We start from the raw sequence: 57,671 nt of genomic DNA, 5'->3' as shown, positions 1-57,671 counted from the left end.
GTGAACTCGTCACCGGCATCCGGGGTACCGTCAAGGCCAAGGATCTCGACCGGAATCGCGGGACCGGCTTCATCGATCGGCTTGCCGTTTTCGTCCAGCATCGCACGTACACGACCGTAATGCAGGCCAGCCAGCACGATGTCGCCCTTGCGCAGGGTACCGTTCTGTACCAGCAGGGTGGACACGGAACCACGGCCCTTGTCGACGCGCGATTCAACCACAACACCCTGACCCGGTGCATCTTTCACGGCTGTCAGTTCAAGCAGCTCGGCCTGCAGCAGGATCGCATCCAGCAGTCCATCGATGCCTTCGCCACTCTTGGCGGAGACATGCGCGAACTGAACATCACCACCCCATTCCTCAGGCAGTACATCACGCTGAGCCAGCTCGTTCTTGACGCGGTCCAGATCGGCATCTTCCTTGTCGATCTTGTTGACGGCCACCACCAGAGGTACACCGGCCGCTTTCGCATGCTGGATCGCCTCTTCGGTCTGCGGCATCACGCCGTCATCAGCAGCAACGACCAGCACTACAATGTCGGTCAGCTGAGCACCGCGTGCACGCATGGCAGTAAATGCCGCATGCCCCGGGGTATCCAGGAAAGTCACCATGCCGTTGTCAGTCTCGACGTGGTAGGCACCGATGTGCTGGGTAATGCCACCCGCTTCACCCGTGGCTACCTTGGTGCGGCGGATATAGTCGAGCAGCGAGGTTTTGCCGTGGTCAACATGACCCATGACGGTCACCACCGGTGCACGGCCAACCTGCTCGCCCTGAGCAGCCTGTACGCTTTCAATCAGAGCGTCTTCAATGGCGTTTTCCTGCATCGGACGCGCCTTGTGGCCCATCTCTTCAACCACCAGTACGGCGGTATCCTGATCCAGCACCTGATTGATGGTCGCCATAGCGCCCATCTTGAACATCACCTTGATGACTTCAGCGGCCTTGATCGACATCTTCTTGGCCAGCTCGGCCACGGTGATGCTCTCAGGGATATTTACCTCATGCACCACCGGTGCAGTCGGCTTTTCGAAGCCATGCTGGTTCGGGCCACCACTGCGGCCACGGCCTGCAGGCGCACGCTTGCCACCCTTGCCGCGACGACCGCGAGTATCGTCCTGACGTGCGGCCTTGCCACCCTTGCCACGACGCGGGCGATCATCGTCATCACTGCGACGCGATTTTTCCTTGTCCTTGCGACGCGGGTTTTCAGTAACCGGCTCGGCCAGCACTTCGGGTTCAGGTGCAGGTGCAACCGGAGCCGGCTTGGCCTTAGGCTTGACTCGCTCATCAGCCGCGGGGGCTGCTGTGTTTTCAGTACGCTGCGCTGCGGCTTCGTCCTTAACAGACTCAGACACCAGCTCTGGCTGAGAAGCAACAGCAGGAGTCACTTCCGCAACTGGCTCTGCGGCAACCTTCACCTCTTCAACAACCGCTGGTTGAGGGTTGTCTTCTTCCAATGAGGAACGCTTGACATAAGTACGTTTTTTGCGCACTTCAACACTGACGGTCTTGCGCTTGCCTGCAGCACCAGAGACCTTCAGCTCAGACTTGGTTTTGCGCTTGAGCGTGATTTTGCTGGGCTCGGCCGCATCCACGTTCTCGCCATGGCTGCGCTTGAGGTGACTCAGGAGCTTCAGGCGCTCCTCTTCGGTCACACTCGATTCAATTTTCTTTGCACCGATGCCGGCTTCCTGCATTTGCGTCAACAGACGCTCAGCGGATACACCAACCACATCGGCAAGTTGCTTCACGGTTACTTCTGCCATATATGTGTTCTCCTCTTCCGCTGGCGTTTACTGCTCTTGCGCAAACCAGGGCGCACGGGCTGTCATGATCAGCTCGGCTGCCTTTGCTTCAGTCAGACCTTCCACTTCCAGCAGATCTTCAACCGCCTGTTCGGCGAGATCTTCCATGGTGACGATGCCCCGGGATGCCAGCTGGAATGCCAGCGTACGTTCCATGCCATCCATGTTCAGCAGGTCTTCTGCCGGTTCCGCATCACCAAGCTGCTCCTCACTGGCGATCGCCAGATTGATCAGGGCATCCTTGGCACGGCTACGAAGGGCTCCAACCAGCTCTTCGTCAAATTCTTCGATTTCGAGCATCTCTTCTTCCGGGACATAGGCCACTTCCTCAATGGAGGTAAAGCCTTCAGCCACCAGTATTTCGGCCAGCTCTTCATCAATTTCCAGGTGCTTGATGAACATATCCACCACGGCACCCACTTCAGTTTGCTGCTTCTCGGCCGCTTCATCTTCGGACATGACGTTCAATGTCCAGCCGGTGAGTTCACTCGCCAGACGCACGTTTTGCCCACTGCGACCGATCGCCATGGCCAGCGCCTCTTCAGCCACGGCCACATCCATGGAGTGACTTTCTTCGTCCATCACGATGGACGCCACTTCAGCGGGGGCCATTGCGTTGATGACCAGCTGGGCCGGATTATCATCCCACAGGATGATATCAACACGCTCGCCACCCAGCTCATTGGATACAGCCTGAACACGAGAGCCGCGCATGCCGACACAGGCACCGATCGGGTCAATGCGACCGTCATTTGTCTTGACCGCAATCTTGGCACGGGCACCCGGATCACGGGCTGCCGCACGAATTTCGATCACATCTTCCGCAACTTCCGGCACCTCGATGCTGAACAGTTCGATCAGCATGGCATTGGAGGTGCGGCTGAGTACCAACTGCGGACCACGGCCTTCGCTGCGAACTTCCTGCAGCACCGCACGGACACGATCGCCCATGCGGAAACTTTCACGCGGGATCAGGTTTTCACGCGGCAACAGCGCTTCAGCATTGTTACCAAGATCCACAATGATATTGTCACGGGTTACTTTCTTGACCGTACCGGCGACCAGTTCACCCTTGCGATCCTGGTACTGTTCAACCACCTTGGCGCGCTCGGCCTCACGCACTTTCTGCACGATAACCTGCTTCGCGGTCTGTGCCGCAATGCGACCAAAGGCAACAGACTCAACCTGCTCCTCCCAGATATCACCGGGCTTGAGGTTAGGGTCGATTTCCAGCGCTTCTTCCAGGGTCAGTTCAGTACCCAGTGCAGGCACTTCATCATTGCTGACCACCAGCCAGCGGCGCCAGGTTTCGTAACCGCCGGTTGCACGATCAATTACAACACGGATATCCGCGTCTTCGTCATAGCGTTTCTTTGTAGCCGTGGCCAGAGCCACTTCTATCGCTTCAAAAATGACGGCCTTGGGCACATCCTTTTCATTAGAAACAGCTTCTGCAACCAGTAGAATCTCTTTATTCATACGACTGCCTCGCCAAACCTTTAAACCGGTGTTAAAACTGGGGAATCACATTGGCACGATCGATATAGTCGATCGGCAACAGATACTCTTCGTCATCGACAACCAGCAGAACTTCGTCACCTTCGACGCCGTTCAGCAGGCCCTTGAATTTTCTGCGTCCCTCAAAGGGCACCCGCAACCGCAGTTGCACCTGATGACCGGCATACGCCTGAAACTGTTCCAGCGTATACAGGGGACGATCCATGCCGGGTGAAGACACCTCCAGCATGTACTGTTCGGGGATGGGGTCTTCCACATCCAGGATACCGCTTACCTGATGACTGACGCGGGCGCAGTCATCCACACTTACCCCGTTCGGACCGTCAATATAGATCCGCAACGTACTGTTACGACCGGCGGAGTGAAAATCCAGCCCCCAGAGCTCAAGCCCCAGAGCGGTCACGACCGGTTCGATCAATTCCTGCAACGTTTTCAATCTGGCTGACACAGAGGACGACCTCGTTCTGCATGTACCTGAAACAAAAAATGGGTCTCTGAGGACCCATTTCTGACGCGGCACCTGGTGCCCTTTTGTTCACCTACGAAAAAGCCCCTGAAAAGGGGCTTAAACGTAAAGAAAGTGGTAGCGGGGGCTGGATTTGAACCAACGACCTTCGGGTTATGAGCCCGACGAGCTACCAGACTGCTCCACCCCGCATCAGAAACAGGTGCACATTATACACAACACCTGCCTGTCTTACAAATGGTGCCGAAGGCCGGACTCGAACCGGCACGAGCATAGCTCACCACCCCCTCAAGATGGCGTGTCTACCAATTTCACCACTTCGGCTTTAACCGTTTGATCTTACTCGGCAACCGGAATATCCGATTCCGCTGCCTTGCCCGCCGCTGCATCCAGCTCGGGCAAATCACGCTGGGGTTCTGCTGCCGATTCAATCAGCTCTGCAGACGGGATACCCGCGTCATTAACACTTTCCGCACGCTGCTTGGCGTAAACGGCCAGTGCAAAACTGGAGGCGAAGATACCTGCAGCAAGCACTGCAGTCAATCGCCCAAGAAAACTTTTTGACCCCTGACTGCCAAACACGGTCTGGGATGCACCACCACCAAAGGCAGCACCCGCTTCTGCACCCTTACCCTGCTGAAGCAGCACCAGTGCAATAATTGCAGCAGCCAGCAGTACATGAACGATCAGAACCAGACTTTCCATCATCTATACCGTATCAGCCGGCGACTGCCGCGGCACGGCAGATCGCGATAAAATCATTAGCCTTCAATGAAGCACCCCCTATGAGGCCACCATCGATATCAGGCTTGGCGAACAGCTCTGCGGCATTGGCAGCATTAACACTACCACCGTAAAGCACTTGAACATTTTGACCGACAGCACCCGCCGCCCTGGCCAATACTGCCCGAATATGGGCGTGCACTTCCTGAGCCTGCTCGGGCGAAGCCGTCTTGCCGGTACCGATGGCCCATACCGGCTCATACGCCACCACAAGACGCTCAAACTCGCCCGCTTCAAGGCCAGATACCGCAGTACACAACTGCTGGGCAACCACATCAAGTGCTTTACCAGACTCGCGCTGCGCCAAAGTTTCACCTACACAGAGGATCGGTTTCAGGCCCGCTCGCAAGGCAGCCAGTGTCTTCGCCGCCACCTGCTCATCATTTTCATGATACAGCGAGCGACGCTCCGAGTGGCCCACAATCACCATACTGCAGCCAACATCACGCAGCATCGGAGCAGAGACCTCTCCCGTATAGGCACCGGCATCATGCTCGCTCAGATTCTGAGCACCAAGCGAGACAACTGAGCCTTCCAGTTGAAGACCAACCGAGTGCAGATACACCGCAGGCGGACAGATACCAACCTCAACACTACCGACCGGACTGACTTTAAGCGACTCGACAAGCGAGTCAACCAGTACATGGTTGGCCGCAGTCTCACCGTTCATCTTCCAGTTTCCGATTACCAGCGCGTTTCGCATTGATATCCCCTTACGAAAGAGGCGCATATATTAGCCGAGCACATGCGTACTGGCAAGCCGTTTTAGGCTTCGTTTTCAGTGACGGCCTGCGGTAGTTCAGATTTCAGGAGCTCAACATACTTAACCCTGGCAGCCTGAAGCATCCCCAACAGAGCCTGTTGCCGGTTCAGTTCCGCTTCTGTAGCACGCAGATTAGTGATCTGATTACGTGCCGCTTCTGTCAATTCTTCGTAGATATACTCAACACCATCAATGGTAACTTTCGTTTTATCTGTCATATTCGTTCCTTATCGAATCATGATTCGTCCGTACAGGGCCTGACGAAAAAGCCAGGCCACATAGTGTACCAAGAACTGAGCCCAAGACCACCCGAGCCAGCGCATCAGAATGCGTCAGTGAATCGCCCCCCGTGCCGGCAAGGCCAATTCCGGTAATTGTTCACGCATCCACTCTGGCCACACGGCTGTCGACCATTCGGCTTTTGAATACGCCTGAAGCAGTATGTTCAACCACTGCCTGAGTGCCAAAGCCCGCAGGGGCAAAGCCGCCTGCCGTCCACCGGCGTCAGGCGCAGCCTTGAAAATCAGCACCAGCTGTTCAGGCCTGCGCTGAACATCAACACTTGCAGCAAGCCAGGTCGTACCGGCATTTTCAGCGGATACAGGCGTGCTGCCCTCTTGCCGGGTTTGCTCCGTCAACTGGTTAATAGCACGCGTCTGCTTGACGCTCTGTAACAGGTCAGCGCGAGGTACATCGGCATCCTGTTGCTCAAGCCATTCAACAAGGGCCGGCACCATTCGGTCCATTAGCCGCCGTGTCACCCAGATGACAACCACGTCATCGGATGATACTTGACCACTGATGCGCACTCTGTCTTCCAGTGGATGATAGACCGTTGTGAGCCTGCCCAATACGGGAACACGCTGGTCAGCCACTTCCGTTAACTCCATTCATATCCCTCTCTACAGTATTCTGACAGCCGTTACACCCAGCCTGTCAGAAATTGAACTTCAGAGTATCATCCTTATCACCAAACAGTTGTTCAATTTGATCAAGGCCCGCCGGTTCGGCTACAGGCGGATAGTGCAGTCGATACAGCCTGTGCAGCACATCAAAACGGGGCATGGACAACAACTGTGCGTGCCCCAACATCAGGGCATCACTGCGTGCCAACCGGGCCAGATCATTGTCTTTAAGCTCACTCAGGGCCTGTTCATTCACACCATACAGCCCCGTCACCGGTGTACGCGCCTCATCTGGCGAGGCAAAAGGCCAACTCAACGGCTTGAGCAAACCCAACTCGGCCAAAAGATCAGTAGCGGTTTGTGTGTGTGCCTGACTCCGCTGGCGTTGCATCAAAAAGTCCAGCACACCCCGTGTCGCAGTCGTGAGTTGCGCGTCATCATCAAAGAAACGCTCGTTACCCGACCCCGCATCAGGCATTTCTCGGTATAAGCCGCTCTCGCTGTCAAAACACAGTACAAAACGGGCTTCACCCGCTTGATCTATCTGCTGCAACGCGAATGGATAACCGCGGTAAACACTCGGAATATAGGGCACCAGCCATTTTCCCTGAGGGCTGATCATCAGGTTTTGTTTTGCATACACGCCTTGCAATGCAACAGCAGTAAAACGCTGCTCACCATTGCGAATAAACGCAAGGGGGTAATGGGGCAACAGCATTTTCAGCTCAGCCAGCACAATCGGCGCACACACATCATGTTCGGCAAACGCCATTGAATCAAAGCGTTTCCAGCCGTGGGTCACATGCTCGTTCGGGTTCAAGGGGATAAATCGAGACATCATCAAGTACCTGAGAATTAATAAATACGGGTCAACTTGTCCCTCATTGTAACCTACTGACAAGGCTCACAAACTTCATGCAATCCCACCATGTAAGCAAATAGGCAAAAACCCCCGGGGCGAACCGCGGGGGTTTTAAGTTTCACCTGGAGCCCGGGCTCATAAGAACCCGGGCGACCCGATCAACCGTTCTGATTGATCAATTAAAGCCACTGGTGGTGATAAAGCTTCCGTTCTGACCACCCAGCTGGGTGTCGGTGTTAACACCGATCAATACAATGAACAGGTCATTTGTATCGAACGTTCCGTTGCCATCCATATCAACCGCCATCCAGGCGTCTCCACCGTTATTGGCATCATACTCAACGTACACGTCAAGATTACCACCTCCAGTGAAGGCCCCTGTCGCGCTAGCCGCGAATGCGACGTCGTCATTGGCACCCTCGCCGTCAACGATAACATAATTGACCATCGCACCAGCATCCACCAACTCAATCAGATCACCTGCGCCCGCGTTGAAATCATAGATCACATCAGCGGTTGCAACGGTTTGGCCACTATCGCCGGCTGCAAATACGAAGGTATCAGCACCCATGCCACCCCAAAGGTCATCTTTACCGGTGCCACCGAACAGGACGTCATTACCGGCACCACCATCAAGATCATCATCACCAGCACCACCTGTAATGATGTTGTTGTCGGCATTACCGCGCAACAAGGCATCATTGAAGTCGCTACCGATGATGTTTTCAAAGTTGATGTAGGCATCGGTTGTTGAGCTCAGATCGATAGAAACACCAGTACCTGACGCGGACGCATCGATGGTATCGATACCATCACCACCATCCACACCATTCACCGTGGTGTCTGTGTTGCTGTACACCACGGTGTCATTACCGGCACCGGCATTGATCAGGTCGTTGCCCAGGCCGCCATCGATTTGGTCATCACCCTCACCACCATTGATGATATCCGCCCAGTCAGAGCCGGACAGCGTGTCATTGCCGGTGTTGCCGTTGATGGTATAACCGCGGCTGCCATCCGCCAGATCCATGTCGATGGTCACGCCACCGGTAGCCGCATTCAGGGTGACAACCCCGGTGCTGGTGTTGCTGGTAGAATTGGTAGCCACAAACCCAGCAATGTCATTCGCCGTGGCGTTACCATCGCTGGAGACCTTGAGGATATCTCCGGTTTCCAGATCCGTGATCACGTCATTGCCGGCGGTTACCTCGAAGGTATCGTTGCCAAGACCACCGGTAAGGGTGTCGTCCCCTCCCATACCAAACAATTCATCATCGCCATCACCACCATTGATGGTATCAGCCAACATCCCACCTCTGATGTAGTCGCCGGCTTGGCTGCCGATGACATTCAGATAACCATCTGATTCCAAATCACCCCAGAAATCGAGGTCACGATCTGTCTCCAGCCTGGAGGCATCTATCGTCACAGTTTCACCTGCAGCTACCAGTGAATCAACTGTCTTGATATATGCCCTGTTGTTAGGTGCGGGCGGAGTATTTTCAATAATGATGGTTTCGACATTGGTGATGCCATCCAACACATTGTCATCGCCTGGCTGACCGGAATGGGTAAACCAAAGGGTGTCAGAACCATCTCCCCCATCGATCACATCCACAGAGGTGAGGTTAGTTGACATCCGGATAATGTCATCGCCGTCACCTGCCGCAATCCGATCATCACCCTGACCGGCTGTGATGTCGTCGTCACCGGCACCGCCGAGGATAACGAAATCGCCACCCACTTCAGCCGATCCATTGAAGATAAGGCTGTTGCCAGAGGTCAGGGCAGTGGCATCCAGTGTCAACGACTCGCCTACTGCAACCAGGCTGTCATCCGTGGTAATAACGGTGGTGGCATCACCCAGGGTGACACGTTCAACGTTAGTGACACCATCAAGGTCATCGGCAGTACCGTTGTTGTCAGTGAAGGTCAGCTCGTCGCTGCCAGCACCACCATTAACGGTATCAGTGCCTGTCAGGTTAGTGCCGAAGTTGAAGATATCGTCGGCCGCAGAACCGGTCAGTGTATCGGTTCCAACACCTGCGTTAATGGTGAACCCGGCCCCTTCTGAGTCAGTCATATCAATGGTTGCGTTAGTGTAGGCAACATTCAGTGTGACGACACCCGTGCTGTAATGCTCTGTCCAAGCGCCGTTGAAGTCAGCAACCACACTGGCAGTGACACTGGCATTGCCCGATACGTAAAGCCCATCGTTACCCTGCAAGTCAGTGATCCTGTCGTGGCCTTCACCCACATAGAACACGCTGTCATATACTGAACCGTGACCAGTCAGGATGTCATCCCCGGCACCACCATCCAGTGTGCTGGTCGCTGTGTTGGTGCCGATCAGCGTATCGTTACCGGCGCCGCCGATGATGTTCTCGAAGTTGGTGAAAATATCATTGCTATCATCCAGATCGATATACAAATCAGCCGTTTCAGCGCTGGCGTCGATGGTGTCGCTACCAGCACCGCCATCCACCCACACATCCGCCGCGTCGTAGATGACAGTGTCATCGCCGTAGCCAGCATCAATAATATCAGCACCGGCACCACCGTCGATCAGGTCGTCGCCATCTCCACCCCAGATTTCGTTGGCACCGGCATCACCCGTCAGGGTATCGCCATAAGAGCTACCGACGAGGTTCTCGAAGTTGACGAAGGCATCGGTGGTATCCGACAGGTCAATGGTGACCGCGCTGACGGCATTAATCGCCGTCAGCGTATCAATACCGTCACCCCCGTCGACACTCAGGTCGTCGGCATCGTAGTGAACGGTATCGTTACCCTCGCCTGCGTTGATGGTATCGGCACCGCCCTTACCATCGATGATGTCATCACCGGCACCACCAATCAGAGTGTCAGCGGCACTGCCACCAGTCAGGAAATCGTTGGCATTACCGCCCGTGGCTGTAATGGCTACCGTGGCGTCAGTACCGTCGACATTAAGCACCCCATCTTCCAGCAGATTGGTGATGTCGATACCGTTTGCGAAGGCTTTATTTGCCTCTGTACCAAGGGTCACGCTCGCCGCAACACCGGCTGACAGTTCAAGCACTTCCATATTGCTGACATTGGCGAAGTCACTGTCCTCTAAGGTAATGCTTCCACCGTTGCCCTCCCAGGCGAAAAGCGTATCCGTACCATCGCCGCCGTCGACTTGGTCAGCAACAATGCTGACGCTGGCGCCAACGTCGTAGCTGAAGGTATCGTCACCCGCGCCACCGGACAGATTATCAGAACCATCACCACCAATGATGTAATCGTCAAATGCAGACCCGATGAGTATTGAGCCTGCTGTATTGCCCTCTGCGCTGATACGGAAGCCTTCGCTGCCGTTGGTCACAGCTGACAGGTTGACGTCGACATCTTCGTTAACCGTCAGGTTGGCGGTGCCGTCATTCTGAGTTTCAGCCGTGGCGACATAATCAGCAGTCACTGTGGCGTTGACCGTGGCATCTTCAGACACCACCAGCACATCAGAACCGGACAGGTCGGTCACCGTGTCGGTGCCGGCGGTGATATTGAAGGTGTCACCTCCACTACCACCGGTCAGGATGTCGTCACCTTCGCCACCGGTCAGGACATCTGCCTGGGCAGAGCCGATCAGCGTTGAGGCCGCGGTGTTGCCGGAGGCATCAACGTTGAAGCCGTTGTTGCCGGTTGCGCTGCTGAGGTTGACATCGACGTCATCCTCGACGCTCAGGTTAGCGGTACCGTTGTTCTCGGTATTGCTGGTAGCGGTGAAGTCAGCCGTTACCGTCGCCTCTGCGGTGGCGCCCGCGTCGACCTTCACTGAATCAGCGCCTGACAGATCGGTGATCGTATCGGTGCCCGACCTCACATAGAATGCGTCGTCACCGCCATTCCCGGTCAGCACGTCATTCAAGGCACCGCCTGCGAGTATATCCTCCCCTGTGCCACCGATGATTTCGAACTGGCCGTCGGTCTCGGCGAGGCCGTCGAACAGCATATTGTTGGTGCCCCTCAGTGCGCTGCCATCAACCACCAGTGTTTCACCCGCCGCCACCAGGGTATCGACAGTCTCAATCATGGTTAGCGCGTCACCCAGTGTGATGCGCTCGATGTTGGTCACACCGTTTAGATCATCATCAGTTTCATCTGCGCCATGGGCATACGTGAACCTCAGCTCGTCAGAGCCATCGCCGCCATCGATTGTATCTGCCGATGTCAGCTGGACACCCATTTCGATGATGTCATTGCCAGCACCGGTAAAGATGCCATTGGCTTCATCCACACCAGCGGTTACCTCATCATCAAAGTCGGTGCCGATGAAGTTTTCGAAGTTCTGGAACATCGAGGCGTCGAAGTTGAAGGTTACACCCTCACCAAAGCCGCTTGCATCCAGTGTGTCAGATGAGCCTCCAGTAGACGAAGACCCACCGGCTTCATTTGGCCCATCAGCGTTAACGACCAGATCGTTCGGGTCGTAGATGATCGTGTCGTCATCTTCGCCGCCGTAGATGATATCGGCGCCAGCGCCGCCATCGATCACATCATCGCCTAAGCCGCCGTAGATGGTGTCGTCACCATCGGCAGTGGTAATGGTATCGGCGAAATCAGAGCCGGTGACCACAAAATCGATGCCGTTATGGGCCGACAGGTTCAGCGTTACATCATCAGACTCGGCCGTATCGAGCCCCGAGAAGTCGATATACTTCACCTGCAGGTTGCTGAAGTCATGCGCATCCAGCTCATCGCCTACCACCTTCAGGGTGCCTTCGCCGGTGACGGTCAGGCCATCGGCCTGTGCCGCGGTCAGCGTCAGGCTCTGGCCTGCCGGGATGTCGTACAGATTGCCCAGGCCGACCACGGTGATGTTGGAGAAGTCCACATCGCCGTCGATGGTCAGCTCGACGTTATCCAGCACCAGCGTACCGGAGGTGAAGATCGCTTCATCGTTGATGGTCAACTGGATGTTGTCGTTGGTGCCGTTGAACGTCCAGGTACCGCCGTCCAGTTCTGGCCCACCCTGTGAGTCAGCACCATCGCTGCCGGTATCGACACCCAAGGTTGCAATGACAGCACCAGCACCGGCATTGAGGGTGAAATCATCGCTGTCGATCAGCGCAATGACACCCAGGTTGACGGTGCCGTTGGAGACGCCATCGGTGTTGATGTTGATCACGCTCAGATCGGCGCCCGCCACACCCGGCTTGTCGTCGTCGCCGGCAGTTCCGAGTACCACAGTGCCCATCGTGTTGATGGTCAGGGTTTCGGTATTGCCCAGCGCTGCACCCGGGCTGGTGCCCGGAGCGGTGACGGTACCGGTGCCATTGTGGATCAGGGTCACGCCGCTGATGTGTTCATCATCGCTATTGACCGAGCCGATGGTGACATCGCCATCACCGTTGATGGTGATGGTGGCCGCTACGGTTTCGTCCTTGAGGGCGTTGGAGCGGGTAACGTAGCTCAGTTCCAGCTCACCGCTGATGACCAGATCATGGTCCGCATTGATGGTGATGTTGTAGAGGTTGTTTTCGTTGGCGTTGTGAATGCCTGTTACAGCCTTGCCAGGCACGAAAACGAAGTCTCCCCCGGTTAACCCTGCACTGAGATTTATTTCATGTGCACCCGGTGCAGGATCGTTTGAAACGATAGCGGGTGCTGAACCGGTATACTCACCTGCAATCTTGTAGGTAAAGATCACATCACCCACACCGTCAACCGTCGCAGTCCAGTTGTCGTAGCTGGCGTTGGCCAATTTTTCTGCCACGTCCGCTGCGGTATCGCCTGCCGAGAGTGCAATCAGTGCCCCATCGAAAGCAATAGACTGGTTGGCATCAATTGGTGAGGTAAAGCCGGAGCCCCCGATGCGCAACGCAAAGGTCTCCGCACGGGACTCACTGTTGACGTCATCCGTGCCGTTATCGGCAAAGATATCGCCGCGAATCTCGTTCGGAGCGGTTGCCGTACCGGTCACATCCACGGAGTTAATCACCAGCGCCTTGAACAGGCCTGGCAGTTTGCCGTCATCCGTGAGCGTATCCAGCGGATCGTTGCTCTGTGGCAGTTCCAGGTTACCGGTGATCACCGAGTTGCCTTCCAGCGTCAGTGACAGGGTGCTGACTTCGCCCGCACCCGTGACATCTTCAAATGCGGTGCTGGCATCCAGCGTTACATTTTCATCGATAACCACAACGCGGTCGGTGGTGTTCAATGCATCCGGGTCAGCGGTGCCATCGAGCAGCAGGGTAGCGGCATCCTTAACGGTGACCACCAGGGTTTCACCGTTGCTGGCCTGGTCGCGCAGGCTATCAAGAATCGCCTCGAAGTTGGCCGGCTTATTGGTCAGGCCGAACTCGTTGTAGAGGTACTCGTTGAGGATCCAGACGTTTTCAACATCGAAGCCGACAGCCGCGATATTGGCATTACTATCGGTGGCATCGGCGTTGGTGAAGCCCAGCGTCAGCGTCGAGTCGGTGAAGGTACCGCCGTTCACCACACGGCCATCGGCCTGCGTTTCGGTAGACAGGGTGACGTTCTGGCCATCGGCAGAGAAGTCGATGGAGAACGGCGAACCTGTACCGCCGGCCGCATTCAGTACCGCAGTGCTGTCGAACAGCACGTTTGTTTCAGTGGCTGCGAGTGTGATGGTGCCCGCAATAACGCCTGCTTCAACAAGACCCAGGTTGATATCGCTGTGCTCACTGCTCATCTCGGTGATGTTCAGCGTGCCAGCGCCACTGATCTTGGTGGCCGGACCTATCAGCGACTGATACTGCGCCGCCGTCATATTCAGCGTGACATGTTCAGGGATTACGATCTCCTGAACCTTGCTGAGGTCTGCCGTGGGATCGATGGTGATCGTGGTGGGCTGCAATACTGTGCCTTCTGCAGCCAACTGCAGCTCAGCGATCAGCATCTGGCTGCCCAACTCGGTGCTGTCGAACGCTTCACCGTTGTAGCCGGTGACCACCAGTGTTTCTTCAGTGGTGCCCGTACCGGTGCCCTGGAAGTTACCCAGGCCAGTTTCGGTGAGCTGATCGTAGCTCAGTGTCAGCTGCACACTTGATGCAAGGGTGACAGCGAAGTCACCCAGGCTTGCATTTGCGTTCAGCGCAGCAGTATTGGTCACCGTGAGGGTGTCGTCGAAGGCCGAGCCGATCAAGGTGAAGTTAAGGTCAGTTCCACTGGTGGTCAGGTTGAAGCCTGAGGTGCCGTTGGTGACACTGTCCAGGTTGATAGTGAAGCCGCTTTTTTCATAGGCGTCGGCATCAGTCACATTACCTGTGAGCGGATCTACTTGACCCAGAATCAGCTCTACCGGGCCGGTACCGTTGTTTTCGGTCGCGGCGGTCGCTGTCCAGTCACCTGTCACGTAGGCCGTGGCGCTGGCATCGGGGCTGACTACCAGAATGTCAGACTCGGACAGATCCGTAATAATGTCACTGCCCTGATCCACATTGAAAGTGTCATTACCGGCGGCTCCGGTCAGGATGTCGTTACCGGCACCACCGGTGATCACATCGCTGTTGGGCTGGTTGCCGCCAATGATGATGTCGTTACCCGCACCACCCGTAATGTCGAAGTCACCGTCGGTTTCGGCACGGCCATCGAAGACCAGGCGCTGTTGAGCCGTGAGTGAACCGGCATTGATCACCAGGGTTTCGTTTGCAGCAACAAGCGTATCGTTACCGACTGTGATATTAACATCACCAGTATTGGCCGCACTCAGAAGAAGCGTTTCAACACCTGATACCTGATTGAGCAAGTCTGCTGCACTGGTGCCGATGTTGTACTCGAAGGCCAGTACATCTTGCCCTGCGCCGCCATTAATAACGACGTTAGCATCCAGATACTCGCCCATGGAGATGATGTCAAAGCCAGCACCGGTCTCAATGCTCTCAACAGTGGCATCGCCAAAGACGAAGTCGTTATAGGCACTGCCAATCACGTTTTCAAAGCTAGTAAAGGCATCAGTGGTATCAGTCAGATCGATGATAACACCCGTTGTACCGTCGAGAGAGTTATCCCAGTCGGCGGCGGTCAGGGTGTCGGAACCGCTGCCACCATCAACTCCAAGGTCAGACTCATCGTAAACGATGGTGTCGTTATCCTCGCCACCGTAGATGATATCAGCGCCTGCACCGCCATCCAGGATGTCGTTACCCGCACCGCCATCGATAATGTCATTGCCGTCAGAGCCAGTGATGTCATCGTCGGCATTTGTACCGATAATTTTGAAATCGATACCAGTGTGAGCGGACAGGTCCAGCTTGACGCCGGTATCGCCCGTGACACCAGAGACACCAGAGAAGTCCATGTACTCTACAGCCAGGCCGCTGAAGTCATAATCCGCCGGCAGATCACCAACGATGTTCAGGGTGCCTTCACCACTGATCGTGGCACCGCTGGCCTGCTCGGCCGTGAGCGTCAGGGAGGAGCCGGCCGGTATGGTGACATTATCAAGACCGGTGACCGTGCCAACAGTACTCAAATTCACGTCGCCACTGATCGTCAGGGTAACGTCGATCAGGTTCAGCTCGCTGTCCTCATCAGGGGCACTGGGGAATTCGACGATGTCATTGATGGTGAGTTGCAGATCACCCCCAGCACCGTTGAAGGTCCAGACACCACTGTTATTCAGGGCTGGATATCTCGCCTCCTCCGCAGGCCCCTCCCAGCCAAGTTCAGCATGGACAGTACCAGCCCCCACGTTCAGGCTGAAGTTATCGCCATCCAGTTCGCCTATCACACCCAGGTCGACTGTTCCATTTGAAGAGCCGTCCGTGTTGACGTTGATGGCGCTGAGCTCTGACCCGGAAACACCCGGCTTGGAGGCATCGCCTTCGGTGCCCAGGACCACGTTACCCATCGTATTGATGGTCAGGGTTTCGGTGTTACCCAATGCTGCACCCGGACTGGTGCCCGGTGCATTCACAGTACCTGTGCCGGTGTGGTTCAGCGTGACACCGGTGATATGTATATCGTCGGTATTGACCGAACCGATGGTGACATCGGCATCGCCAGTGATGGTGATGGTACCTTCAACGGTTTCATCCTTGAGGGTGTTGGAGCGGGTAACGTAGCTCAGTTCCAGCTCACCACTGATGATCAGGTCATGCTCGGCGTTGATGGTGATGTTGTAGAGGTTGTTTTCCTCTGCACGATGGGCACCGGCGAAGCTTGGGTTAGTATCTGAAGTCTCAAGGGTAAAGTTCCCAGAGATCAGACCGCTGCTTACATTGATGTTAGCGATATCACCAGTAGCAGGCGCTACCGGCTGTTCAACAGTGGGCAGTACCAAGTTGAGATCATTCGAAGTATTTTCGGTGAAATCACCCGGAATCTTGTAGGTGAAGCGCACCACACCCGGGCTGGTAACCTCGGCCACCCAGTTATCGTAGGTGGCTGCGGCCAGCTTGGCGGCAATGTCGGCCTCGGTATCGCCGTCATCCAGCGCGATGAATGCACCATCAAAGGCGATGGATTCACCGGTACCTGACACGATCATCGAGGCAACCGTCAGCTCAAACGTCTCAGCAGTTGACTCAAGGCCATCAGTACCATCATCCGCAAAGATACTGCCACGGATCTCGTTGGGCCCGGTGGCGGTGCCGGTGACATCCACGGAGTTGATGACCAGCGACTTGAACAGTGCCGGCAACTTGTCTGTGGTTTCCAGCGTTTGCAGCGGGTCCTTGTTCTGCGGTAATGCAAGGTTGCCGGTGATGGTGGAGTCACCTTCCAGCGTCAGCGTCAGGCTGCTGATCTCGCGTGCCGTCAGATCATTGAATACCACCGAGGCATCCACATCATGGTTATCGCTGACCACTACAACGCGGTCAGCAGTGTCGATCGCATCCGGGTCACCGAAACCATCCAGCAGTTCGGATGCCGGCTTCAGGGTGACCACCAACGGATCGCCATTACCGGCGTTGCCGGGCAGGTTCGGCAGGATGGTTTCGATGTTTGCCGGCAGGTTGGAGAGGCTGAACTCGTTGTAGAGGTACTCGCTCACCAACCAGACGTTTTCAACATTGAAGCCTCCGGCTTCGATGTTGGCATCAGTCTCGGGGTCTCCGGCACTATCGACGTCATCAGCACTGGTGAAGCCCAGCGCCAGAATGGTGTCATCGAAGGTGCCACCGTTGACGCCGCGACCATCGGCCTGAATTTCACTGGAGAGCACCAGCGCCTGGCCATCGGCGGTGTAGACGAAACTGAACGCCGTGTCACCAGAAGACGCTGTACCATCCAGGATTGCAGTCGACTTAAGCACCACGCTGGACACGTTCGGATCCAGTGTAATGGTACCCGCCTGAGCCTCGACCGAGGACAGATTGATGTTCAGGTGCGCCGGATCACTGCCAAAGCCGGTGATATTCAGCGTGCCATCGCCCACCACAGTGGTGGAGGTCATGATCTGCTGGAACTGATCCGCGGTCATGTTGAGCGTGACGCCCGCCGGAATCACGATTTCATCCACGTTGCTGAAATCGCTGTCCGGGTGAGCGGTGACCACATCTCCTGCATCGTCTGCTACTGTCAGGGTGCTGATCACCAAGTCGTCGCCCAGATCATCAGAGGCCAACGCCTGGCTGCCATCGTAACCGGTAATGGCCAGCTGGGAGCCGGTGACATTCAGCGGATCTGAATTGTCATAAACCTGCGTACCGGAGAACTTCCCGGCACCATGGTCGGCAAACTGAGTGAAGTCGAGGGTCAGGACGGTATCGCCTTCCACGACAACATCGAAGTCACCGAGCTGAGTTGCAGGGTTAAGCGTCACATCACCGCCGAACTCAGGCACAGTCGCGGTCAGACTGCCGCCGGTGGTCACGCTGAAGCCGGTCAGGTCGGTTTCATCGCCGTCGAGGTTGTTCACTTCAACGGTGTTGTCGTTGCCGGTGACGGTCAGTTCGTGAGCATCGTTTGCGTCGAGCTGGAAGGTGATGTCATCGCCTTCGGTCAGCACGAATTCGGTACGGGCGCTGATCATCGAGCCATCGCTGCTGTCAAATATCAGCGTTCCGCCAGTCAGGTCATCACTGTTGGTAACAGTGACCGTCATGTCTCGGCCAAGGTCACCAACGAAGATAACCGTAGCGCCGTTCACATCCAGCTGAGCCTGTTCGTCACCCGCGATAATGCCCGACAGGTCTGCAGCAAGGGTAGCTTCCAGGCCAGTGATAATGACGGTGCCGGCGCCTGCGCTGGTGGTGCCATCGCTGCCGTTGTCGTAGATGGTGCGGCCATCCGCCTGGGCTGCGGTGAGCGTCAGGCTGTTGTCTTCGACATCTATCTCAAAGCCTGCTGCATCACCGAGATCAGTGTCCGGGTCCAGCGTCACAGAATCAGAGGCCAGGGTGATCACACCAGCATCTGTATCCGGGATGATGGAGAGATCCACTTCGTCATCGCCGAGGTTGTAGACATCGACAAAGACCTGACCAGTAACGTTCACGCTATTGGTATAGGTGGTCAATCCATCCACCTGCGCTGCCGTCAGGCTGACACGGAAGTCATCGTCGTAGGCATCCAGGTAGTTCAGATCCGTCTGCTCGCCAACAATTTCCAGCGTATCAACACCCACAACCGACGCATCCAGTGTGGTCTGGTAGGGACTGAACTGTACGGTGACCGTCGCATCGCGCAGATCGCCGACAGTACCGTTTTCGCCCACGCGGGCAATGGCGGCCTGTTCCGGTGTGAGGGTAACGGTAGCACCCATCGGGATGATGATGTCACTCAGGCCGCGTACTTCAGTGAGGTCGTCGCTATTATCTGTACGCAGTGTCTGGCCGGGGCCAGTGAAGAGCAGATCGAACTTCGGCTCGCCATCTTTACCGTAGAACTGCTGATCTGTCATTAGCAGGCGCATGCCTGAATCCAGATGGACGCCTACCTCGGTGCCGTTGATTTCGAGTTGCACAAGGTTGGTCAAATCAACCTCACTATTTTCACCCCAAATATGCACGTCACCATCAATACCTGCATTAATAATGAGGTTCGAGGCTTGGGTAATTGTTGGGGTCAAATAGAGGGTGGCGCCATTTCCAGCTGCCACACCATCAAGGTTGAACGTCCAAGTGTCGCCTGTACCGATAGTGGCATCAACCCAAATTTGGCTATCGTTACCAGCACCGTGAGTATAGGTAAATCCATCTGCGAGAGCATCAACGTAAACCACAGCATCATAGGAGCCTGTGGTTTCAATACTTACCAGCGTATTTTCCGATGGATCACCGTTATCTTCAGCTAGAACACCGTAAAAATACCCTTCACCCATGGCACCGCCCGTGTCCGCACCACCAAGTGTCACGTCACCACTTTCGGCATTGATCCCCAGGTTCCTGAGCGATTCACCCTGCAACGCCGGGCTGCCGCCAGTGACATTCAGATCACCGGCACCGGTGTTATTAACAATGAAGCTGGTCACATTATCACCCAGCGTAATGCCCTTGATGCTGGCATCGCTGGTCAGGGCCGTATTGATCTCCGCAGAAGTAGCGGTTGTGTCGCTACCTAGCAGAATCTGGCCCAAGCCGCTATCAAGCACATCATCGACAACGAGGTTGCCGTCACCGCTGATGTTGAAGGTCACATGGCCATCGACATCGGCCAGCGAATCGTCGCTGAGATCCAGCACATCCACCGTTACGGTGTTTTCACCGTTGACCGTCAGGTTGACGGACTTGTCGGTACCTTCAGCGTTGAAGACGATGGTATCGATGCGCAGATCGGCACCCGCACCCAGAGAGCCGTCGCCGACAACGGAAACCTCACCGGTATCAAGCACCACATTGCGCAGGGAATAGACTGGGGTACCTGTCCCGCTCGGAATCGCGCTTATGCTGTCGATAGTGTTGTGGTTTTCCGGCTGCTCATATTCACCGGCTTCATCCACACCGTTGTTGTTGTTGACCAGAACTTCTGGCGCCAAGAGACTATCGGTGTGCAGCGCACGGTGAGAGTTAATTGTCAGAGTTTCAAAACGGATCGCATCCAAGTCGATACCTGTACCAACGGTTTCATTACCGATAGTCAGGACACCCAAATTAACTTCACCGCCAAGATTCAGCTCCAGAGTTTTTACGTGTTCCAGATCGTCGATGTCACTGATCACCAGACCGCTGCCATCATCATCCGGATTAAGGTCTGTGAAGGCGACAAACTCCATGGTGCGGTGCACCTCGGAAGAGAGCAGCAGGACTTCAAGCGCTTCTACATCACTGAAATCAGAGCGCACAATGCTGTCTGGCAATGAAGTGTAGAGGTCCTCCACATCACCACCGGCAGCAAGAATCAAGCTCTGTGTGACCCAAAGACGCCCAAGACCTTCAGCATAGTCATCGGTATTCACAGGACTGCTGTAATCCGCCAACGTTTCGAACAACCACACCACGTTACTGCTGTTGGTGTTATCGGTATCGCCATCCGGGGCGTTGACGATGATTTCACGGGCTGCCTGCGCTTCGGTCTGGAAGCGGATGGTCTGGCCGGAAAGATCGTCGTTGTCGCCGCTCAGCGCATCCAGAGTGATGGAGAAACCACCAAGAAGCGTCGTGGCATCCAGCGTAACGTCATTTTCGGCCAGCGTCGCTGTACCAAAGAGTTCGGTCTGAACTGCAGTCAGATCGTAGGAATCGGTACCAAGGTCAACGATATCGACAACACCGGTGTCAGCCGCGGTGCCGGTTTCACCAACGATATTCAGACCGGCAGTCTGAATAGCATCCAGCTGTGCCGCCGTCAGCGTCAGGGTAACGCCATCAGCGACAACAATCTGGTTGGCTCCTGAGCCGGTCAGCGTCAAATCCAGATCACTCAGATCCGTATCGGCGCTGATCAGCAGCTGGGTGTTGGCACCCAAATAAATATTGAGTGTGCCGCTGGTCCAAGTCATGTCACCGAGTTCGATGACGCTGTTGGCCGCAGCCCCTGTACCGGAGTCAGCGCTGGCGAAGTCGAAGGTCCAGCCTGCGTCTTCGGCACCGGCGTTAAGCGTGTCACCGGCCAGTTTCAGGTAGGTTTCACCGGTACCAGAGGTGAAGGTGAAGTCGCTGGAGTCGATATCACGGATTTCGCCCAGGTTGAGGTCACCCGTATGAGTCGCTGCATTGATCGTTGACAGGCCGCTGGCCGTAATACCCCAGCCACCTTCGTCATTGCCGAGTTCGATATTACCAGTACCCTTGATATTGAGCGTTTCAAGGTTGCCGGTGGTGTCAGTGGTATAGGCACCGTCTGCGTCACCGTCAAACAACGCTGGCGATGCGCCAGTTGCTGTCAGGGTACCGGTACCCTGATGGTTGATTGTGAACGTTGTCAGCTCGTCATCAGACAGGTCCAGCTGCTGGATGGTGACATCGGCTTCATTGGTAATCGTCAGCGTAGCACTTGGGTACTTGGCCGCATCTACAGAACTAAAGACGATATCACCACTGACCACGATATCCTGCTCGGCGATAATCACCACATCACGCAAGTTGTTTTCGATGGTTCCCGCGTCAGGGCCTGCCTGTGCGGTGATATCACCATTGATCAGGTTATAGGTGTTACCGGTTTCAGTATTGGCCGCTGTACCTGTGGACAGAATCGACAGCGTCAGGAAGTAACGTGCGATCAGGCCTGAATCGGCTTCAACCGTGGACAGGTGCAAATTGCCGTCAATCTCGGCACCACCCTGCAAGGTGATCGCCAGTGTGCGAACTTCTTGGCTTCCATCCAAGTCATTGACCACAATGAAATCCGGCACTGTCACACCGGGCTCGACTACCAGAATACGGTGCGTCGCACTGACGAAACCAAGATCTTCCGGTGAGTGGTAGAGGCTCAGAATAATATCGTTATCCAGATCCTGCAGGATCTGCTCGATGTTACGACCATCCACAAAAGTGTTCAGCGCCTTCAAGGTGTCGATGTTATAGCCAGACGCATCGATATAATCGACGTAGCCTTTCGATACATCATCAAACATGAAAACAACAGTGGAATCAGACGGGCCAGACACTGTTAGGCCATCAGCCTGTGCCGCGTTTGCGAGTCCCAGATCCTGGTTAGTCGCCAGATAGACTTCCAGCTTGCTCAAATCACCCAGCATGCTGGCATCATCGAGGTTCACATCCTCAGCCAGTGTCAGCGTGATGTTGTCTGCAGCGATACCGGTGATATCGAAGCCGCCGTCAAGATCCACATCCGCCTGGGTCAGGCCGGTGATATTGACGGTGAAGCCGGTGCCCGACTGACCGACAATGGTGCCACTGCCGGCCAGCTGCTGGAACTGTTCAGCTGTAAGGCTCAGTGTCTTGCCTTCCGGTACGATCAGACGGTCGATACCGGTCAGATCAGTTATCGCCGCCAGCGTAACGGCATTGCCACTGCCACCGATGGTCACATCGACGATATCGATACCGGCGGTGGCTTCAGATGCATCGAACGGCTGATTGTCCAGCCCCAGGATGTTGACGGCGGCGTTGTCACCGTTGCTTTCAACGGTTAGGTTTTGCAGGCCGCCGATGCTGTTGAGCTGAGCCATGGTCAGCGTCAGCTCACTGCCGTCGGTCAGCACGATGGCATCCACGTTGACCAGCACATCGTCGGACAGGTCGAACGGCGCACCGGCTGTGCCAGTGGCCTCGTCATAGGTATCGATGACCAGTGTGGTTTCACCGGTAGCACTACCGTTGATGGTAATCAGATCGCTCGCGTCGACTGTTGCAACAGTCGACAGGCCAACTGTCAAATCACCATCACCCGTGTGGTTGACGGTCAGTGCGTCGATATCGTCATCGTCGGTATCCAGATCACCGATGGTGACGGTTGCACCGCTCTCGACGCTGACATTCAGTTCGGCTGTGCGGTTATCCTGCAGCGAGCTGAATTCGATTTCGCCGATGGTCAGGTCCTGACTGGCGACGATATTGACATCACGCAGGTTGTTTTCTGCGTAGCCAGCGGTTGAGCCGTTGGCGTGAATCGCATCGACAATGCGGTTGGGGCTATCGCCCTCAGAGCGGATTGTCAGGGTCTGGAAGTAATTCAGTGTCACCGTGCCGGGTGCCGGCGTGACGGTTGACAGGTCCAGATTACCGTCGATGGTGGCACCACCGCCAAGGGTCAGATCAAGCGTGGAGACCTCCACATCGTCGTCCAGGTCGTTGAAGACGATCTGGGTATCGACTGTCGCGCCAGACTGAATGGTAACGGTGCGATCGGTCGTCATGGCGCCCGGTGCGATTTCACTCGGTGCATTCGTGATGTCAAAAATGGTGACATCCACAGTCGAGGAGAGATCCTGCAGCAGGGTTTCCAGATTCTGGCCGTTGTAGTACTCGACAAGACGGTCCATGACAAACAGATCGGTTACGCCGTAACCGGACGCGTCCAGCTCGGTATCCGGGGTGGCGGTATCCAGCAGTTCGAAGCCCAGCACCAGTGTTGAGGTTGCACCTGTGCCGTTCACTTCGCGTCCATCGGCCTGAGCCTGGCTGGACAGGGTGACCATCTGGCCGTCAGCCAGCTCCAGCGTGAAGCCTGCCAGGTTGTCATCCACACCGAACAGCACATCTTCAGCAAAGGTGATGGTGCCATTGGTGGCGGATACCAGGGAAAGATCCAAACCACCTTCGAGGTCTGCCTGGGTCACATCCGTGATATTGACTGCGCCCGCACCGGTGATGGTGCCCGCCCCTTGCAACTGCTGGAACTGAGCCGCTGTCAGCTCCAGTGTGGTACCAGCCGGCACCACCAGGCTGCCAACACCGGTCAGGTCGGTGGCGGCGTTCAGGGTGACGGTGGCGTTGTTGTCCAGAATGGTAACGGTCGCCAGCTCGATTCCGTTGGTGGCGGTGCTGGCATCAAACGGATCAGTACCCAGCGCTACCAGATTCAGCGTGGCGGATTCGCCCAGACTGGCCGTGGTAATAGCCTCCAGGCCGCCCATCGCCTGAATTTGCGCATGGCTCAGCGTCAGTTCAGACTGATCTTCCAGTACGATGGCATCCACATTGCTCAGCGTATCGTCAGACAGGTCAAGCGCGGGGCCTGCGGTACCGGCTTCGTCGTTCCAGGTGTCGATAACGATGGTTGTGGTGCCCGTGGCACTGCCGTTGATGGTGAACTGATCGTCGGCATCGACTGTTGCAACGGTCGACAGGCCGAAGGTCAGCGCGCCATCGCCGGTGTGGTTTACGGTGAGGCCGGTGACGTCTTCGTCATCGGTATCCAGATCGTTCAGTACCACGCTCTGACCAGCCGCCACATTGACGCTCAGAACAGCGGTTTCATCGTCATTCGTGCCTGCAACATCATCGCCGATGGCGTTGAAGCGGATCTTGCCGCCTACGGTAAAGTCAGCCGTGGCATTGATGATCACGTTGAGCAGGTTGTTTTCGGTATTGGTCACGCCATTAACAGTGTTGACGACCGATACGGTCGGATCGATATCGCCGCTGATATGGTTCGGCAACTCGCCCTCGGAGGTGATCACCAGCGACTGCAGATGGTTGTACAGACTGTCGTTGACGTTGTCCGGATCGTTCGAATCTTCGGGCACGACGGTGGTCAGGCGCAGGTTGCCGTCGATACCGGCATCGCCCCGCAGGGTCAGATCCAGCACCGCCACTTCGCGGTCGACCTGATAGTCGTTGAACACGATCCAGTCATCGACAGTGACACCGGTTTCGATCACGACACTGCGGTAGGTCGCTTCGGCGAACGCCAGCATGCTCGGGTCATTGAATACGACCACAGTCACATCGCTGGCAAGATTCTGGATCAGCTCCACATCGTGCTGCGAAACCAGCGCGCTGAGCAGGTGTAGCTCGTCGACATCGTAGCCGGAGCCGTCGATGGTATCGTCAATGGCATTCCAGCCGGAGGCGAACATGTACACAAGCGTGGTGTTGTTGCCACCACTGACGGCAAGACCATCCGCCTGGGCACGAGTGGCCAGACCCAGCGTCTGGTCATCGCTCATCACCACGGAGAAGCCGTTCAGATCGGTGGAGGTCAGCAGGCGGACATCTTCCGCCAGCGCCACAGAGCCAATCGCGTTATCGACGCCCGCAAGATTAAAGCCGGCGTCAACGTGGGCCTGTGTCAGGCCGGTGATGTTCAGTGTCGCGCCCTGCGTGATACCGTCGATGGAGGCCAGCGCCATGTACTGATCGGCACTCATGGTTACTTCGGCGTCCGCCGGGATCAGCACCGTTGCGCCACTCAGGTCAGCGGCCGGGTCCAGCGTATAGGTACCGGAGGCCAGAGACACAGTGCCCAGAACCACATCGGTGCCCAGTGCATTCACGTCGATGAGCTGATCAGACAGCCCCACCACGTTGAGCACTTCGTGGGCGTTGCCGGTACCGGCAACACTGCCATTGATCGCAGCCGGAGTAACGTCCAGCACCTGGTCGGCGCTCAGCGTCAGTTCGCTGCCTTCGGTAATGGCAACAGCATCAACACCGCTCAGGGTTGCCGCGGAAAGATCCGTATCGGTGACTGTCAGTGTCAGCGAGCCCGCAGAGCCGTCGATAGTACTGCCAGCCGCTGCGACAAGGCCGTTCATTGCCACCTGGGCATCAGCGCCCGTGGTCAGGGTGAACGCCCCATCCATCGCTTCAAGGGTTGCACTGAAGAGACCTGTGACTGCACTGGCATCGATGCTGCTCAATGTTTCCGGCAGTACGCCTTCGATGGTCAGATCTTCAGTTGTGGTCAGGTTCAGCGTTTCAACGCTGTCACCGTCCAGGCCGCTGATGATGGCGTCGCCATCGGCCACATTGATAGCGATCGTGGTGGCGTTATTGATTGTGATGCCATCCACTTTGATGGCACGCTCGCCGCCATCGGACGCGCCAGCCAGTTCAACACCCTGGTTGTTGATTTCAACCTGTGCCGTGGCACCCGGGGTAAAGTAGGTGGCGTTAAACGCACCAATGCTGGAGAAATCAGGCGTGAGGTCTTCTTTCTCAACCTCGCTCCAGTCTGCGGCACCGTCACCTTCCAGCAGGAAGGTCACACCACGTTTGATGCCACCGACCGTCAGGCTATCGCCACCGTTACCCTGCAGACCCAGTACCTCAAGCCCTTCGGTATCGTTGCAGACGTAGAGAATATCGTCGGCGCTGGCATCAAGCTGTGTGACGACAAAGACGGCCACGCCTTCAGACTGGACGCCGTTGACCGGATCAGTACCGATCATATTGACGCCCGCTTCAGCGTTGGCTTCATCCATCACCACATCCACACGCAGGCCGGCAACTTCGCCGACCAGCGTAAAGCCACCGGTCGCGGCGGCATTAAGTGTGGTTGCGGTCAGCGTCAGGTCTTCGGCCAGGCCAAGGCGCCCTTCCAGACCCGCTGCAGCCAGGGTGGTCAGCAGGCTTTCGAGCCCGGCATCCACATGTGCCTGAGTGGCGCCAGTGATGTTGATCTGTGCACCTTCACCACCATTTACAACAGGCGTATCAGCCAGCTGCAGTGCCTGATCGGCCGTCATGGTCAGCACGGAACCTTCGCCCACAGTGAACTGATCCACTTCACTCAGGTCGGCAGCACTATCCAGCGTCCACTCGCCTGCTTTAGATACCAGGTTGACGGTCAGCTCGCTGCCCAGCGCACTGGAGTCGAACGGCTGGTCAGCAATGATGACATTCAGAGTACCCTGACCGGTTACCGCTGCTTCGCCGATCTGCTGCAGCAGCTCATTGCTGATCGTCAGCACGGTCTGGCTGTCGGTGAGCATGATGGCGTCGAGACCGGTAACAGCCACACCGGACAGATCGTTTTCACCGCTCAGCTGCAGGGTGAAATCACCGTCCACAGCAGAGGCATTGAGGGTTTCCAGCTCGCCTACCGAAATGCGACCCTTGACGGTCACATCGTTGGCGGAGACGAAGATCAGCTCCCGGACTTCGTCTGACTTGCCGTCGAGAAACTCACCGGCATCCGTTGCGTTGTTGATCGATCCGATTACCGCATCAGCGTCTTCAATGTTGAACGTGATGCTGCGCGCATTGGCAATGTTCAGCTCAGCCACATTCAACGGGCGACTGGTCGCAACACCCTGGTTGTTGATATCGATTACGACCGGGGCCGCGTCGTAGGCATATTCGACATTGACTGTACCAATGTTGGAGAACGCCGGATGGCCGGCGGACTGCAGGTTATTGAAAACCTTGCCATCACCCTCGAGCAGCAGGCTGACACCCCAATGCACCTGCAGCAGGTTCAGCGTGGCATTGAAGTTACCCTGCAGACCCAGTGTGTGCAGATCCTGAGAGTTGTCGCTGAAATGGAAGGTGACCTCTTCGTGATCGCTGTAAGAGCTGTCACCGTCATTGACATCAGTCACAATGTAAGTCTGAACACCACTGGAGTGCAGGCCGCCCGCTTCGCCGACAACCGCATCTTCACCGCTGACTTTGACGTCGATGCGGACTTCGCGGCTTTCGTCGCCATTACCCTCAACCTTCAGCACGTCCTGGAAATCGGCCAGGGTCATGCCGATTACATTATGCTGGAAATCAGCGAAGTCGACGCTATAGCCGCTGTCGTGCAGGTCGATGGCGGTTTCGAAGGTGATGTCCTGACCGCCGGTGATTTTGAGGGTTTTGGCGAGATGTTCGAGAGTGCCGTCTTCGATACCGTCATAAATATCTTCGACCACCGGCACCAGGTCAGAATCAATCGTCAGTACGGCGGTGGATGGCTGTGGCTCCGGACGGTTGTAGCCCGGGATACCATAGGAGATGTGAACATCGGTGCTGGCATCGAAGTTGCCGGTCAAGGAGCCACCGTCGACCACCTGATAATCCTGGCCCGCATCAAACGGATCAAATGCTCCACCGGCATTAGTGATCTGAACACTGCCGTTAAGCCCATCGCTGGAATCAATACCCTGCCACGCGACATGCTCATGCAGCTCCTGCGCGGTCAGCGTCAGCTCAGCCCCATTACGCAGATCAAAATTCAGGCGCACGTTATCACTGAGCTGACTCATATCGAACAGCTCACTCAGCACAACGTCTTCTGTCACAATGATGTGCAAGTTCTGGGTTTCACCAAATGACTCACGGTAAACGCTGAATGCATCGGCACCCAATGCAGCCGCCTGATCGGCGGTCAGTGTCAACTCACCCTTGAGCACAACATTGTTGATGCCTTCAAGGGAAGCTCGCGACAGGTCAGTATCGTTGGCAACCGTCAGGCGGATGTTTTCACCACTGATGGCGGACTCGTCCAGTGCCACAATACCAGCACTTTCGTTGCCCAGGGTCAGGCGGTCACTGCCACTGCCCAGATTGACATTCAGCAGCGCTTCGGTTTCAGCCGCAGCCAGCGTGACATTATCGTTACCGGCACCGCTGACCAGATTGATGGTCGCACCACTGGCAGTCAGGGTGTTGCCACCGTCGCCAAGCGTGATATCCAGAGTCTGTGCGCCCAGTACACTAACGCTGTTGGAGCCATCGCCCAGCTGCATGTTAACGGCCTGAGCGTTGTCGGCATTGACACTGTTATCGCCATTGCCAAGTGTCAGGGACAGATCGGTTACACCGTTTGCAACAACTTCGTTATCGCCGTCCAGCGCGGTGATCTCAACTTCCGCAGAGCCAGTGGTATCGATCTGATTATCGCCAGCACCCGCCTCGATGCTCACCTCTTCACCTCCGGTGGAGGAGATCACATCGTGGCCTTCACCGCTGGTGATCACGACATTGGCTGAGCCGTCGGTGACAAAATGGTTAGCGCCATTGCCGCCGGCAATCGTAACGCGGTCGGCATTAGTGGCGGCGAATTCATCGCCCGCCTGACTGCCGTTAAAGACCACGACAGGCTGGCCGTCGAAGGTCAAATCCACACCGCCACCGGCCTGGGTTGCATCGATGGTAGCCGGGCGTGTATCGATGAAGGACTGAGCGATATTACCCTCGATGGTCAGCGAGCCTTCGCCCGTGACGTTAAGGAAACGCAGCTGCCCGCCCAGATCCGCATCGTGAATCCAGTTTTCTGCACCCACAGCTTCCACATTCAGGGTTGCGCTGTTGTGGGAAACCTTTAGATCAAAGTTTTCGTTGTGTGTATCGCCCAGATTCAGTTGCAGATTCAGACCTGCGGGAGAGATACCCTCACCGTAGTGCACCGTCACTGCCTCGGTGAAGCTACCTTCCAGGGCCAGCAACGCACCGTTACGAACGCCCAACACAAACAGGTCGCCCAGATCGGTGCCGTTGTCATACCCCTCTGTAATGACCAGCTGCTCGATATCAAGCACACGGGTCAGATCAATCACACTGGGGGTGTCGCTGCCGGCATCGGTGCGAACTGGGTCATTCGCATTGTCTGCGCCATAGATATTGGGCAAGTTCTGGATCTGAACCAGCTGTACGTTTTCAACCAGATTCGGACGGGCATAGGCGCCTTTCGCGTCAACTTCGAGGGTATTACGGCTGCCTTCACCACCATCTATGGTCGCATCATGCAGCAATTCCAGGCGGTCAACGAGAATGCGGTTATCAACCGCTGCAGAGGTAACACCTTCCTGGTCAGTACTGCCGTTATTCTGTACGGTTGTCAGTACCAGCGGCACTTTACTGACACTGGTAATGCCATCAGCGGTGTAGGACTTGAGGTCGATCAGAACCGGATTTCCATTGGCATCCAATACCGGCTCACCTGACTGGTCACGCAGGATAATCTGGGGCCAGCTTTTCAGTTCAACCTCAAACAGGCGTGAATCGCCGTTTTCATCGAACAGCAGCTCGGAAATAAACTCAAACTCCTGCGCCCGCAGGTCAACGATATTGGTGTTCTGAGTACCGTCAGCGAAGGTAACAACAAACTCGTAACTGACAGGCTCATCGGCATCAGTTTCAGCACCGGCCTCTTCACCGTCAGTGCCTGCGGCACTCTCAACAGGCTGCAGCGTGATATCGACAATGTCGTTTGTGCTGTCTACGGCGGATTCCGGCACAACCGTCAAGCCGAGGTAGGATTCAACCAACGCAATCAGGTCCGCAACCGGAACACCGGCTGACTCCCCTTCTGATTGGCCACTTTCACCCCAGTAGGTCACCCGCGTAATGATCGGATCAATCTCAGTCGTGATGGCGTCAGTGGTGGACTGATCGAAGTTTTCACGAACAGTAAACACTTCAGGAGTAGGAAGAGGCACTTCATCCGTTGCAATTGCATCAAGAACATACTGAGTGTCGACGTTGTCGTTCTTGTCGACATTTTTCAGCAAACCGATGACGTCAAAAGCAAAAGGCATGGCATATTCAGCCGGCACACCATTACCCTGAGGATCGACGATATCGACCAGCTCTGCGGAAAATGCAAGCTTGGCATTGATGGTTGCAAGGTCATCATTCTGCGCACCGTTCACAATCGCAAACGCCAGGTCGGTCAGGCTGTGCTCACTGCTCGCCCAGTAGTCAATCTCTTCCTGAACCGCCGCACGGTTAAAGGCCGACTGATAGATTTCAGCAATAACTTCCTGGCGGGATTTACCACCATAGAGTCCTTGATTCTCGAGGTTTTCTGGGGAGCCGAACGCAGCCGATACGACTGTCCAGTCATTGTATTTTTCCAATTGCTCTACCCAGTAATGCAACCCCTGAGGATCTGCAGGGCGCTGGTAGTAAGCAATGTACATTTGGTGAACCAGTTTCTCGGTTGCAGTCAGGTCCATCTTAAAAGCCTCTTCAAGAATAATTTAGAAATCCAGTTGGCCAATGAGATCGGCCACGAATGATCAATGCAACCACACCGAGCCTGGCGCAAAGGCCGGCAGCAGTGCAGTCGAGAATAACGGAAGTGTTGTTAGAGATTGCGGAATGTAAGGGCTCATTCCGGGGGTATGAAGCGCAAGCAGCAGAAGACCGTATTCGCCCACAAGACGAACACAGCAGCTTGAGCGGATGAGTTAGCCGCTCTTTTTTTGAAAAACCAAGACAGCCAGGGCTCTTGAAAAACTCAAGAGCAGCTGGCACCAGGGGTGTCGCTGTCAACTACTTGCTCCTTCAAGTGACAATGATCACAGGGCTCGGGCCCTCAATGTTTTTATTATTCGGTACTACCTAATCCGACAGGTGATACCATCTTGAATAATTTTTGAGGTCTAATCAAGTAAAAAAACAGTCGTTTCAAGCAGCTTAGCTACCTTAGCTACCTTAGCTACCAACGTATCAAACAAACGTTGCCCCAAATCACAACAGATTTTGATGAACGTTGTATGAATGCGGTGCTGATTGAAATTCCAGCCACACTCGCTGAATATCCCTTTGGCCCACGGCAAGACATTGGATACACTCTTGTTTCAACCCAATGCCAAGACCGAAAGCTCTGTTTTACCGCACCAAGTTTCAAAGGACTTGATCAATGAGCGAACCTCAAACACCTGCTGACAAACCCCGTCTGCTATGGGCCAATCACTCATGCCTGCTGGATACGACAAGCGGAGCGGCCATGAGCGCGCGTCAGATGCTGTTGTGCCTGCAGGACCGTGGCTATGAGATTCAAATCCTGGGCACAACGCAGTTTGATTCGCCACAAGGTGTGGCCGGTCTGGGCAGCGCCTGGGCTGAGGTGAACAAAAACCGGGGCAAGACAGTCAAGCTGGTTGATGGCCCTTTGCAACACCAGCTGCTGGTCACGGGCGGCACTCAACGCAAGGACACCACCTTCCATGAGATGGCCCAGTGGCATCACCTGTATACGTCGACGCTAGATACCTTTCAGCCCGATATTGTCTGGTATTTTGGCGGCCATCCTATCGACTTTCTGATCCCTGACGAAGCACGAGCACGCAACATTGCCACAGCCGCCTACCTGGTCAATGGCAACTACCATGGCACACGCTGGTGCCGCGATATAGACCTGATTATTACCGACACTCAAGCCACAGCCGACCTGTATTCAAAGCGCTCAGAGTTAACATGTACCCCTGTTGGAACGTTTATTCCCTCTGAGCAGTTTGTGGCCGAGACGCACAGCCGTGAACGGGTTTTGTTCATCAACCCAAGCCCCGAGAAAGGCGCATTTCTGGTTGCTGCCCTGGCAATGTCGCTCGAAAAGTCAAGGCCCGATATTCAGTTTGAAGTCGTTGAATCAAGAGGCAACTGGAGTCAGATTATTCAGATGCTGACCGCCCAGCACCCCGAGCCGCGCAGCCAGCTGAGTAATGTGATTGTCACCCCGAGCACACGTGATATGCGCCCAGTCTATGGCCGAGCACGGCTGCTGCTGACGCCCAGCCTCTGGTATGAGAGCGGTGCACGCGTTGTCGGCGAAGCCCTCTTGAACGGTATCCCTGTTATTGCAACTGACAATGGTGGCCTGCCTGATCTATTGGGTGGCTCGGGGCACCTGTTACGCCTGCCCAGCAGCCTGCATCAGGCGCCCTATAATAAATTGCCAGACCAGAACACGCTGAACAGAATATGTGATTTGATTGCCCGCCATTTCGATGACTCAGCTTGGTATACAACCCTGTGTGAGCAGGCGCATATTGCTGGGCGGCAACGGCACAGTATGGATGCCAGCACACAACGCCTGTTAATGGCACTGAATCAACTGATTGCGAGCACTACCGCATGAAGATAACAGCCGATTTCCGCTCCGAAGAGCGGCGCTTGAATACTGCAGACGGGTACTTGCTGTTTGGTCCCAGTGATGAGCGCGCGGCCTATTTCGAGGCCAAAACCTGGGAGATCAGCTCGAATCGAGTCGTTGTTACCAACAAAGGAAACCGCGATTTTTACTACGTCTTTTACGGTGAGTTCACGGCCAATGACAACCAGGACTGGCTTTCTTTGACCGGCTCAGTCGATTACTTTCTTGAGCTGGACTACATCAACAACCTGACTGGGTACGACCGCACTCTGTTTGATGACGTCAACAGAAACATTCAGGACTTTTTACTGAGCGAGTGGCTGCAGCTGCTCAGTGAAGATGACACGCTTGTGGGCGGCTATCAGGATGACATCCTGCTCGGTTATGCCGGTGACGACATTCTGCAGGGACGCGAGGGTCAGGACTATCTTGATGGTGGTGCCGGGTTTGATATTGCCCGCTATCAAGGCAACCTGTCAGACTACCGCATCACCCAGGACGGCACGGCGTTTGGGCGCTATACCGACAACCCGGTGGTCGGCAGTGAAGCGGGGCTGATCATCGAGGACAGCGTACTCGGACGCGACGGTATGGATTATGTTGAAAACATAGAGCGCCTCTACTTCAATGACTTGGCGATCGCGTTTGACTTTGAAGGTATCCCGGGTCAGGCCTACCGGTTGTATCAGGCGGCATTTGATCGTGAACCTGACTTAGGTGGTATGGGGTTTTGGATAGCCCATCTTGAAAACGGAATGACAATTCAGGATGCCGCTTCCTTGTTTATCGCTTCGCCGGAATTTTTCTCACTTTATGGACGGCCCGACAATGGCCAGTTTATTACGGCGCTATACAACAATGTACTGGGCCGCGACCCTGAGCCGGAGGGCTACGCCTGGTGGATCGACCAGATCAACAACAACCCTGTTTTTACCTGGAACGTCGTCATGGTGGGGTTTTCCGAGTCGCCCGAAAACCAGGCCAATGTGATCGAACTGATCGCCAATGGCATTACGTTCGAACCCTTCTGATAGCGCTGAAACAGACCACTCAGGCACCGCTGTGTGCCACTGCATAGCGAGATGGCAGGTGACGGCCCCAGGGTCGCCACCTGCCTGATGGTGCAGAACCGTTACCCGACCAGGTAATCAACCCCCTCTGCCATAATACCGAGCAGGTTGAGCTGATGCTCTTCACTCACGAAGAAGCCCAGCACCACATCCTGGCGCTGTGCGTTGCCATTCAACAAACTGCCCCAGTAGTCCAGTCCGCCTTGATCATACTCGCGCCCCAACAGATCGGTGTACAGCGCCTCAATGAATTGAGCATCGCTGCCAAGCCCACGGGCGTTGAACTCAGCACTGGCCATCACACTGGCGATCATATGCTGTTCGCTCATGCCCTGCTCCATCTGTTCAACCCAGTAGCCCGCACCGGCCGCTTCACTTTCGCGCCCCAGCAATCCGCGATAGACACTTTCCACAAGCGCAACCTCGGTATCGGTACCGAATACCAGGCGGTGGTCGGCGCTGCCCAGCTGATCAAGATCAATCAACGCAGCAGTACCGGACCCTTCAAACGCCACTGCCAGCTGCGGTTTGCCGGTGGCGGAGTCACTGGCGGGAATGAACGTGATCACCTCTGGTGACACATGCCCCCAGGCTTCAGCATCAATATAACCGATAAACTCCGACTGAGCCGGCTGACTGATGTTGTAGACCATTATGCCGTTGTCGCGCTCCAGCCCAATAAAGGCGTAGGTGTCTTCGCCAATTGTTCCAAGTGCGATCGCTTCCGGCTCTGGCCCTTTATTGTCAGAGCGGCCTTCCAGTTCTCCCGCGTCGTGATTGAACCGCTCGGGTCGAATCTCGGCAAGAATCCGTTCGAACTGATCACCACTGTCGAACACTTCATTACCTTCGGCGTCGTACAGTGTGAAGGAGCGCGAACCGTAGGCAAACAGCTGGTCATAGCCCCCATCACCGTCGATGTCACCGTCGATACCCGACACCTGCAGCCGTCCCAGTTGGCTATCGGCCTGAAGCTCAGCCGCATCGGGAAATGCAGTGGCATCCAGCGTCAGGTTTTTGATACGGACATCTGCGTCACGGGCATCACCTTCGTTAGCCGTGGCGAAATACGTCATACCGCCAATTTCGGCGCTGGCAATTGCATCCGGCATCCGCAGGCCAAACACCGGCCAGTTCTGGATATTGATGGCATTGTCACGATCAGAGGCATCCAGCCCATTACCGGTCAGGCTATGGTCAGTTGTACCCAGCGGCAACAGATCCGTAAACGTTGCACTGGCCAGGTCCAGCACAGCCACCGTGTTGGCTTCTTGCAGTGTAACAAACGCCTGCATGCCATCAGGGCTGAGTGCAATGTATTCCGGCTCAAAGTCGACTGATGGGGCCTTGCCAGGGAACAGGCGTACACCTTGCTCGCGCAATGCGTCTTCCTGTCCATCAAAGGCCTCAAAACCCACAAACTGAACTGAAGCGTTGTCTACACCTGCAGAGAAATCGATCAGGCTAACCCCACCGGCCGGGTCAAACTCGGCCGACACCGGCTCACCTTCAATCGCAACCAGCAGCTTTTGACCGTCGGCCGTGAACCTGAGCATATCAGGCAGAACCCCGCCTGCATTCACGGTATTGAGCAATTCTCCAGTTTCCGCCGAGAACAGCGCAATGGTGCCGTTAGCGCCACCGGCACTGTCAATGGCCGCTGCAACGATACCATTGGATACCGCCACCGAGGTGACGCCATCGAAACCGTCAATGCCCGTCAAATCAAGTGCATTCAGGTGTTCGCCACTGGCCGCATCATAAATATCGATTCGACCGAGCGCGCCGTTGGTTGAATACAGCTTACCGCCCGCAACCGTCACGACTTCTGACCCAGCCTCACCCACACCCGAGTCAAATATGGCGGCCAATGTGGCTTTCAGGATCTGAGCATCCAGCGCCTCTTCCCACGTGCTCTTCATGGATGACAACACACTGTCTTCACGGTAGGCCAGGTTCTGAATTCGAGTGTCATCCCCCTTGGCTGTGTCAGCTGCACCGTAAGCGTTTTCAGCATATTGGGCCTGCAGGTACTCTGCGAACGCATCCTGTTCCGTACCCGGGGCGACGGCGGTAGCCGTTCCCTCTTTAAGCCCTGCTTCGCTCAGGTCGATACGCTCATCGACGGTTCCATTTTCGGCCAGGAAACGAGCGAATGGGTAAGCGTCGCCACCATCAGCCAGGAAACTGAGGGTTACAACACGCACATGCGCGTCGGTATCGCCAATGAAGCGGCCATTTTCCACAAGCCGGTCCAGTACTACACCGGCTTCATCGGTAATGGCCGCACTGACAATGCGCGCACCGGCAGGCTGACTCCAGTCAAAGCTGAAATTCACGCCTGACACCTGTGCAAACTGACCCGGTGTGGCTCCTTCCGCCGATGCCGCAACTGCATGTTCCAGCACTTCTACGAGCTGGGCACGGGTCAGAGTGAGTATGGAAAGCGCGTTATTGAAACGCAGAGACGACTCGATATCCAGCTGGGATATTTCTCCCTCGGCCTTACCCGCAACATCATTGGCCTGCGGCGGCAGCAGTTCGTATTCTCCTTCAGAGCCAACCGCAAAGGTTGTTCCGATCGGCTCACGGATACCGCCACCATTTTTGATCGATACTGTCACCGTCTCATCGACCTGACGGGCGTACCACAGATTCGCGTCAGCGGTGAGGTTGCCCAGGTTTGTCTCTTCGGTGCGCACAAAGGCACGTTCACCTTGCAGGTAGACGTCTGTCTTGCCGTAGATGATGCCATCCTTTGCCGAGACCAGATCAGCCACAGACCCCACAAGAGCCTGAGCAATCGCCCCCTTGGAGCCCTCAGCATAGGCCGCATCCAGGCTACCCCAAAGTGCACTGGCGGTCTCATCAGTCGCGGTGTACACCGTTGAATTGGCATCTGTTATCGATTCGGTAACGATACGCCCCTGCTCGTCAAACTCGACCTGCAACTGACCTACATAGCGCCAGCCGCCATCCGTGTTAATCAGTACCACATCATTACCGGCGGCGTCCTGGGTCAGGATCGGGTAGGCATCGTAAGCTGTTGCCCCCGAGCCGGGATACAGGGCATCTCCATCATCCAGCAAGAGCGCATTGGAGCCGCCCGCCATGACGATGTCCACCCCATCAAGCAGGCCCACCAGCTGCTCTTCCAACTGTATCTGCTGCAGGTGAGTCATGAGGATGATCTTGTTAACACCCTGTGCCTCAAGGGCATCAATATACACTTGTAGCTGTTGCGCCAGCAGAGCCATATCATTGCTGTCGGTGCCAACAACATCAACGCCGCCGGTGCTGGAAATGCTTTCCAGTATCTGGGTGGTCGCACCGATGATACCGATACGCTCGCCACCTTCTTCAACAATGGTGGCCGGGGCGATTCGTGCACTGCCTGCCGCAAATGTCAGCGACTCCAAGTCCATTGCGAAATCCGTGCTCTGCAGGATCTCATCGGTGTATTGGCCCGCCAGCGCGCTGTCTGCCGAAAAGTCCAGGTTGGCACTCAAATAGGGGAATTGGCTGCCCAGCCAACGAACGCTACCAAGGTCATCACCTCGAATGTCAGCCCGGAGCAGATCAGCCAGTGCGTTGGTGCCTTGGTCAAACTCATGATTGCCCAGGGTAATGGCATCGGCACCCAACAGGTTTGCCAGGGTCAAATCGACCCGTCCTGCGCCCTCACGCACGTCACTCAGTGTACCGGGGGCCAGCCCCAACCACTCTTCGTTGGCACGCTGGATCGCACTGCGCAGCAGCGAGTCCCCGGCAGCCGCCATAAACGGCCCCGGCAAAACCAGGTCACCACTGGAGAGGAACAGCGAGTTGGCAGATTGGTCTTCAAGATGATCAACAATTGAAACGAACGCAGGTGCATTCAGCAGGTCACCGCCGCCACCTTCCATATCGGACGCATGCAGGATTTGCAGAGTGTAATTGGCCATAAAAACCCCTTCACTGGATTCGTGATGTAAAGGGTCATGGTTCACTACAGAGTTGACAATCGAATGATGGAATTATGACGATTGCAGATAATGAGGCTATCGTTTTGCCCGTGCCAGCTGACGTGCCGTTCGCCACAATAGATCGACATCCGTGGGATCAAGTGCACCCTTCTGGACCATGGCCACAATGGACTGAAGGTGTCGGCGCGGCCGATCAGGTACAGTTGCAAGACTGATTGCCGTTGAAATAGCGCACTCCGCACCATCCACATCGCTCTGCGCCAGCGATTCGTCATGCGAGCTGCCGGAAGCCGGCCACAAGGTTGCAGGCGGCAAAATACCTGCCAGCTGAAACACGCGCTTTTCTGGGTCTGTCAAGCCCGCTTGCTCTATCAGGCTTTCAGTACTGTCGGCGATGATGACCTGATCGGTGACACGCACTGGCACTGAGCCCGCCTCTTTGCCTGCCGATTTCAAAGGTTGCTCAAGGTGCCGATGCAACAACCAGTACCCAAACCGCTCACCATACAGCGCAAGACTCAGAGCCGGCATGCCACTGCCGTTGTCCTGTTCTGATTGCCCACTCACTTTGCTTAACAGCGTGACATCGACAGCCAGGTCAGCCTGCCCTGTGCGAGGTAACACTCTGGATTCAACCGGACCAAACTGGCCCAAACTGCCCTCGCACGCCAACTTCACTGCCGCTTCGGGTGTATCAGCCCTAAACCGGGTCGCCAGCCAGCGCCCCAGCGACTGCTGCAAGGCCGTCTCAAATGTATCGGTTGCGTCAGATACCGGTGGCTGGTCTGGATCACCCGGTGTCAAAAAACGTTTCCACGGCAACCGGATATCTACAGTCTCTGGGGCCTTCAAAAGCGTAAATATATACGCAAGCTCGGCCTCTGAATCATCGTTATGGGTCGGGACAAGTTCAGCACACATACGTCCGACCGGTGGCAGCGGCCCTCGCGGCACCCAGCCATCGCTGGTCAATTCACCCTGTATGCGTAACGCCCTGCCTTGTTGCGGGTACACATAGCACTCGACAGAAAACACCAACCGGCGGGCATGGTCGTTACCCTCAACGGTCAGTGACTGAGGCGACACCAGGCCAACAGAAACCTTGTCTTCTGGCTCCACATATTGATACAACGAGGCTCGGGCGGTGTTAGCCAGCCGAACGTTAATAACGTGAGCCTGTTTGGCTTGATCAATGGTTTGGTCGCCGTTCACCCTGTACCCCTGTCTGTCGATTACTCATAGCTCCTGTTGAGCTTGGCCTAGCAGTCTGTCGGATTAACGGGGCTCGTCGGAGTGACAGAGCCCTGCTTCGCGACCACTAACTCACATCTACGTGTCCAAATCGTGAGTAAATAGCCACCCATCGTAAAGATAAGGTGGAGCCCACAGAACATTATCCGCGCTGGTGTTGGTATTGCCAAGTCAGTGCGCATGGAAGATGCGCTATATGAGCCTGCTTTCATGCGCCTGTTTGCTCAGTTATCACTGAAGCCAGTCGTGCAGGTCATTGATGACGCAGTGCAGTACAGCAGCACGGCCAAAAGGGCATGACTGAATACACCAACATCTATGAACGCCCCAGAAAACAACAGTGGTGCCAAAACAAGGCCGTTTTTGAGCCACTGCCTTGGCCGCATCAGCTTGATTAAGTTCGGTGTTTGAGCTAGAGGCAAGCGGGCCATTACGGTATCATGCATTTTTTAACATCGGCGCTATCATTGAATTTTTACCTCGTTCAGGGAAGGTGTGATCAAGTTCGCCACACGGGATAATGCTGATTGCACATGATCGAGGACGCATAAGATGGATCAGCAAGGAAAAGCTCCAGGGCCGAATGGATAAGCTGATTCCATGGGCACGCCTCGTTGAACTTAACCAATGCTTTTTAAAATATAACAAAGCCTTTTGAGAACAGCTTTAAAATCAAAATCAGTTACAACTGGAGATAATATGACAAATTCTAGAGAGTTAAATATAAACATTGGTGGGCGTGACTACGTTATTGCTTCAGATGATAACTATCTTGAACATATCAAGACCGGCTTCGAGCCAGAAATGGTTAAATTATTTAAGACATTAGCTGCTAACAGTGAATCACTTCTAGATATCGGTGCCAATATAGGGTGCACTGCTCTGCTGTTTAGTGAGCTTGCTAAAGCGGTTTATGCATTCGAGCCGTCACCAACAACTTTCGAGTATCTTAAGAAGAACGTATCTAAATCTGAAGCAAAAAATATATTTTTGCAGAACATAGGCTTAGGTGATGAGCCCGGTACATCAACCTTGACCTTCTCCCCATCCAATAGATCAGGTGGCTTTGTTTCTAACCAAACACAAGCCCCCATGGATCATACTGTAGAAAAAATAGTCATCAGACAGTTAGACGAAGTAATCAACTCTCTGGATGTCCAGAATATATCTTTTATTAAGATCGATGTGGAAGGTTTTGAAGGGCATGTTCTACGCGGCGCAACAAAAACACTACTATCTAACAAACCAGTGGTTGTGCTGGAGCTAAACCATTGGTGCCTGAATGCTTTTCAACGCACGTCCGTACCGGATTTCTTAGATCTCCTTCGTTCAATATTCCCTATTCTGTTAGCGGTAGACGGCTCAAACTACTTAGATTTACATAACGAAGACGACAGTTATGTTGTTATGTATCATCATATTATTCGAATGCGTTTTCAAAATATCGTTGCCTGCTTTGATGAAGATCAAATTAAACAATTTAAAACCTCATATCAGCATGGCTTTACAGAATAGGCATGATTGATCAAAACACAATCCCCTCAGTTGAGGTCAATCAGATTTTCAACAGCCTGCTAGACCGTTGGAGTCTGCATCCTTGTCTACAATAAAAATTACTCGACTGACGCTGTATGCGGGCAGTCAATCAGGCTTGGAGGACCGCACTGCCCACATGGAGGTGGAGATTCCTGGCAATCTGCCCGAGCAATGGCAGACGCTGCCGCCGAGCAGCATCCACTACGCCATGCAGGCGCTGTGTCCGAACAGCGGCTGGTTACTGGAGCAACAGCCCGCCTGGCAAATTCCCTTGATGCTGCCAAAGACCCAAGATTTTGCTGAGTCGATGGTGGCGTTGGTGGTGCTATTGTTACGCGAACTGCGCGAGCCCGTTACCGGTGGCAAGGTACTGGACTCTTGCTCTACCCCAGACGGCAGCCATATTAAACTGCGAGTTGCACTGCCCTGGTGGCGCAAAAACACTCTACGCGAAGGCGTGCAATGGGTACTAAAACTCATGCTGCAATTGTGTGACGGGCGCACGCAGCCAGACACCGGACCACACAACGCTCGTTACATGCAATGGCTCACACACTACAGAAACCAGGGGCTTGCACCCAATACACTGGCCTTTGCCGATGCGGCACGTGTGCGACAGATACCGATCACCACCCGTGACCGAGAGCTACTATTGGGCTGGGGACACCTGCAACACCGCTTCGAAAGCAGCTTCACTGGTCGAACATCCGCTCTGGGGGCACGTAACGCCCGTGACAAGCTCACAACCTATCGCATATTGGAGCGTGCCTTACTTCCCTTTCCACCGACACTGACCGTCAACTCCCGGGCAACGCTTGCAGAGCAGGCCAATCACCTGGGCTGGCCAGTGGTGCTGAAACCCGCCACAACTGAACAGGGCATTGGTGTCATGCCCAACATCCAAGACGCGCACACGCTCACGCAAGCATTCGACACTGTCTGCACGATTACCGACGCCCGCCTGATACTGCAAAAACATATCGCAGGGCAGGATTACCGTTTGCTTGTAGTGCATGGCACCCTGGTAGCGGCGACTGAACGCCGACCCGCCCAGGTGCGAGGTGACGGCCATCGTAATATTCAACAGCTCATCGGGCAGGCTAATCGAGACCTGAGACGCGGCACCAACAGCCGCAGCCTGATGAAGCGACTACAGCTTGATGATGAAGCACTCAGTTGCCTGGCACAGCAGGGCTGGCAGCGCACCTCCATACCGCCCGCCGGCACTGCCGTACTCCTGCGCAGAACCGCCAATATCAGCACCGGCGGCGATGCCGTGGATGTAACCGACATCATCCACCCGGCAAACCGGGCGCTGGCGATTCGTGCTGCCAGAATTCTGGGCCTGGATATCGCCGGAATCGACTTTATCACCACCGATATCACTGCCCCCTGGATCGACACCGGCGGCGTTATTTGTGAGGTAAATGCCCAACCGGGCTTCCGGCCCCACTGGCTGGCCACACCGGAGCAAGATATTAACGGCCGGGTTCTGGACCTGATTATCGGCCAAAGCAACTGTCGCATCCCGACCGCCGCGATTACCGGTACCAACGGCAAATCGACCACCGCCAATCTGCTGCACCGGATCTGGACCGAAAGCGGCCGCACCGCCGGTGTCTGCACCACCCAACATGTGAAAATCGGCAATACCCTGATCAGCCGCCAAAACCTGTCCGGTTACCCGGGCGCACGGCTGATTCTGGAAGACCCGGCCAGCGAAGCCGCCATCATCGAACTGCCACGCAAGGGGCTGATCCGGTTTGGGCACCCCTGCGACCGGTATGACGTGGCAGCATTGCTGAATGTACAGGACGATCATCTGGGCGAGTTTGGCATAGACAGCCTGGAGCAGATGGCCCGTCTCAAAGGATCTGTACTGGAGCGCGTGCACGGGGCCGCTGTCATCAACGCAGACGACCCACATGCCCTGACCCAGCGAAGCCGTATACAAGAGCCGGTGCGGCTGTGGCTGTTTTCGTGTAACCCCAACAGCAACGCGGCACTGCAGGCCCATATTGCAGCGGGTGGCGATGCTGTCTATGTCGACGACACACCGGCCGGGCGCCAGCTTGTGATTGCCCAGGGCGGCAGCATGACGACACTGATGCCGGTGGCCGATATCGCCTGCACCCAGCACGGCCTCATCGGCTGTAATGTAGCCAATGCCCTGGCTGCCACCGCAATAGCTGTTGCACAGGGTATCGACCACCACAGCATCAGAAAGGGCCTGGCGCTGTTCGGACAGGACCCCACTGAAAACCCCAGCCGGTTTCAGCGCATGCCCGGGTTCCCGTTCGAACTGGTGCTTGATTATGGCCACAACCCGGCGGGCATACTGACATTGTGCGACTATGCCAGGGAGCAGCTGTTGGTATCCGGACGCAAGCGGCTCATATGCTGCACACTGGGCAGTCGGCACCGAAGGCATATAGAGCAGTGCCTGCCGGCCCTGCGTGAGACTTTCGACGATATTTATTTCGCAGGCGACCACGCACGCATCCTCAAAAGCCCGGACTGGAAGCAGCATCAGCAGCCTGTCCAGCACTATATGGGGACACTGGAAGCCCTGCTGCAGGAACATGGCTTCGACATGAACAACACCCGGCTATTCCAGTCACCGGCACTGGCGACTGAGTATGCCCTAAAGGAGAGTCAGCCGGGTGACAGGGTCGTGATACTGGCTGAACCTGAAGATTGCCTACCGGTCATTGACTCTTTGAAACATGATAAGCTGCACTCAGGTTGACCACTCAAGCCACGGAGGTCGTTGTGTCTACTGCACCCACTACACGCCGCAGGCTCCCCATCGGCATTCAGACCTTTGCCGATATCCGCCGGGGCCACTACTACTATGTGGACAAAACACCGCATATCGAGCGGCTGGTCAACCAGAACAAGTATTACTTCCTGTCGCGCCCGCGCCGCTTTGGCAAAAGCCTGCTGCTGGATACCCTGGCCTGCCTGTTCGAGGGCCGTCAGGATCTGTTTGAAGGGCTGTATATTCATGACCGCTGGGACTGGCAGCAGACCTGGCCGGTGATCCGGCTGAGTTTTGGCAGTGGGGTTATGAGCAGCCGTAAAGAACTGGATGAGCGCATCCGCTATCAGCTGCGGGCGAACCGTGAGCGCCTGGGCCTGCCCGCCCTGCCGCCAACCGATATACCCGGCGAGTTTGAGAATCTGGTAAGTCAGGCCCACCTGCACTTCGGCCAGCCGGCCGTGATCCTGATCGATGAATACGACAAGCCCATTCTGGACAACATCCTTGATGCCGACCGTGCCCGCGAACTGCGGGAAGGGCTCAAAAACCTCTACAGCGTGCTCAAGGATGCCGACCCTCACCTGCAGTTTGTGATGCTTACCGGGGTGTCCAAGTTCAGCAAAGTCAGTTTGTTCTCGGGTTTGAACAACCTCAACGATATTACGCTGGATGCGCCCTTCGCCACGATCTGCGGGTATACCGACGCCGACATCGACAGCGTGTTTGCACCCGAACTGCCGGGACTGGAGCGCCAGGCAATCAAGGAGTGGTACAACGGATACCGCTGGGGCGATCAGTCCGTCACCGCTGTGTATAACCCTTTCGATGTGCTGCTGCTGTTCCAAAAGCGTGAGTTTGGCGCCTACTGGTTCGAATCGGCCACCCCCACCTTCCTGGTTGATGTACTCAAACAGCGTGGTGTGTTCACCCCGTCTCTGGATCGTTGGGAAACCGAGTATGAACTGCTCAGCCAGTTCGACGTTGACCAGATCAGTACCGAGGGGCTGCTGTTTCAGGCGGGGTACCTGACTCTTCAGAACGTGACCCAACCCATGTTGGGCTACCGCCAATACATGCTGGGTTTCCCCAATCGTGAGGTGGAGACCAGCCTTAACCACGCTCTGCTGCCAGCTTTGGGCGTTGAGGATGGGCCGCGTCAGCGCCGCACGCTGTTCAGCTGCCTGAAGTCACACGACCTGACCGCACTCGAAACCCATCTCAAGGCCCTGTACGCCGGCCTGCCCCACGACTGGTACCGCAACAACCCCATCGCCCAGTACGAGGGCCACTATGCCAGCGTGTTTTACAGCCACTTTGCGGCCCTGGGGCTGGATGTCACCGTGGAAGATGCCAGCCATCACGGCAAGGTGGACATGACCGTCAAGTTTGGCGGCCATATTTACCTGTTTGAGTTCAAGGTGGTTGAGCAGTTACCTGAAGGCAAGGCGCTGGAACAGATTAAGCTGAAGGGCTACGCCGACAAGTACCGCGCCAGCGGCCAGCCGATCCACCTGATCGGCGTGGAGTTCTCCCGCGAGCAGCGTCAGATCGTGGCGTTTGAGGTGGAGAGTCTGTTTTCAGCTGCTTATGATTGAAAAAAGGTTTTACCTACGCGCTGGATATGTTCGATCAGCGCTGGATTATCAATCTGGGAAGTGACCAGCGGACATCTTCCATTACAGATTCCTGAGAACGATTTCATGCACGGACACTCTGGTGCCCAAACCGGGAGTTGCAAGCTGGAAACATGATAAGTAGCCCTGTATCCATCCCTTTACTCAGCCTTTCATCAGGTTTCGGACCTTTTTCAGCATCATTCAGCAACGACACCTCATCTCGCCGTGCGCGTTCACGCACGAATGCCACGCGGCGTGTCTCTTCATCTGCACTGAGTTGCTTGATGCTGCTCGCTTTTGACTTTCCGGCTTTAATGCTTGAAGAGTTCATCAAGGCTTTTTGCTACCAGGATTTCATCTGTCAGATCTTCTAACTGTTGGGCATTGGATGAGTCCAATTTTTGGCTGGCCCACTCTGGTAAACTACCAAACCTCTTGGTTAGCAAACGAAGGAGTATACGCTGGGCTTCCTCCCGCCGAGCATCATTCAGCAATGACACCTCATCACGCAGTGCGCGTTCACGCACAAACGCCAAACGGCGAGCCTCTTCATCAGCACTGAGCTCACGGATGCGGCTCATTGCCTTCTTAACCGGTTCGTGTGCTACATTGGTCATGGTCAGTTCCTCCTGCCAGTGCTTGAAAAAAGTGACCCATGCGCGAAGTGGGCTTTCGGGTAATCCCAAGCGATCCGCTTTATTCAGTTCGATCAGATTCATCTGCAAGATGTTCCCCAACGTGACATCTGGCTGGGTCTCATCGCGCATTTCAAACCGCCAGGTCGCCTGCTTGCGCTCGTTTTCAGTATCGGTGAACAGATCAAAATCCAGCAAATGCAACCCAACCGACGCCCTTAGGTGCTGGTAATCTTCACCTGCATCCAGTTGCGTGCCCAGGGTCCGGGCCAGGTAGAACAGCCCACGCTTGTGCCAAGCACCGTAGCGGCGTACCTGGATCTCTACATTGTAGCAGTGGCCGTCACCATCTTTTGCCAGCACATCCAGGATGATGTATTTGCCCGTCAACTCACTCGCTTCAATGTTCGGGTTCAGGATCTCAACCGACTCGATGTTCGGCAGATCCGGGCGCAGGTCATTGATCAGATCCACCAGCAGATCCGGTGCCTCTGCAAACAAGCGCTTGAACACATAGTCATTGGTTGGGTCGAGTAAATCGGTCATGGCTACTCCTGTCTGAATACTGACCAGTCTACCACACACGCTACGTGTCATAGGATAGTGCCCGTTGTGTAAAAAAATAACAGGACGGGGTGGCCGCCGTGCTCGCACAAGGCGAACACGACGACCGGTGGTTTTCAAATCAACCCCTTTTCTGCAAAGGAGCAGGTACCTTCATGCGCAACAATGACATGATCCAGTAACCGGATCTCCACGGTGCTCAGGGCTTGCTGCAGCCGATCCGGTTGAATCCGCCAGTCCTCCCCGTAACGGTCACGCAGGCAATACTGGTAAGTATATGAAATAGCCATCCAGGGCGATTTTCCAGGGGCTGTCGTGATCGGTGGTGCGATCCGTATCGGTCTCAGTCATGGGGCCTCCTGTTTACTGGGCACAGGATAGCAGCTTGGCCTTCGCAACGGGAAGCTCAGCACTCTGAGCGTTCAGGGCCTGTCATTGTCAATAGTTCGGGTGGCTTTTCTCTTCGGTCAGCTCACTGCCCAGCAGGGTATCAATCGCGCGTTTGAGCTGCACCCGCCGGTCATTGACTCTTTTAAACATGATAAACTGCCCTCAGGTTGACTACTCAAGCCACGGAGGTCGTTGTGTCTACTGCACCCACTACACGCCGCAGGCTCCCCATCGGCATTCAGACCTTTGCCGATATCCGCCGGGGGCACTACTACTATGTGGACAAAACACCGCATATCGAGCGGCTGGTCAACCAGAACAAGTATTACTTCCTGTCGCGCCCGCGCCGGTTTGGCAAAAGCCTGCTGCTGGATACCCTGGCCTGTCTGTTCGAGGGCCGTCAGGATCTGTTTGAAGGGCTGTATATTCATGACCGCTGGGACTGGCAGCAGACCTGGCCGGTGATCCGGCTGAGTTTTGGCAGTGGGGTTATGCGCAGCCGTAAAGAGCTGGATGAGCGCATCCGCTATCAGCTGCGGGCGAACCGTGAGCGCCTGGGCCTGCCCGCCCTGCCGCCAACCGATATACCCGGCGAGTTTGAGAATCTGGTAAGTCAGGCCCACCAGCACTTCGGCCAGCCTGCCGTGATCCTGATCGATGAATACGACAAGCCCATTCTGGACAACATCCTTGATGCCGACCGTGCCCGCGAACTGCGGGAAGGGCTCAAAAACCTCTACAGCGTGCTCAAGGATGCCGACCCTCACCTGCAGTTTGTGATGCTTACCGGGGTGTCCAAGTTCAGCAAAGTCAGTTTGTTCTCGGGTTTGAACAACCTCAACGATATTACGCTGGATGCGCCCTTCGCCACGATCTGCGGGTATACCGACGCCGACATTGACAGCATATTTGCACCGGAACTGCCAGGACTGGAGCGCCAGGCAATCAAGGAGTGGTACAACGGCTACCGCTGGGGCGATCAGTCCGTCACCGCTGTGTATAACCCTTTCGATGTGCTGCTGCTGTTCCAAAAGCGTGAGTTTGGCGCCTACTGGTTCGAATCGGCCACCCCCACCTTCCTGGTTGATGTACTCAAACAGCGTGGTGTGTTCACCCCGTCTCTGGATCGTTGGGAAACCGAGTATGAACTGCTCAGCCAGTTCGACGTTGACCAGATCAGTACCGAGGGGCTGCTGTTTCAGACGGGGTACCTGACTCTTCAGAACGTGACCCAACCCATGTTGGGCTACCGCCAGTACATGCTGGGTTTCCCCAATCGTGAGGTGGAGACCAGCCTTAACCACGCTCTGCTGCCGGCTTTGGGCGTTGAGGATGGGCCGCGTCAACGCCGCACGCTGTTCAGCTGCCTTAAGTCACACGACCTGACCGCACTCGAAACCCATCTCAAGGCCCTGTACGCCGGCCTTCCCCACGACTGGTACCGCAACAACCCCATCGCCCAGTACGAGGGCCACTATGCCAGCGTGTTTTACAGCCACTTTGCGGCCCTGGGGCTGGATGTCACCGTGGAAGATGCCAGCCATCACGGCAAGGTGGACATGACCGTCAGGTTTGGCGGCCATATTTACCTGTTTGAGTTCAAGGTGGTTGAGCAGTTACCTGAAGGCAAGGCGCTGGAACAGATTAAGCTGAAGGGCTACGCCGACAAGTACCGCGCCAGCGGCCAGCCGATTCATCTGATTGGCGTGGAGTTCTCCCGCGAGCAGCGTCAGATCGTGGCGTTTGAGGTGGAGAGTCTGTTTTCAGCTGCTTATGATTGAAAAAAGGTTTTACCTACGCGCTGGATATGTTCGATCAGCGCTGGATGCGAAGTCTGGCAACAGATTCAGCCGGTAGGCCAGTAACCTCTGAAATCGTGATGTCATCCATTTCAGTCTGAGTAATCAAATTGAAAGCAGTCTCTTGCCTGCCCTCCATGTAGCCTTGTATCCACCCCTGTATCCAACCTTTTATCCATCCCTTTACCCACCCTCTCATCCAAGCTTCCGATTCAGCTTCGGCGAGGCTCACCTGGATACCTTCTTGGATGCCACACTGCAGGCATTCGATGAGGCATGCATCAATGCTGGGGATTTCTCTCTGTATGAGTAGTTTCTGGATTGATTTGTCCATTTTGTAGCGTACCTGATCAGTCGTAGGGTAAAGGGTGGGTATTAAAGAACTATTTCTCTTTTTTCTGATCATGATCTCCATGCACACCCTGCTTAGAATCAGCTTCATGCATGCGTAAAAAATTTTCCCTTTCCTCCGCCATCCTGCGTGTTTCCGGATCAGCGCTTAGCTCTTTCAGGCGCGCCATGGCACGTAAAACAGGCTCGTAGGTGATTTCTTTCATGTTTTTCATACCTCTTGAATATCATTGATTCCTAATGTGCATTTCCAACATTGGCACCCTTAAAAAAACAGGGCCATAGATTTTTTTGCTCTAATAGGTAGATTCTCCACCGAGAAAAGTTGAACCCCCGTTCGTTCAATAGAATCAGTATAGCGAGTGCTTTGACAAGCCTGATATCTTCTACGCAATCAATAGATTCCCACGCCTCACGACTGAGAACGATAGTATTTTGTTGCGCCCCTTTTATAATTAGCTTACGAAAGTAGTCTAGGTCAGACATATTAAACTTAGATTGAAGATCGGTAAGTGCTTCACCTATATAATACCCCAGTGCTTCTGCTATTATCTCTGGGCTTTCAAGTTCTGCTGCTTTACGGTGGTTTTCAATCTGATCCACGAGATAACTCTCACCTTGGCATATATCGTTTTGATTCCCAATGTAAATTGGGTCTTGAGTTTTTTTATCAACTTCTTTCTCCGGTAAGAGCGTATTAGCACTTGAGAAGGCATCCATGCGCATTTTTTTATGCGCTGAGATAATATCTTCAAACTTCAAACGCATTTCTGGCTTCAGCCTGACAAACTTTTCCAAGAGAAGTGCACTATCAATACACGATTGAGTTTCGGGTGGCGCGCTGTCAATGGTTATGGCGTGACGACAAACCATTTCAAGTAGATTTTCTAGCGACGTATTCAAATCTGCTTTAAATTCAGGCGTCGAAAGCACCAAGTCGATCAGAGAATCGATTGCCAGCGTTTCTTTAAAGTAGGCTGACAGCAGTCTGTACACTCTAGGCTGTGACATAGAGCTATAATGTCTCAGCTGCTGCAACAGATACTTGTATAGCTCATCTGGATCTGAGCACTTCACCAGCACGTGCATTGATTCCTGCAGAGGCCCCAGAAACAATCCTTTGAAGCGCCCGATCAACAGTTGTTGATCCTCAAACAGTCCAGCTAGTCGGGTGTAAAGCCTTTCACTATCAAGACAGACGGGAATATCAAAGTCGACTCCAAGCACTGAATTGACCCAAGTTAAAACGTGCTGAGCGGACTCCCTGTCAAAATCACCATGCACAAAACAACGACCGGGGAAGCGGTTTTCGAGCAAAATGCCAACCGCCAATAACGCATAATGATAGGGATAGCCTTGGGTTTTATCTCCGAAAAGTTCAGACCCACTCCCGGTCGGGAAAGTGACATTTTCATCACTTGCCCACAGGACATCCACGTTGCGTGATCGCCAATCAAAGCCAAGCGCCGATGGATCAGGCAAGTACGTGTGAAGATAGCGATAGAGTTTAAAGCTTTCCGCTCTGCAACCAGACGTTCGATCACCAGATATCCGCCAATGTTCTGCTTCACTGCCTCTGCTGCAGAAAATTTCAGTAGTGGTTTGGTATCGGTAAAAACCGCCTATTTTGCAGGCTTCGAACCTCATGAGGGGAGCAGGGAAGCGCTGTAAAAGAATAATACTTTCATTGAAGGTTCTTTGCCAGGCTTCAGGATCAACGTGGTGTACTTGCACCTCAAGACGTATATGAAGACCCATAGAGCGCTCCTGACAAGTGTTTGAGATAACCCAATGATAAGACCATTACGAATAGAATAATGCGTAAATGGATTAATTTCAATGCGCAATCGAATTTCTCTTACACAAGATGTTGCTAGACAATGTGCGAATGAAAAACTCAACAGCCATTGCACAGACATTGCGACACCTCATGGACCGATATGATGAGGGTAAAGGTATCAGCGAAAACGCTTTGTCAAGAGCGACTTACGACATGTTTGGGGAAGAAAACGGCGTGCCCCAGCCGACGATTCACCGTATTTTGTCGGGTACCAGCAAAGACCCCAAGAGTCGTACAATTCTGCGCTTGGCCGAGTTTTTTGGCGTGACCGATTCCCAGCTGCGTGGATATGTTCCGCTGCCTGAGCAGTTTGCCGTTGGCGATGGTGAAGGGGACTATTCGGCCTCTGGCCTGCCTGTTCTGACATGGGAGCAGGCCGACAACGCCGAGTTGGTTCTCGAAAAGATCAAACAAGGCATGATCAAAGTTCAGTTCGAAGCGGCACGGTGCCGAGGACCACATGCATTCACACTCATTGTTCAGGGAGATGCAATGCGGTGCAGCGGTCGTTACTCTTTCCCAGAGGGTACTCGCATTGTCGTTGATACTTCAATTGAGGTCCGTCACGGCGAATTCGTAGTGGCTACAGCTACTGGGTATGCAACGCCGATTTTCCGTCGACTTGAATCAGAAGGGGGGGTGCAACGTCTGGTCCCTCTTAACAAGCGGCCAGGTTACGAGATCATTACAATGTCTTCAGATGACCGGATTATCGGCAAAGTCATTGAATATTATAGCCGTCTCCCCTGAGACTCAGTGAAAAGGGGTCCACCCCCTTTTACTCCGACACTGGCGACTGCGTATGCCCTAAAGGAGAATCGGCCGGGCGATCGAGTCGTGATACTGGCTGAATTTGATCATTGCCCGCCGGTCATCGACTCGTTGAAACATGATAAACTGCCTTCAGGTTGACCACTCAAGCCACGGAGGTTGTTGTGTCTACTGCACCCACTACCACACGCCGCAGGCTCCCCATCGGCATTCAGACCTTTGCCGATATCCGCCGGGGCCACTACTACTATGTGGACAAAACACCGCATATTGAGCGGCTGGTCAACCAGAACAAGTATTACTTCCTGTCGCGCCCGCGCCGGTTTGGCAAAAGCCTGCTACTGGATACCCTGGCCTGTCTGTTCGAGGGCCGTCAGGATCTGTTTGAAGAGCTGTATATTCATGACCGCTGGGACTGGCAACAGACCTGGCCGGTGATCCGGCTGAGTTTTGGCAGTGGGGTGATGCGCAGCCGTAAAGAACTGGATGAGTACATTACTGAGCGGCTGCGCAGCGAAGCCAAACGCCTTGGGGTGACTCTGACGAGCACATCAATACCGGGGCAGTTCCATGATCTCATTCAGCAGGCCCACCAGCACTTCGGCCAGCCGGCCGTGATCCTGATCGATGAATACGACAAGCCCATTCTGGACAACATTCTCGATGCCGACCGTGCCCGCGAACTACGTGAAGGGCTCAAAAACCTCTACAGCGTGCTCAAGGATGCCGACCCTCACCTGCAGTTTGTGATGCTTACCGGGGTGTCCAAGTTCAGCAAAGTCAGTTTGTTCTCGGGTTTGAACAACCTCAACGATATTACGCTGGATGCGCCCTTCGCCACGATCTGCGGATATACCGACGCCGACATCGACAGCGTGTTTGCACCGGAACTGCCGGGACTGGAGCGCCAGGCAATCAAGGAGTGGTACAACGGCTACCGCTGGGGCGATCAGTCCGTCACCGCTGTGTATAACCCTTTCGATGTGCTGCTGCTGTTCCAAAAGCGTGAGTTTGGCGCCTACTGGTTCGAGTCGGCCACCCCCACCTTCCTCATTGATGTACTCAAACAGCGTGGTGTGTATACACCCTCACTGGACTCTGTACAGGCCAGGGCCCAACTTTTGGGCCGGTTCGATGTGGATGACATGAGCACCGAGGGCCTGCTGTTCCAGACCGGCTATATCACCATCAAATCCATGCAGGAGCCCATGCGGGGCTACCGGGTGTATACGCTTGGCTTCCCCAACCGGGAGGTGGAAAGCAGCCTGAATGATTATTTACTGCCGGTGCTGGGCATTGGCCCCAGTGAGGCACAGGCCTACCAGTTAACTCTGCTGGACACGCTGCAACAGCATGACCTGACCGCTCTCGAAGCTCACCTCAAAGCGCTGTACGCGGGCCTTCCCCACGACTGGTACCGCAACAACCCTATCGCCCAGTACGAGGGCCACTATGCCAGCGTGTTTTACAGCCACTTTGCGGCCCTGGGGCTGGATGTGACCGTGGAGGATGCCAGCCATCACGGCAAGGTGGACATGACCGTCAGGTTTGGCGGCCATATTTACCTGTTTGAATTCAAGGTGGTTGAGCAGTTACCTGAAGGCAAGGCGTTGGAACAGATTAAGCTGAAGGGCTACGCCGACAAGTACCGCGCCAGCGGCCAGCCAATCCACCTCATCGGCGTGGAGTTCTCCCGCGAGCAGCGTCAGATCGTGGCGTTTGAGGTGGAGAGTCTGTTTTCAGCTGCTTATGATTGAAAAAAGGTTTTACCTACGCGCTGGATATGTTCGATCAGCGCTGGATTATCAATCTGGGAATAGAGGGACAAATCCACCTGGTACGGCAACAGTAATTCATCAATCTCTGCTTCGATCCGAGTAAAGGTCGGCCAGTCCAGATCCCCCACGATAGTAAGATCGATATCAGACGCTGGTCGATGAGTGCCTTTTGCCCTGGAGCCATAAATCAACACCTGCCTGATCTGGGGATACGTGGCAAAGACCGCCTGATATCGGGCAATATCCTCTTCAGGAAGCCCGAAACGCTCAGATACTTCACAACTCATTTGCCATCTGCCTTTGCCGGGTTTCGAACAGGGTACAGAACTCTGCAAATAAAACTGCATAACGGCCTTGCAGGTTCTCAAGTATTTGCCGGGCCGTTTCTTCATTATAAGTATGTACTGTCCGTTTCCGATCCTGCAACATCGCCATCCATCCGTGGCCATCCAGGATCAGTTCACGCTTGAATGCCTCCCGAATGGCATCACGCGAACCGGAGATTGCCTCCGCGCCCTGCCAAATCAGATAGTCTCTTAACACATTCCAGGCGAGTTCGTAGGTGAACTCAAAGGCTTGTATTGCCCCCTGTTTTTCAATGTTGGACAACGGCCGCTCTTGCATCAAAGACAATGCCTCCTGGAGCTGGGCATAGGCTTTTTTGAAATGGTCGAAACGTTGTGACCAGCGGACATCTTCCATTACAGATTCCTGAGAACGATTTCATGCACAGACACTCTGGTGTCCAAACCGGGAGTTACAAGCTGGAAACATGATAAGTAGCCCTGTATCCATCCCTTTACCCAGCCTTTCATCAAGGCTTCGGACCTGACCCGTTTTTTCATCGCTGCCGTAACTCAGTGCTTACCCAGCAGGGCTTCCAGGCTCTCAGCCGTCAGAACACCCCTCGTCCAGGCATCCAGCTTAGTCGCATCGGCCTGGTTGATCATCTGGGTTGCCCAATCCGGCAGTTCACCAAATTTCAACTCCAGCAAGCCCAAGGCTGTTTCACGCATTGTTTCTAAGCGGCCCTCCATGCGGCCTTCCACACGGCCCTTCTGGATACCGATCAGTTCACCTTCGTGACGGCCCTTCTCCAACCCCACCCGTTCAGCGGTATTGATATACGGCATGTTCTTGTCCTCCTCGATCGCATAGATCGTGTTCAAAAATGCTTCATTCAGACTGCTGGGGAGCTGGATCATCCAATCAATCACGTTGAACAGCTCCAGGATCTGCTGCTTGCTGAAGCCGGGGCTGGTATCAGCCAGCACCGCCAAGCTCACCACATCCACACCGTAGCGGTCACGCAGGCGATATTGGTAAGTATATGAAATAGCCATCCAGGGCGATTTTCCAAGGGCTGTCGTGATCGGTGGTGCGATCCGTATCGGTCTCAGTCATGGGGCCTCCTGTTTACTGGGCACAGGATAGCAGCTTGGCCTTCGCAACGGGAAGCTCAGCACTCTGAGCGTTCAGGGCCTGTCATTGTCAATAGTTCGGGTGGCTTTTCTCTTCGGTCAGCTCACTGCCCAGCAGGGTATCAATCGCGCGTTTGAGCTGCACCCGCCGGTCATTGACTCTTTTAAACATGATAAACTGCCCTCAGGTTGACTACTCAAGCCACGGAGGTCGTTGTGTCCACTGCACCCACCACACGCCGCAGGCTCCCCATCGGCATTCAGACTTTTGCCGATATCCGCCGGGGCCACTACTACTATGTGGACAAAACACCGCATATCGAGCGGCTGGTCAACCAGAACAAGTATTACTTCCTGTCGCGCCCGCGCCGGTTTGGCAAAAGCCTGCTGCTGGATACCCTGGCCTGTCTGTTCGAGGGCCGTCAGGATCTGTTTGAAGGGCTGTATATTCATGACCGCTGGGACTGGCAACAGACCTGGCCGGTGATCCGGCTGAGTTTTGGCAGTGGGGTTATGCGCAGCCGTAAAGAACTGGATGAGCGCATCCGCTATCAGCTGCGGGCGAACCGTGAGCGCCTGGGCCTGCCCGCCCTGCCGCCAACCGATATACCCGGCAAGTTTGAGAATCTGGTAAGTCAGGCCCACCAGCACTTCGGCCAGCCTGCCGTGATCCTGATCGATGAATACGACAAGCCCATTCTGGACAACATCCTTGATGCCGACCGTGCGCGCGAACTGCGGGAAGGGCTCAAAAACCTCTACAGCGTGCTCAAGGATGCCGACCCTCACCTGCAGTTTGTGATGCTTACCGGGGTGTCCAAGTTCAGCAAAGTCAGTTTGTTCTCGGGTTTGAACAACCTCAACGATATTACGCTGGATGCGCCCTTCGCCACGATCTGCGGGTATACCGATGCGGACATTGACAGCGTGTTTGCACCCGAACTGCCGGGACTGGAGCGCCAGGCAATCAAGGAGTGGTACAACGGCTACCGCTGGGGCGATCAGTCCGTCACCGCTGTGTATAACCCTTTCGATGTGCTGCTGCTGTTCCAAAAGCGTGAGTTTGGTGCTTACTGGTTCGAATCGGCCACCCCCACCTTCCTGGTTGATGTACTCAAACAGCGTGGTGTGTTTACCCCGTCTCTGGATCGTTGGGAAACCGAGTATGAACTGCTCAGCCAGTTCGACGTTGACCAGATCAGTACCGAGGGGCTGCTGTTTCAGACGGGGTACCTGACTCTTCAGAACGTGACCCAACCCATGCTGGGCTACCGCCAATACATGCTGGGTTTCCCCAATCGTGAGGTGGAGACCAGCCTTAACCACGCTCTGCTGCCAGCTTTGGGCGTTGAGGATGGGCCGCGTCAGCGCCGCACGCTGTTCAGCTGCCTGAAGTCACACGACCTGACCGCACTCGAAACCCACCTCAAAGCGCTGTACGCCGGCCTGCCCCACGACTGGTACCGCAACAACCCAATCGCGCAATACGAGGGGCACTATGCCAGCGTGTTTTACAGCCACTTTGCGGCCCTGGGGCTGGATGTCACCGTGGAAGATGCCAGCCATCACGGCAAGGTGGACATGACCGTTAAGTTTGGCGGCCATATTTACCTGTTTGAATTCAAGGTGGTTGAGCAGTTACCTGAAGGCAAGGCGCTGGAACAGATTAAGCTGAAGGGCTACGCCGACAAGTACCGCGCCAGCGGCCAGCCGATTCATCTGATTGGCGTGGAGTTCTCCCGCGAGCAGCGTCATATCGTGGCGTTTGAGGTGGAGAGTCTGTTTTCAGCTGCTTATGATTGAAAAAAGGTTTTACCTACGCGCTGGATATGTTCGATCAGCGCTGGATTATCAATCTGGGAATAGAGGGACAAATCCACCTGGTACGGCAACAGTAATTCATCAATCTCTGCTTCGATCCGAGTAAAGGTCGGCCAGTCCAGATCCCCCACGATAGTAAGATCGATATCAGACGCTGGTCGATGAGTGCCTTTTGCCCTGGAGCCATAAATCAACACCTGTCTGATCTGAGGATACGTGGCAAAGACCGCCTGATATCGGGCAACATCCTCTTCAGGAAGCCCGAAACGCTCAGATACTTCACAACTCATTTGCCATCTGCCTTTGCCGGGTTTCGAACAGGGTACAGAACTCTGCAAATAAAATTGCATAACGGCCTTGCAGGTTCTCAAGTATTTGCCGGGCCGTTTCTTCGTTATAAGTATGTACTGTCCGATTCCGATCCTGCAACATCGTCATCCATCCGTGGCCATCCAGGATCAGTTCACGCTTAAATGCCTCCCGAATGGCATCACGCGAACCGGAGATTGCCTCCGCACCCTGCCAAATCAGATAGTCTCTTAACACATTCCAGGCGAGTTCGTAAGTGAACTCAAAGGCTTGTATTGCCCCCTGTTTTTCAATGTTGGACAACGGCCGCTCTTGCATCAAAGACAATGCCTCCTGGAGCTGGGCATAGGCTTTTTTGAAATGGTCGAAACGTTGTGACCAGCGGACATCTTCCATTACAGCTTCCTGAGAACGATTTCATGCACGGACACTCTGGTGCCCAAACCGGGAGTTGCAAGCTGGAAACATGATAAGTAGCCCTGTATCCATCCCTTTACCCAGCCTTTCATCAAGGCTTCGGACCTGACCCGTTTTTTTCATCGCTGCGGTGACTCAATGCTTGCCCAGCAGGGCTTCCAGGCTTTCAGCTGTCAGAACACCCCTCGTCCAGGCATCGAGCTTGGTCGCATCGGCTTGGCGGATCATCTCGGTTGCCCAGTCCGGCAGTGCACCGAACTTTAATTCAAGCAGAGTTAGGGCAGTCTCGCGCTGGTTACGCAGGATACCGATCTGCTCACCTTTCTGGATACCGATCAGCTCACCTTCGTGACGGCCCTTCTCCAACCCCACCCGTTCAGCGGTATTGATATACGGCATGTTCTTGTCCTCCTCGATCGCATAGATCGTGTTCAAAAATGTTGCATTCAGACTGCTGGGGAGCTGGATCATCCAATCAATCACGTTGAACTGCAGTGCACACCCCCAGCGATCATAATTGAATGCCGCTGGCCTGAAGCCGGGGCTGGTATCGGCCAGTACCGCAAGGCTCACCACATCCACCCCGTAGCGGTCACGCAGGCGATACTGGTAAGTATACATCCGTTGTGCAAAAGCGTCCTCTGGCTCGCCCTGCACCTCAACATGAATCAGCACCCA

General features: G+C 55.0%; 30 protein-coding genes, 2 tRNA genes and 1 pseudogene (1 of these 33 running past the window's edge). 9 read left to right on the top strand and 24 right to left on the bottom strand.

The genetic code is table 11. The annotated features are described in order from the left end of the window. The 11 genes from infB to ABIE61_RS11580 all read right to left on the bottom strand — a co-directional run. Positions 1–1,769, bottom strand: partial view of a translation initiation factor IF-2 gene (gene infB / locus ABIE61_RS11630; RefSeq protein WP_354409647.1) — the 5' portion only. The gene continues 745 nt to the left of window position 1, outside the view; 1,769 of the gene's 2,514 nt are visible here — the first part of the coding sequence; it begins with the start codon at positions 1,767–1,769; its stop codon lies beyond the left edge, outside the window. Positions 1,770–1,796: 27 nt separating this feature from the next. Continuing rightward, positions 1,797–3,287 (bottom strand): transcription termination factor NusA, encoded by a 1,491-nt coding sequence (gene nusA, locus ABIE61_RS11625; protein WP_354409646.1) that lies wholly within the window; start codon positions 3,285–3,287, stop codon positions 1,797–1,799. Positions 3,288–3,318: 31 nt separating this feature from the next. Then, entirely contained in the window at positions 3,319–3,774 is a 456-nt protein-coding gene (gene rimP / locus ABIE61_RS11620) for a ribosome maturation factor RimP (RefSeq protein ID WP_091827658.1), read from the bottom strand. A gap of 133 nt (positions 3,775–3,907) precedes the next feature. Next, positions 3,908–3,984: transfer RNA gene (locus ABIE61_RS11615), tRNA-Met, on the bottom strand. A 46-nt stretch (positions 3,985–4,030) separates the two neighbouring features. Beyond that, positions 4,031–4,116: transfer RNA gene (locus ABIE61_RS11610), tRNA-Leu, on the bottom strand. Between the two features lie 15 nt (positions 4,117–4,131). Beyond that, a complete protein-coding gene (gene secG, locus ABIE61_RS11605; RefSeq protein ID WP_354409643.1) occupies positions 4,132–4,497 on the bottom strand; it encodes a preprotein translocase subunit SecG in 366 nt (121 codons plus the stop codon). Between the two features lie 13 nt (positions 4,498–4,510). Further along, positions 4,511–5,278, bottom strand: coding sequence for a triose-phosphate isomerase (gene tpiA, locus ABIE61_RS11600; RefSeq protein WP_354409640.1), 768 nt, complete (start codon positions 5,276–5,278; stop codon positions 4,511–4,513). Between the two features lie 62 nt (positions 5,279–5,340). Next, positions 5,341–5,556 carry a hypothetical protein gene (locus ABIE61_RS11595; protein ID WP_354409637.1) on the bottom strand — a complete coding sequence of 72 codons (216 nt, stop codon included), beginning with the start codon at positions 5,554–5,556 and terminating at the stop codon, positions 5,341–5,343. A gap of 114 nt (positions 5,557–5,670) precedes the next feature. Beyond that, positions 5,671–6,228, bottom strand: a complete 558-nt coding sequence (locus tag ABIE61_RS11590) for a hypothetical protein (protein ID WP_354409634.1) — start codon at positions 6,226–6,228, stop codon at positions 5,671–5,673. A gap of 46 nt (positions 6,229–6,274) precedes the next feature. After that, positions 6,275–7,081, bottom strand: a complete 807-nt coding sequence (locus ABIE61_RS11585) for a SapC family protein (RefSeq protein WP_354409631.1) — start codon at positions 7,079–7,081, stop codon at positions 6,275–6,277. Between the two features lie 199 nt (positions 7,082–7,280). Next, positions 7,281–30,773 (bottom strand): hypothetical protein, encoded by a 23,493-nt coding sequence (locus ABIE61_RS11580; protein WP_354409628.1) that lies wholly within the window; start codon positions 30,771–30,773, stop codon positions 7,281–7,283. A gap of 689 nt (positions 30,774–31,462) precedes the next feature. On the opposite strand from ABIE61_RS11580, the gene ABIE61_RS11575 reads away from it, so the two are divergent. Both ABIE61_RS11575 and ABIE61_RS11570 read left to right on the top strand, forming a co-directional pair. Then, positions 31,463–32,680 (top strand): glycosyltransferase, encoded by a 1,218-nt coding sequence (locus tag ABIE61_RS11575; RefSeq protein ID WP_354409626.1) that lies wholly within the window; start codon positions 31,463–31,465, stop codon positions 32,678–32,680. Further along, complete coding sequence (locus ABIE61_RS11570; protein ID WP_354409625.1) at positions 32,677–33,726, top strand: DUF4214 domain-containing protein; 1,050 nt, start codon at positions 32,677–32,679, stop codon at positions 33,724–33,726. The genes ABIE61_RS11575 and ABIE61_RS11570 overlap by 4 nt, the downstream gene beginning before the upstream one ends. A gap of 101 nt (positions 33,727–33,827) precedes the next feature. On the opposite strand, the gene ABIE61_RS11565 is transcribed toward ABIE61_RS11570, so the two are convergent. Together ABIE61_RS11565 and ABIE61_RS11560 are read right to left on the bottom strand one after the other, a co-directional pair. After that, on the bottom strand, positions 33,828–37,709 hold the full coding sequence (locus ABIE61_RS11565; RefSeq protein ID WP_354409622.1) for a choice-of-anchor I family protein: 3,882 nt from the start codon (positions 37,707–37,709) through the stop codon (positions 33,828–33,830). Between the two features lie 96 nt (positions 37,710–37,805). Continuing rightward, entirely contained in the window at positions 37,806–38,942 is a 1,137-nt protein-coding gene (locus tag ABIE61_RS11560) for a hypothetical protein (protein ID WP_354409620.1), read from the bottom strand. Between the two features lie 738 nt (positions 38,943–39,680). Between ABIE61_RS11560 and ABIE61_RS11555 the strand changes: the two genes are divergently transcribed. The 3 genes from ABIE61_RS11555 to ABIE61_RS11545 all read left to right on the top strand — a co-directional run bounded on the left by ABIE61_RS11555 (position 39,681) and on the right by ABIE61_RS11545 (position 44,876). Then, positions 39,681–40,496: an FkbM family methyltransferase gene (locus ABIE61_RS11555; RefSeq protein ID WP_354409618.1), complete on the top strand. Its 816-nt coding sequence runs from the start codon at positions 39,681–39,683 to the stop codon at positions 40,494–40,496. Between the two features lie 82 nt (positions 40,497–40,578). Further along, complete coding sequence (locus ABIE61_RS11550; protein WP_354409616.1) at positions 40,579–43,266, top strand: Mur ligase family protein; 2,688 nt, start codon at positions 40,579–40,581, stop codon at positions 43,264–43,266. 23 nt (positions 43,267–43,289) lie between these two features. Further along, a complete protein-coding gene (locus ABIE61_RS11545; protein ID WP_354409613.1) occupies positions 43,290–44,876 on the top strand; it encodes a PD-(D/E)XK nuclease domain-containing ATP-binding protein in 1,587 nt (528 codons plus the stop codon). 332 nt (positions 44,877–45,208) lie between these two features. On the opposite strand, the gene ABIE61_RS11540 is transcribed toward ABIE61_RS11545, so the two are convergent. Together ABIE61_RS11540 and ABIE61_RS18860 are read right to left on the bottom strand one after the other, a co-directional pair. Continuing rightward, positions 45,209–46,078, bottom strand: a complete 870-nt coding sequence (locus tag ABIE61_RS11540; protein WP_354409610.1) for an Rpn family recombination-promoting nuclease/putative transposase — start codon at positions 46,076–46,078, stop codon at positions 45,209–45,211. A gap of 134 nt (positions 46,079–46,212) precedes the next feature. Continuing rightward, positions 46,213–46,386 (bottom strand): JAB domain-containing protein, encoded by a 174-nt coding sequence (locus ABIE61_RS18860; RefSeq protein ID WP_502915055.1) that lies wholly within the window; start codon positions 46,384–46,386, stop codon positions 46,213–46,215. Positions 46,387–46,680: 294 nt separating this feature from the next. Here ABIE61_RS18860 and ABIE61_RS11530 point away from each other — a divergent pair, with 294 nt between their 5' ends. Continuing rightward, positions 46,681–48,267, top strand: coding sequence for a PD-(D/E)XK nuclease domain-containing ATP-binding protein (locus ABIE61_RS11530; protein ID WP_354409607.1), 1,587 nt, complete (start codon positions 46,681–46,683; stop codon positions 48,265–48,267). A gap of 34 nt (positions 48,268–48,301) precedes the next feature. On the opposite strand, the gene ABIE61_RS11525 is transcribed toward ABIE61_RS11530, so the two are convergent. Genes ABIE61_RS11525 through ABIE61_RS11515 form a run of 3 tightly spaced genes read right to left on the bottom strand, consistent with a single transcriptional unit; the run spans position 48,302 to position 50,394 of the window. Beyond that, entirely contained in the window at positions 48,302–48,700 is a 399-nt protein-coding gene (locus ABIE61_RS11525) for a hypothetical protein (protein WP_354409604.1), read from the bottom strand. Further along, positions 48,669–48,842: a hypothetical protein gene (locus tag ABIE61_RS11520; RefSeq protein WP_354409601.1), complete on the bottom strand. Its 174-nt coding sequence runs from the start codon at positions 48,840–48,842 to the stop codon at positions 48,669–48,671. The genes ABIE61_RS11525 and ABIE61_RS11520 overlap by 32 nt, the downstream gene beginning before the upstream one ends. Before the next feature lie 31 nt (positions 48,843–48,873). After that, positions 48,874–50,394 carry a hypothetical protein gene (locus ABIE61_RS11515; protein ID WP_354409598.1) on the bottom strand — a complete coding sequence of 507 codons (1,521 nt, stop codon included), beginning with the start codon at positions 50,392–50,394 and terminating at the stop codon, positions 48,874–48,876. A 130-nt stretch (positions 50,395–50,524) separates the two neighbouring features. Between ABIE61_RS11515 and ABIE61_RS11510 the strand changes: the two genes are divergently transcribed. Continuing rightward, positions 50,525–51,226 carry a LexA family protein gene (locus ABIE61_RS11510; protein WP_354409597.1) on the top strand — a complete coding sequence of 234 codons (702 nt, stop codon included), beginning with the start codon at positions 50,525–50,527 and terminating at the stop codon, positions 51,224–51,226. Positions 51,227–51,411: 185 nt separating this feature from the next. Next, positions 51,412–53,004, top strand: coding sequence for a PD-(D/E)XK nuclease domain-containing ATP-binding protein (locus ABIE61_RS11505; protein ID WP_354409595.1), 1,593 nt, complete (start codon positions 51,412–51,414; stop codon positions 53,002–53,004). On the opposite strand, the gene ABIE61_RS11500 is transcribed toward ABIE61_RS11505, so the two are convergent. The 3 genes from ABIE61_RS11500 to ABIE61_RS11490 form a co-directional block, all read right to left on the bottom strand. Further along, complete coding sequence (locus ABIE61_RS11500; protein ID WP_354409592.1) at positions 52,995–53,312, bottom strand: nucleotidyltransferase domain-containing protein; 318 nt, start codon at positions 53,310–53,312, stop codon at positions 52,995–52,997. The two genes, ABIE61_RS11505 and ABIE61_RS11500, sit on opposite strands and share 10 nt — an antisense overlap. Beyond that, positions 53,302–53,727 carry a nucleotidyltransferase substrate binding protein gene (locus ABIE61_RS11495; RefSeq protein ID WP_354409589.1) on the bottom strand — a complete coding sequence of 142 codons (426 nt, stop codon included), beginning with the start codon at positions 53,725–53,727 and terminating at the stop codon, positions 53,302–53,304. The genes ABIE61_RS11500 and ABIE61_RS11495 overlap by 11 nt, the downstream gene beginning before the upstream one ends. Before the next feature lie 155 nt (positions 53,728–53,882). Next, the gene (locus ABIE61_RS11490) at positions 53,883–54,368 is read right to left on the bottom strand and encodes an RpnC/YadD family protein (protein ID WP_354409586.1); all 486 of its coding nucleotides are present in this window, start codon (positions 54,366–54,368) and stop codon (positions 53,883–53,885) included. 294 nt (positions 54,369–54,662) lie between these two features. Here ABIE61_RS11490 and ABIE61_RS11485 point away from each other — a divergent pair, with 294 nt between their 5' ends. After that, positions 54,663–56,249 (top strand): PD-(D/E)XK nuclease domain-containing ATP-binding protein, encoded by a 1,587-nt coding sequence (locus tag ABIE61_RS11485; protein WP_354409583.1) that lies wholly within the window; start codon positions 54,663–54,665, stop codon positions 56,247–56,249. On the opposite strand, the gene ABIE61_RS11480 is transcribed toward ABIE61_RS11485, so the two are convergent. From ABIE61_RS11480 to ABIE61_RS11470, 3 genes and pseudogenes are all read right to left on the bottom strand, one after another. Then, positions 56,240–56,557 (bottom strand): nucleotidyltransferase domain-containing protein, encoded by a 318-nt coding sequence (locus tag ABIE61_RS11480; protein WP_354409581.1) that lies wholly within the window; start codon positions 56,555–56,557, stop codon positions 56,240–56,242. The genes ABIE61_RS11485 and ABIE61_RS11480 overlap by 10 nt on opposite strands. Continuing rightward, positions 56,547–56,972, bottom strand: coding sequence for a nucleotidyltransferase substrate binding protein (locus ABIE61_RS11475; protein ID WP_354409578.1), 426 nt, complete (start codon positions 56,970–56,972; stop codon positions 56,547–56,549). The genes ABIE61_RS11480 and ABIE61_RS11475 overlap by 11 nt, the downstream gene beginning before the upstream one ends. 156 nt (positions 56,973–57,128) lie before the next feature. Then, positions 57,129–57,671 (bottom strand): annotated as a pseudogene (locus ABIE61_RS11470) (hypothetical protein); the annotation flags it as partial.

It is taken from the genome of Marinobacterium sp. MBR-111 (assembly GCF_040547585.1).
In the GTDB taxonomy this organism is placed as follows: Bacteria; Pseudomonadota; Gammaproteobacteria; order Pseudomonadales; family Balneatricaceae; genus Marinobacterium; species Marinobacterium iners.
The sequence above is the reverse complement of the archived record's forward strand: the minus strand, read 5'-3'. Positions and strand labels throughout refer to the sequence as shown.

Coding starts and splice junctions, on each gene's coding strand:
- nusA (WP_354409646.1), bottom strand. CDS start 3,287: ATGAATAAAGAGATTCTACTGGTTGCAGAAGCTGTTTCTAATGAAAAG.
- secG (WP_354409643.1), bottom strand. CDS start 4,497: ATGGAAAGTCTGGTTCTGATCGTTCATGTACTGCTGGCTGCTGCAATT.
- tpiA (WP_354409640.1), bottom strand. CDS start 5,278: ATGCGAAACGCGCTGGTAATCGGAAACTGGAAGATGAACGGTGAGACT.
- ABIE61_RS11595 (WP_354409637.1), bottom strand. CDS start 5,556: ATGACAGATAAAACGAAAGTTACCATTGATGGTGTTGAGTATATCTAC.
- ABIE61_RS11590 (WP_354409634.1), bottom strand. CDS start 6,228: ATGGAGTTAACGGAAGTGGCTGACCAGCGTGTTCCCGTATTGGGCAGG.
- ABIE61_RS11585 (WP_354409631.1), bottom strand. CDS start 7,081: ATGTCTCGATTTATCCCCTTGAACCCGAACGAGCATGTGACCCACGGC.
- ABIE61_RS11580 (WP_354409628.1), bottom strand. CDS start 30,773: ATGGACCTGACTGCAACCGAGAAACTGGTTCACCAAATGTACATTGCT.
- ABIE61_RS11575 (WP_354409626.1), top strand. CDS start 31,463: ATGAGCGAACCTCAAACACCTGCTGACAAACCCCGTCTGCTATGGGCC.
- ABIE61_RS11570 (WP_354409625.1), top strand. CDS start 32,677: ATGAAGATAACAGCCGATTTCCGCTCCGAAGAGCGGCGCTTGAATACT.
- ABIE61_RS11565 (WP_354409622.1), bottom strand. CDS start 37,709: ATGGCCAATTACACTCTGCAAATCCTGCATGCGTCCGATATGGAAGGT.
- ABIE61_RS11555 (WP_354409618.1), top strand. CDS start 39,681: ATGACAAATTCTAGAGAGTTAAATATAAACATTGGTGGGCGTGACTAC.
- ABIE61_RS11540 (WP_354409610.1), bottom strand. CDS start 46,078: ATGACCGATTTACTCGACCCAACCAATGACTATGTGTTCAAGCGCTTG.
- ABIE61_RS18860 (WP_502915055.1), bottom strand. CDS start 46,386: ATGGCTATTTCATATACTTACCAGTATTGCCTGCGTGACCGTTACGGG.
- ABIE61_RS11525 (WP_354409604.1), bottom strand. CDS start 48,700: ATGGAGATCATGATCAGAAAAAAGAGAAATAGTTCTTTAATACCCACC.
- ABIE61_RS11520 (WP_354409601.1), bottom strand. CDS start 48,842: ATGAAAGAAATCACCTACGAGCCTGTTTTACGTGCCATGGCGCGCCTG.
- ABIE61_RS11515 (WP_354409598.1), bottom strand. CDS start 50,394: ATGGGTCTTCATATACGTCTTGAGGTGCAAGTACACCACGTTGATCCT.
- ABIE61_RS11510 (WP_354409597.1), top strand. CDS start 50,525: ATGAAAAACTCAACAGCCATTGCACAGACATTGCGACACCTCATGGAC.
- ABIE61_RS11500 (WP_354409592.1), bottom strand. CDS start 53,312: ATGAGTTGTGAAGTATCTGAGCGTTTCGGGCTTCCTGAAGAGGATATT.
- ABIE61_RS11495 (WP_354409589.1), bottom strand. CDS start 53,727: ATGGAAGATGTCCGCTGGTCACAACGTTTCGACCATTTCAAAAAAGCC.
- ABIE61_RS11490 (WP_354409586.1), bottom strand. CDS start 54,368: ATGGCTATTTCATATACTTACCAATATCGCCTGCGTGACCGCTACGGT.
- ABIE61_RS11480 (WP_354409581.1), bottom strand. CDS start 56,557: ATGAGTTGTGAAGTATCTGAGCGTTTCGGGCTTCCTGAAGAGGATGTT.
- ABIE61_RS11475 (WP_354409578.1), bottom strand. CDS start 56,972: ATGGAAGATGTCCGCTGGTCACAACGTTTCGACCATTTCAAAAAAGCC.